Annotated in this window: 51 protein-coding genes and 2 pseudogenes (1 of these 53 cut by a window edge); 25 read left to right on the plus strand and 28 right to left on the minus strand. The window is 69.3% G+C overall.

Annotated features, from left to right (window positions below; translation table 11 throughout):
- The 3 genes and pseudogenes from ACFYTE_RS29665 to ACFYTE_RS29675 form a co-directional block, all read left to right on the plus strand.
- Nucleotides 1–561: zinc-binding dehydrogenase (locus tag ACFYTE_RS29665; protein ID WP_388716885.1), on the plus strand; the 561-nt coding region annotated here is incomplete at its 5' end.
- 176 nt (nucleotides 562–737) lie between these two features.
- Nucleotides 738–1,100, plus strand: coding sequence for a DUF488 domain-containing protein (locus tag ACFYTE_RS29670; RefSeq protein WP_388716887.1), 363 nt, complete (start codon nucleotides 738–740; stop codon nucleotides 1,098–1,100).
- Between the two features lie 119 nt (nucleotides 1,101–1,219).
- Nucleotides 1,220–1,388, plus strand: a pseudogene (locus ACFYTE_RS29675) (TetR/AcrR family transcriptional regulator); the annotation flags it as partial.
- Between the two features lie 79 nt (nucleotides 1,389–1,467).
- On the opposite strand, the gene ACFYTE_RS29680 reads toward ACFYTE_RS29675, so the two are convergent.
- The 3 genes from ACFYTE_RS29680 to ACFYTE_RS29690 form a co-directional block, all read right to left on the minus strand.
- Nucleotides 1,468–2,079: a DUF11 domain-containing protein gene (locus ACFYTE_RS29680; RefSeq protein ID WP_388716889.1), complete on the minus strand. Its 612-nt coding sequence runs from the start codon at nucleotides 2,077–2,079 to the stop codon at nucleotides 1,468–1,470.
- A 102-nt stretch (nucleotides 2,080–2,181) separates the two neighbouring features.
- Nucleotides 2,182–3,351, minus strand: coding sequence for a GDSL-type esterase/lipase family protein (locus tag ACFYTE_RS29685; protein WP_388716892.1), 1,170 nt, complete (start codon nucleotides 3,349–3,351; stop codon nucleotides 2,182–2,184).
- Nucleotides 3,352–3,442: 91 nt separating this feature from the next.
- Entirely contained in the window at nucleotides 3,443–4,012 is a 570-nt protein-coding gene (locus ACFYTE_RS29690) for a TetR/AcrR family transcriptional regulator (protein ID WP_388716895.1), read from the minus strand.
- A 71-nt stretch (nucleotides 4,013–4,083) separates the two neighbouring features.
- Between ACFYTE_RS29690 and ACFYTE_RS29695 the strand changes: the two genes are divergently transcribed.
- Nucleotides 4,084–4,575 carry an FBP domain-containing protein gene (locus tag ACFYTE_RS29695; protein WP_388716898.1) on the plus strand — a complete coding sequence of 164 codons (492 nt, stop codon included), beginning with the start codon at nucleotides 4,084–4,086 and terminating at the stop codon, nucleotides 4,573–4,575.
- Between the two features lie 178 nt (nucleotides 4,576–4,753).
- On the opposite strand, the gene ACFYTE_RS29700 is transcribed toward ACFYTE_RS29695, so the two are convergent.
- Nucleotides 4,754–5,485, minus strand: a complete 732-nt coding sequence (locus ACFYTE_RS29700) for a MerR family transcriptional regulator (RefSeq protein WP_388716900.1) — start codon at nucleotides 5,483–5,485, stop codon at nucleotides 4,754–4,756.
- 223 nt (nucleotides 5,486–5,708) lie between these two features.
- Between ACFYTE_RS29700 and ACFYTE_RS29705 the strand changes: the two genes are divergently transcribed.
- Entirely contained in the window at nucleotides 5,709–7,214 is a 1,506-nt protein-coding gene (locus ACFYTE_RS29705; protein WP_388716903.1) for an alpha/beta hydrolase, read from the plus strand.
- A 195-nt stretch (nucleotides 7,215–7,409) separates the two neighbouring features.
- On the plus strand, nucleotides 7,410–8,063 hold the full coding sequence (locus ACFYTE_RS29710) for a hypothetical protein (RefSeq protein ID WP_388716906.1): 654 nt from the start codon (nucleotides 7,410–7,412) through the stop codon (nucleotides 8,061–8,063).
- Here ACFYTE_RS29710 and ACFYTE_RS29715 read toward each other — a convergent pair.
- The 3 genes from ACFYTE_RS29715 to ACFYTE_RS29725 form a co-directional block, all read right to left on the minus strand.
- On the minus strand, nucleotides 8,030–9,061 hold the full coding sequence (locus tag ACFYTE_RS29715; protein ID WP_388716909.1) for a hypothetical protein: 1,032 nt from the start codon (nucleotides 9,059–9,061) through the stop codon (nucleotides 8,030–8,032). The genes ACFYTE_RS29710 and ACFYTE_RS29715 overlap by 34 nt on opposite strands.
- A 224-nt stretch (nucleotides 9,062–9,285) precedes the next feature.
- A complete protein-coding gene (locus ACFYTE_RS29720) occupies nucleotides 9,286–10,524 on the minus strand; it encodes an RICIN domain-containing protein (protein WP_388716912.1) in 1,239 nt (412 codons plus the stop codon).
- A gap of 292 nt (nucleotides 10,525–10,816) precedes the next feature.
- Nucleotides 10,817–11,467, minus strand: coding sequence for a GntR family transcriptional regulator (locus ACFYTE_RS29725; protein WP_388716915.1), 651 nt, complete (start codon nucleotides 11,465–11,467; stop codon nucleotides 10,817–10,819).
- Nucleotides 11,468–11,586: 119 nt separating this feature from the next.
- Here ACFYTE_RS29725 and ACFYTE_RS29730 point away from each other — a divergent pair, with 119 nt between their 5' ends.
- The 3 genes from ACFYTE_RS29730 to ACFYTE_RS29740 are packed head-to-tail and all read left to right on the plus strand — an operon-like array spanning nucleotide 11,587 to nucleotide 15,635.
- Entirely contained in the window at nucleotides 11,587–12,762 is a 1,176-nt protein-coding gene (locus ACFYTE_RS29730; protein WP_388716918.1) for a glycerate kinase, read from the plus strand.
- Nucleotides 12,759–14,162: a C69 family dipeptidase gene (locus ACFYTE_RS29735; RefSeq protein ID WP_388716921.1), complete on the plus strand. Its 1,404-nt coding sequence runs from the start codon at nucleotides 12,759–12,761 to the stop codon at nucleotides 14,160–14,162. The genes ACFYTE_RS29730 and ACFYTE_RS29735 overlap by 4 nt, the downstream gene beginning before the upstream one ends.
- A gap of 45 nt (nucleotides 14,163–14,207) precedes the next feature.
- On the plus strand, nucleotides 14,208–15,635 hold the full coding sequence (locus ACFYTE_RS29740; protein ID WP_388716924.1) for a purine-cytosine permease family protein: 1,428 nt from the start codon (nucleotides 14,208–14,210) through the stop codon (nucleotides 15,633–15,635).
- 116 nt (nucleotides 15,636–15,751) lie between these two features.
- On the opposite strand, the gene ACFYTE_RS29745 is transcribed toward ACFYTE_RS29740, so the two are convergent.
- The 4 genes from ACFYTE_RS29745 to dnaE form a co-directional block, all read right to left on the minus strand.
- Nucleotides 15,752–17,056 (minus strand): FAD-dependent oxidoreductase, encoded by a 1,305-nt coding sequence (locus ACFYTE_RS29745; RefSeq protein WP_388716927.1) that lies wholly within the window; start codon nucleotides 17,054–17,056, stop codon nucleotides 15,752–15,754.
- Between the two features lie 206 nt (nucleotides 17,057–17,262).
- Nucleotides 17,263–17,781 (minus strand): MerR family transcriptional regulator, encoded by a 519-nt coding sequence (locus ACFYTE_RS29750; protein ID WP_388716930.1) that lies wholly within the window; start codon nucleotides 17,779–17,781, stop codon nucleotides 17,263–17,265.
- Nucleotides 17,768–18,457 (minus strand): HEAT repeat domain-containing protein, encoded by a 690-nt coding sequence (locus ACFYTE_RS29755; RefSeq protein ID WP_388716933.1) that lies wholly within the window; start codon nucleotides 18,455–18,457, stop codon nucleotides 17,768–17,770. Before ACFYTE_RS29755 ends, ACFYTE_RS29750 begins: the two co-directional genes overlap by 14 nt.
- Before the next feature lie 49 nt (nucleotides 18,458–18,506).
- Complete coding sequence (gene dnaE / locus ACFYTE_RS29760) at nucleotides 18,507–22,100, minus strand: DNA polymerase III subunit alpha (RefSeq protein ID WP_388716936.1); 3,594 nt, start codon at nucleotides 22,098–22,100, stop codon at nucleotides 18,507–18,509.
- A 298-nt stretch (nucleotides 22,101–22,398) separates the two neighbouring features.
- On the opposite strand from dnaE, the gene ACFYTE_RS29765 reads away from it, so the two are divergent.
- Together ACFYTE_RS29765 and ACFYTE_RS29770 are read left to right on the plus strand one after the other, a co-directional pair.
- Entirely contained in the window at nucleotides 22,399–23,349 is a 951-nt protein-coding gene (locus tag ACFYTE_RS29765) for a LysR family transcriptional regulator (RefSeq protein ID WP_388716939.1), read from the plus strand.
- Nucleotides 23,350–23,505: 156 nt separating this feature from the next.
- A complete protein-coding gene (locus ACFYTE_RS29770) occupies nucleotides 23,506–24,078 on the plus strand; it encodes a MarR family winged helix-turn-helix transcriptional regulator (RefSeq protein WP_388716942.1) in 573 nt (190 codons plus the stop codon).
- 15 nt (nucleotides 24,079–24,093) lie between these two features.
- Here ACFYTE_RS29770 and ACFYTE_RS29775 read toward each other — a convergent pair whose 3' ends face one another.
- From ACFYTE_RS29775 to ACFYTE_RS29820, 10 genes are read right to left on the minus strand one after another with little or no spacing between them, the layout of a single operon-like run.
- Complete coding sequence (locus ACFYTE_RS29775; protein WP_388716945.1) at nucleotides 24,094–24,819, minus strand: gamma-glutamyl-gamma-aminobutyrate hydrolase family protein; 726 nt, start codon at nucleotides 24,817–24,819, stop codon at nucleotides 24,094–24,096.
- Nucleotides 24,816–26,300 carry an aldehyde dehydrogenase gene (locus tag ACFYTE_RS29780; RefSeq protein ID WP_388716948.1) on the minus strand — a complete coding sequence of 495 codons (1,485 nt, stop codon included), beginning with the start codon at nucleotides 26,298–26,300 and terminating at the stop codon, nucleotides 24,816–24,818. Before ACFYTE_RS29780 ends, ACFYTE_RS29775 begins: the two co-directional genes overlap by 4 nt.
- A 26-nt stretch (nucleotides 26,301–26,326) precedes the next feature.
- Nucleotides 26,327–26,458 (minus strand): hypothetical protein, encoded by a 132-nt coding sequence (locus ACFYTE_RS29785; protein ID WP_388717265.1) that lies wholly within the window; start codon nucleotides 26,456–26,458, stop codon nucleotides 26,327–26,329.
- A gap of 22 nt (nucleotides 26,459–26,480) precedes the next feature.
- Entirely contained in the window at nucleotides 26,481–27,095 is a 615-nt protein-coding gene (locus ACFYTE_RS29790; RefSeq protein WP_388716951.1) for a TetR/AcrR family transcriptional regulator, read from the minus strand.
- Between the two features lie 28 nt (nucleotides 27,096–27,123).
- Complete coding sequence (locus ACFYTE_RS29795; protein ID WP_388716954.1) at nucleotides 27,124–27,969, minus strand: fumarylacetoacetate hydrolase family protein; 846 nt, start codon at nucleotides 27,967–27,969, stop codon at nucleotides 27,124–27,126.
- Nucleotides 27,970–27,979: 10 nt separating this feature from the next.
- Complete coding sequence (locus ACFYTE_RS29800; protein WP_388716957.1) at nucleotides 27,980–28,921, minus strand: 3,4-dihydroxyphenylacetate 2,3-dioxygenase; 942 nt, start codon at nucleotides 28,919–28,921, stop codon at nucleotides 27,980–27,982.
- Nucleotides 28,914–30,377 (minus strand): aldehyde dehydrogenase, encoded by a 1,464-nt coding sequence (locus ACFYTE_RS29805; RefSeq protein ID WP_388716960.1) that lies wholly within the window; start codon nucleotides 30,375–30,377, stop codon nucleotides 28,914–28,916. Before ACFYTE_RS29805 ends, ACFYTE_RS29800 begins: the two co-directional genes overlap by 8 nt.
- A 37-nt stretch (nucleotides 30,378–30,414) precedes the next feature.
- Nucleotides 30,415–31,221 carry an acetoacetate decarboxylase family protein gene (locus tag ACFYTE_RS29810; protein ID WP_388716963.1) on the minus strand — a complete coding sequence of 269 codons (807 nt, stop codon included), beginning with the start codon at nucleotides 31,219–31,221 and terminating at the stop codon, nucleotides 30,415–30,417.
- Nucleotides 31,222–31,231: 10 nt separating this feature from the next.
- Entirely contained in the window at nucleotides 31,232–32,440 is a 1,209-nt protein-coding gene (locus ACFYTE_RS29815; RefSeq protein ID WP_388716966.1) for an NAD(P)/FAD-dependent oxidoreductase, read from the minus strand.
- Nucleotides 32,441–32,443: 3 nt separating this feature from the next.
- Nucleotides 32,444–32,632, minus strand: coding sequence for a ferredoxin (locus tag ACFYTE_RS29820; RefSeq protein WP_388716969.1), 189 nt, complete (start codon nucleotides 32,630–32,632; stop codon nucleotides 32,444–32,446).
- Nucleotides 32,633–32,965: 333 nt separating this feature from the next.
- On the opposite strand from ACFYTE_RS29820, the gene ACFYTE_RS29825 reads away from it, so the two are divergent.
- The 6 genes from ACFYTE_RS29825 (at nucleotide 32,966) to ACFYTE_RS29850 (ending at nucleotide 40,806) form a co-directional block, all read left to right on the plus strand.
- Nucleotides 32,966–34,321, plus strand: a complete 1,356-nt coding sequence (locus ACFYTE_RS29825) for a glutamine synthetase family protein (RefSeq protein ID WP_388716972.1) — start codon at nucleotides 32,966–32,968, stop codon at nucleotides 34,319–34,321.
- A gap of 17 nt (nucleotides 34,322–34,338) precedes the next feature.
- The gene (locus ACFYTE_RS29830) at nucleotides 34,339–35,631 is read left to right on the plus strand and encodes a cytochrome P450 (protein ID WP_388716975.1); all 1,293 of its coding nucleotides are present in this window, start codon (nucleotides 34,339–34,341) and stop codon (nucleotides 35,629–35,631) included.
- A 26-nt stretch (nucleotides 35,632–35,657) separates the two neighbouring features.
- A complete protein-coding gene (locus tag ACFYTE_RS29835; RefSeq protein WP_388716978.1) occupies nucleotides 35,658–36,563 on the plus strand; it encodes an amidohydrolase family protein in 906 nt (301 codons plus the stop codon).
- A gap of 93 nt (nucleotides 36,564–36,656) precedes the next feature.
- Nucleotides 36,657–38,165, plus strand: a complete 1,509-nt coding sequence (locus tag ACFYTE_RS29840) for an APC family permease (protein WP_388716981.1) — start codon at nucleotides 36,657–36,659, stop codon at nucleotides 38,163–38,165.
- A 90-nt stretch (nucleotides 38,166–38,255) separates the two neighbouring features.
- Nucleotides 38,256–39,098, plus strand: coding sequence for a mycofactocin-coupled SDR family oxidoreductase (locus ACFYTE_RS29845; protein WP_388716984.1), 843 nt, complete (start codon nucleotides 38,256–38,258; stop codon nucleotides 39,096–39,098).
- A gap of 40 nt (nucleotides 39,099–39,138) precedes the next feature.
- A complete protein-coding gene (locus ACFYTE_RS29850) occupies nucleotides 39,139–40,806 on the plus strand; it encodes an amidohydrolase (protein ID WP_388716987.1) in 1,668 nt (555 codons plus the stop codon).
- A 129-nt stretch (nucleotides 40,807–40,935) separates the two neighbouring features.
- Here the strand turns inward: ACFYTE_RS29850 and ACFYTE_RS29855 are convergent, their stop codons facing one another.
- Entirely contained in the window at nucleotides 40,936–41,727 is a 792-nt protein-coding gene (locus ACFYTE_RS29855) for an MBL fold metallo-hydrolase (protein ID WP_388716990.1), read from the minus strand.
- A gap of 103 nt (nucleotides 41,728–41,830) precedes the next feature.
- Here ACFYTE_RS29855 and ACFYTE_RS29860 point away from each other — a divergent pair, with 103 nt between their 5' ends.
- Entirely contained in the window at nucleotides 41,831–42,421 is a 591-nt protein-coding gene (locus ACFYTE_RS29860; protein WP_388716993.1) for an ABATE domain-containing protein, read from the plus strand.
- A 231-nt stretch (nucleotides 42,422–42,652) separates the two neighbouring features.
- Here the strand turns inward: ACFYTE_RS29860 and ACFYTE_RS29865 are convergent, their stop codons facing one another.
- Nucleotides 42,653–43,537, minus strand: a complete 885-nt coding sequence (locus tag ACFYTE_RS29865) for a LysR family transcriptional regulator (protein ID WP_388716996.1) — start codon at nucleotides 43,535–43,537, stop codon at nucleotides 42,653–42,655.
- Nucleotides 43,538–43,651: 114 nt separating this feature from the next.
- On the opposite strand from ACFYTE_RS29865, the gene ACFYTE_RS29870 reads away from it, so the two are divergent.
- The gene (locus ACFYTE_RS29870; protein WP_388716999.1) at nucleotides 43,652–44,932 is read left to right on the plus strand and encodes an MFS transporter; all 1,281 of its coding nucleotides are present in this window, start codon (nucleotides 43,652–43,654) and stop codon (nucleotides 44,930–44,932) included.
- A 562-nt stretch (nucleotides 44,933–45,494) separates the two neighbouring features.
- Nucleotides 45,495–45,953 (plus strand): DUF5709 domain-containing protein, encoded by a 459-nt coding sequence (locus tag ACFYTE_RS29875; protein WP_388717256.1) that lies wholly within the window; start codon nucleotides 45,495–45,497, stop codon nucleotides 45,951–45,953.
- 666 nt (nucleotides 45,954–46,619) lie between these two features.
- Here ACFYTE_RS29875 and ACFYTE_RS29880 read toward each other — a convergent pair.
- A complete protein-coding gene (locus ACFYTE_RS29880; protein ID WP_388717002.1) occupies nucleotides 46,620–47,837 on the minus strand; it encodes a glycoside hydrolase family 3 N-terminal domain-containing protein in 1,218 nt (405 codons plus the stop codon).
- A 554-nt stretch (nucleotides 47,838–48,391) separates the two neighbouring features.
- Complete coding sequence (locus ACFYTE_RS29885) at nucleotides 48,392–48,970, minus strand: TetR/AcrR family transcriptional regulator (RefSeq protein WP_388717005.1); 579 nt, start codon at nucleotides 48,968–48,970, stop codon at nucleotides 48,392–48,394.
- A gap of 88 nt (nucleotides 48,971–49,058) precedes the next feature.
- On the opposite strand from ACFYTE_RS29885, the gene ACFYTE_RS29890 reads away from it, so the two are divergent.
- On the plus strand, nucleotides 49,059–49,940 hold the full coding sequence (locus ACFYTE_RS29890; RefSeq protein WP_388717008.1) for an SDR family oxidoreductase: 882 nt from the start codon (nucleotides 49,059–49,061) through the stop codon (nucleotides 49,938–49,940).
- Nucleotides 49,941–50,136: 196 nt separating this feature from the next.
- Here the strand turns inward: ACFYTE_RS29890 and ACFYTE_RS29895 are convergent, their stop codons facing one another.
- From ACFYTE_RS29895 to ACFYTE_RS29905, 3 genes are all read right to left on the minus strand, one after another.
- A complete protein-coding gene (locus ACFYTE_RS29895; protein WP_388717011.1) occupies nucleotides 50,137–51,360 on the minus strand; it encodes an Nramp family divalent metal transporter in 1,224 nt (407 codons plus the stop codon).
- A gap of 73 nt (nucleotides 51,361–51,433) precedes the next feature.
- Nucleotides 51,434–52,474, minus strand: coding sequence for a cupin domain-containing protein (locus tag ACFYTE_RS29900; protein WP_388717014.1), 1,041 nt, complete (start codon nucleotides 52,472–52,474; stop codon nucleotides 51,434–51,436).
- Between the two features lie 837 nt (nucleotides 52,475–53,311).
- Nucleotides 53,312–53,638 (minus strand): helix-turn-helix domain-containing protein, encoded by a 327-nt coding sequence (locus tag ACFYTE_RS29905; RefSeq protein WP_388717017.1) that lies wholly within the window; start codon nucleotides 53,636–53,638, stop codon nucleotides 53,312–53,314.
- Nucleotides 53,639–53,944: 306 nt separating this feature from the next.
- Between ACFYTE_RS29905 and ACFYTE_RS29910 the strand changes: the two genes are divergently transcribed.
- The 4 genes and pseudogenes from ACFYTE_RS29910 to ACFYTE_RS29925 all read left to right on the plus strand — a co-directional run.
- Nucleotides 53,945–54,502, plus strand: coding sequence for a DUF3291 domain-containing protein (locus ACFYTE_RS29910; protein ID WP_388717020.1), 558 nt, complete (start codon nucleotides 53,945–53,947; stop codon nucleotides 54,500–54,502).
- 353 nt (nucleotides 54,503–54,855) lie between these two features.
- Nucleotides 54,856–55,215: a DUF6204 family protein gene (locus tag ACFYTE_RS29915; protein ID WP_388717023.1), complete on the plus strand. Its 360-nt coding sequence runs from the start codon at nucleotides 54,856–54,858 to the stop codon at nucleotides 55,213–55,215.
- 124 nt (nucleotides 55,216–55,339) lie between these two features.
- On the plus strand, nucleotides 55,340–55,795 hold the full coding sequence (locus ACFYTE_RS29920) for a MarR family winged helix-turn-helix transcriptional regulator (protein WP_388717026.1): 456 nt from the start codon (nucleotides 55,340–55,342) through the stop codon (nucleotides 55,793–55,795).
- A 50-nt stretch (nucleotides 55,796–55,845) separates the two neighbouring features.
- A pseudogene (locus tag ACFYTE_RS29925) lies at nucleotides 55,846–56,059 on the plus strand (ATP-binding cassette domain-containing protein) (its annotated part continues 173 nt past the right edge of the window); the annotation flags it as partial.

Consider the following 56,059-nt stretch of genomic DNA (forward strand, 5'->3'; position numbering starts at 1 on the left):
CGCGCCATGGGCGCCGAAGCAATCATCGACCGCAGCGCCGACGACTACCGCTTCTGGAAAGACGAACACACCCAGGACCCCCGCGAATGGAAACGGTTCGGCGCACGCATCCGCGAACTCACCGGAGGCGAGGACGTCGACATCGTCTTCGAACACCCCGGCCGCGACACCTTCGGCGCCTCCGTCTACGTCACCCGCAAAGGCGGCACCGTCGTCACCTGCGCCTCCACCTCCGGCTACACCCACGAGTACGACAACCGCTACCTGTGGATGTCCCTCAAACGGATCATCGGCTCACACTTCGCCAACTACCGCGAAGCATGGGAAGCCAACCGACTCGTCGCCAAGGCCAAAATCCACCCCACACTCTCCCGCGTCTACCCCCTGCACGACACCGGACAAGCCGCCCACGACGTCCACCGCAACACCCACCAGGGCAAAGTCGGCGTCCTCTGCCTCGCCCCCCAAGAAGGCCTCGGCATACGCGACCAGGAACTACGCGCCCGGCACACCGACGCCATCAACCGCTACCGCACACCACCGCGTCCCCGAACCGGGTGAACCACCCTGCCGAGAACGAGCGGCGCTCAGGACGGCGGCCTGCTGCAGGCCGGTGCTGTAGCGGGCCGGAGCCGGGCGGCGGCCCGCAGTCCGCTCCACCGGCCGGCGTGGCGGTCACCGTTAAACTGGACATGTCGAACGGATCCGTCGTGCGGCCCGATGGGGAGGGCTCTGTCATGACCGAACAGATCACCTACCGGCGAGTCTACGAAGAGACCTCGCCCGAGGACGGCAAGCGTGTGCTGGTCGACCGGGTCTGGCCGCGGGGCATGCGCAAGGAGGAAGCTCATCTGGACGAGTGGCTGCGCGACATCGCCCCCTCCAGCGAACTGCGCAAGTGGTACGGCCACGAACCCAGCCGCTTCGCCGAGTTCCGCCGCCGCTACCTGGCAGAACTGCGCGATGCCGGACACCGTGAGGCAGCCGGGCATCTGCGTGACCTGGCGGCCCACGACAAGCTCATACTGCTGACCGCCACCAAGGACGTGGACCACAGCCAGGCCGCCGTCCTTGCCGAGTGGCTGGCCAAGAAGCGCTGACACACACACGAAGACGGCTACCGCAGGCCGGATGTTGTTCCTGAACGTCGGCGCCGTCGGCACGGTCAGACCTGCACGGTGGGCCGGACGACGATCTCGCTGATGTCGATGCCGCCGGGCTGACGGACGCGTGCGCGGCCGGCCGGCGCCATCCGCACCGACATCGGCCCCGCCGACCTGGGTGCCGCCCTCGAAGGCATCGCCCTCACCTCGGCCAGACCCGAACAGCGGGAACGAGCCGAACGTCTCCTCGACCTCGCCCTGGACGGTCTGAAGAGCCGTCCGTGAAGGCGGCACTGCCCGGGTCAGGCATCAGCAAGCGCGGAACAGCGGTGCCCGGGGCCGGGATCGCCGCGGCAGAGGCGAGCTACGCAGACGTCGTACCACGGCGGACAAGGCGGACGACGCCTCCGGCCGCAAGAACGACAGCAGCCGCACCCGCGCCGACGACCGGGTCGACCAGCGGGCTGGACTCGATGGGCACGGATCGGGCTTCGTTGTTGGCAGAGTCGCTGTCGGGCTCGTTCCCCTTGACCCAGGCATAATTGGCGCTCCCGTTTGCGGCGGTGACGTCGATGACGGTGCTGGAGCCCGCGGCCAGCGGACCACCCTTGCATTCCAGCATCTGCAGAGGGAGGCCCGCATGATAGCCGAATGTGATGACTTCGCAGCGCGGGTCGGAGGACCTGAGGTCGCCTGGACCCCCAGGCCAGGCGGAACTCCCCATGGGATCGGTGACAGTCCACCCGGACGACGCGTCAGGCCCGTTGTTCGTGACGGTGATCTGGTAACTCAACCGCCCATCCGCAGTCGGTGTCGGGCCGACCTTGGCCAGGGACAAGTCAGCACCCGATTCCGCCGCAACGGCGTACGGGGCTCCCAGCAACCCGAGCACGCCTCCCGCGGCACCTGCCGCAAGCATGAAGCCCAGCTGCCGACCCGAGCGAACCATCATCATGTCCTGCACCTCTTCCCACACTTGAAAGCACCTTCACCCTCATAAAGAGGAACTGCTCTCAAGTCTTCTTGGACCGCGCTTCCATGACGATCAAGTCAGCCAACCAGGTGAAGCCCGGCGGCTTCAGCCGGCGAAGGGGCCGGCGGGGCCGAAGGCGTGCCGGGTGAAGTTCTCGCCGATGCGGCGGTGTCCCTCGGGGTCGGGGTGGATTCCGTCGGGCAGCGGGTACGCGGCGTACTCGCGCTCGCCGTACAGGTCACGACCGTCGAGGTAGTGCAGGTTCGGGTCGTCGGCCGCCCGCTGTTCGACGAGGCGGGCGAGTTCGTCGCGGATGACGTTGAGCGTCAGGCGCCCAGCGGCGCGTTCGGCCGGATCGCCCGTCGCCTTGAACTGCAACCCGCCCCCGTCGAAGTCGGGCATGAGGGGTCCGGGGGTGTCCTCCTGGACCGGGCACAGGATGGCGGACACGACCAGTACGGGCGTGTCCGGATGACCCTCGCGGAGGGTGTCGAGGAAGCCGTGCACCGCGGGGGTGAAGGCGCGCAGGCGCATCACGTCGGCGTTGACGACGTTGATGCCGATCTTGACGCTGATCATGTCCGCGGGGGTGTCCCGCATGGCACGGGCGGTGAACGGGTCGAGCAGCGCGCTGCCGCTGAACCCCAGGTTGACCAGTTCCACGCCGCCCTGGGCGGCTGCCAGGGCCGGCCAAGTGGCGGTCGGGTGGGCGGCGTTCGAGCCGTGGCTGATGGAACTGCCGTGGTGCAGCCACACCTTGAGCCCGCGGTCCGGCGCCGGTTCGACGGGGGCATCGGTGCGCAGGGCGATCAGCTCGGTGATCTCCGTGTGCGGGAGCCAGATCTCGACATCCTTGTCACGCGCCGGCAGTCCGGTGAACCGGGCGGTGCCGGCAGGCCCCTCTGACAGCTCGGAGGACTGGGTGACCATGTCGGTGACCGTGCGCACGTTACCGTCGGCCACCGTGGCCTGGGCGGCGAGACGGCCGTCGACCAGCAGGTCGTACACGCCGTCCGCAGGGGCCGGGAAACCCCGGTAGACCCGCTTGGTGGGCAGGGTGTCCAGTTCGATGGCGGTGGCCCGGGTACGGAAGACCAGCCGCACACCGGACGGCTGGGCCTCGGCCACGGCCAGTTGGCTGTCCGGGATCTGCCGGCGGGCCGGGGCCGGCAGCCGATGCGGCAGAAGGCCGTGCGCGGTCGCTTCCACGTCGAGGTGCCCGCGCAGCATGTCCGCGGTGACAGGGGTGGTGATCGTGTCGTGCTCGGTGTTCATCGCCTCAGCCTGTTGACCAGTTTCTTCCGTGTGTTGCAGGTGTGCCCGCGCGTGGCACGGCACACCGCCTCCGGCGGTACGGGGCCGCCGGTCAGGGCGTGGTCCGGTTGCGCAGCAGAGCGTCGAGGGAATCCACGATCCACGCCCAGGATTCCCGCGCGTCGGGGGCGCTGTGCTCGAAGCCTCCGGCCAGTTCCAGGCTGACGTAGCCGTGGAAGACGCTGCCCAGCATCCGCACCGCGTGCGTCTGGTCCGGCTCCGTCAGGTCGTAGCCGCGCAGGATCGCCCGCGTCATCTGCGCGTGCCGCACCCCGGCGCTGGCGGCCGCCGTCTCGGGATCGAGGCGGAGGCGGGCGGCGGCGTAGCGACCGGGGTGTTCCCTGGCGTAGTCGCGGTAGGCGTCCGCGCAAGCGGCCAGGGCGTCCCGGCCGGCCCGCCCGGCCAGGGCATCGGCGACCCGGTCGGCGAGTTCCGCCAAGGCGAACAGGGCGATCCGGGTCTTGAGTTCCTGGGAGTTCTTCAGGTGCGAGTACAGACTCGCGACCTTGACGTCGAACCGCCGGGCAAGTGCCGAGACGGTCACCTGGTCAAAACCGACCTCGTCGGCCAGTTCCGCGCCCGCCAGGGTCAGACGCTCCGGGGTCAGCCCCACTCTCACCATTACCTTCCTCCCATCCAGCTAAGGACATTATGCATTTGCCTAATAGCTTTAGGCAAACTAGCCTGCCGTTCATGAAGCCGCTGACCGAACGAGAGATCCGTGCCGCGTTCCTGAACTGCACCAAGGGCGAGGCCAAGCGCCTGTCCGTCCCCCGCGACCTGGCCGAGCGGCCCTGGGACGACCTGGACTTCCTCGGCTGGAGGGACCCCCAGGCCCCCGACCGCGCCTACCTCGCCACCGAACTGGACGGCCGCCCGGTGGCACTCGCCCTGCGCTGCCCGAGCGCCGGCTCCTGGCAGATGCGGCGCAGCATGTGCTCGATATGCATGACCACCCACACCGGTGGTGTTTCGCTCATGGTCGCCGCGAAAGCCGGCAAGGCCGGGCAGCAGGGCAACTCCGTGGGCGCCTATCTGTGCAGCGACCTCGCCTGCCCGCTCTACGTACGAGGCAAGAAGGACGCGGGCGTCGGCGCACGGCTCCCCGAGTCGCTCACCGTGGAAGAGAAGATCCAGCGCACCGTCGCGAACCTCGCCGCGTTCATCGCCAAAGTCAGCGCATGAAGCAACCGGCCACGAACTGGAACCACACGCCCGCACCGGCTGCGCCGCCGCCGGCCGGTCGGCCTCCCCGTCACCTGCGCATGGGTTCCCTCAAGGGCTGCTCCAGGCTGCCTTCGCCCGGAGGGCCGGCCGCGTTCGTAGCGCGGCGTCATCCCCGGCCCCCGGCCGCATGGTGTCGTCACGGCCCGGCGGCGTCGTCCTCCGAAAGCAGTGCGTGCACGCGTTGCAGGACGTCGAGGTGGGCCTCGTTGTAGAACTCGACCAATGCCTGCACGACAACCGACTGGGCGATCGCCCCTCCCAGGCGGGAGGAGACGTCCAGGTCACGCAGGATCGGGTGGTCCTTCTGCTGTTTGCGGACTTCGGGCGCGAGGCGTTGCGCGAGCCGCCGCCGCACGTCCTCGGGCGCGTCCGCGGGCAGGGCCTCGAACTGCGCGGCGACATCGCTGCGAGGCGCCGAGAGCTGCTTCTGGAGCACGGACATCGCCGCGGGGGTGAGAATGCTGGAGTACGCCAGCAGGAGGGATCGCTGCGCCTCCGGCAGGTCGTCGACGAGTGTCCTGAAGTCCGCCGGCAGGTCGATCGAGGCCCGGTTGTCCAGGATCGCCGCCAGTTCCCGTCGCATCCGCTGTTGGCGTTCGATGCTCGCCGCGAGTTCTGCGTCCAGGACGCGCAGGATCTGCTCCGCCCTCTCGTCGGCGGCCTCGACCGAGGGGATGTCCGACAGCGGCAGGCCCAGGTCGACCAGCCTGCGGATGCGCAGCAGGCGGACCAGGTGCTTGACGTCGTACCGCTTGTAGCCGTTGGCCGCTCGTTCCGGCTCCTCCAGCAAACCGATCTCGTGATAGTGCCGGACGGCTTTCAGTGTCGTGCCGGCGAGTTCGGCCAGCTGACTTGTGCTCCACGTCACCGTCAGGCCCTTTCTCGGGGTGCTCCGTTCCCGATCGCCGTCGGCGTCCTGCCGGTCGGCGAGATCGTCGGGAGGCGATCCATCGAAGACCGTGCCCTTGGGGCATGGTCAACCCTCGATCGGGCCGGCCCTCCACACCGGCGAGACCGTCTTGACCATGCCCCAACGGCACGGAGTGCACTGGGCGGCGACCGCAACCGCGAACCGGTTTTGGAGACTGGACATGAAACGACAATGCATCATCGGCCGGAGATCAGCCCTGGCGGTCGTCATCGGCCTCAGCGGATCGCTGGCCGCGGTGCCCGCCGCAGCGGATGAGCCGCAGGTGTCGCAGGTGCGGTGGGACACGTGTCCCGAGGACGTCGTGGTCGAAGCGGCTCCGACCGAGTTGCAGTGCGCCACCGTGCCCGTGCCGGTGGACTACGCCGACCCCGGGGGCGCCCGGATCGACCTGACGATATCCCGGCTGGCCAGCACGAACCCCGGCAAGCGGCGCGGCACCCTCATGCTCAATCCGGGCGGCCCAGGAGGGTCCGGACTGGCGCTGCCCGCGCTGCTGGTGGCCCGGGGCCTTCCCGCCGGCGTCCTGGACGGCTATGACCTGATCGGCATGGACACCCGCGGCGTCGGGCACTCGGCTCCGGTCACATGCGGGTTCACACCGGACGGCCCCTACCAGGCCAACATTCCTCCCTACGCGGTCGACGACGCGGCGGTCACCGCACAGGCGAAGGTCGTCAAGCAGGTGGCCGAGCAGTGCGCGCGCCGTGACCGCAACGGACTGTTGCGCCACCTGACCACGGCGAACACGGCCCGCGACCTGGACCGTATCCGGGCCGCGCTCGGCGAGGAGAAGACCAGCTACCTGGGCTACTCCTACGGCACGGCACTGGGCGCCGCCTACGCGTCGATGTTCCCCGAACGCTCCGACCGGATCGTGCTCGACAGCAACATCGGCGACACCCACCTCGACCGCCACGGCATGCGCCGCTACGCCCTCGGCATGGAGCAGTCGTTCCCCGACTTCGCGAAGTGGGCAGCCGCACGGCACGACGGCTACGGCCTGGGCCGCACCCCCGCGCAGGTCCGCAGGACCTACTTCACCCTCGCCGAACGGCTCGACAAGGCTCCGGTGGCGGGCGTCGACGGCAGCCTGTTGCGGCAGTACACCTTCAGTCAACTGTTCAAGAAGGTGCAGTACCCCAAGCTGGCCCAGCTGTGGCAGACACTGGCAGACGGCGACGACACGGCGGCCCGCCTGCTGTCGGGGAACGCCACCGCGGACAGGGCATCGTCCTCGATCGACAACCCCTTGACGGTGTTCGCCGCCGTGACCTGCAACGACGTCGAGTGGCCCGAGAACGTCGACACCTACCGGCACGGCGTCGCCGAGGACCGCGAGCGCTACCCGCTGTTCGGTGCCGCCGCCGCCAACATCACGCCCTGCGCCTTCTGGCCGTACGCCCCGGCCGAGCCGCCGGTCTCCGTCGACGACGACGGACCGCGGAACGTGCTGCTCGTACAGAACCTGCGGGACGCGCCGACGCCGCACGACGGCGGGAAGATGCTGCGCCAGAAGTTCGCGGACCGGTCCCGGCTGCTCAGCGTCGACGACACCGGGCACGGTGTCTACGTCCTCGGCGACAACCCCTGCGCGTTGAACACCACCACGCGCTTCCTCGTCGAGGGCAAGATGCCCGAAAAGGACATGCTCTGCCGCGCAGGCTGATCCTCGCAGGCTGATCCTCCGACCAGTTGAGCGGAGCGGACGGTCCACGGCCATGTCCGCTCCGCCGCGTCCGTGCCGGTCCAGAGCGGCGACCGGAGTCCGTCGGGCACGACGAGCGCGACCCGGGCGCGCCCCTGACGGGCGCCGGGAAGCTGCGCCTGCGCGGCCGAGCCGAGCACATAACGGGAGTGAAAGATGATCAAAGAGTGGCGGCGTCGTCGGGCCACGCAGCGGGTCAAGCCCGGAGACGGGCGCGCACTGAAGCCTTTCCGCTGGTGGCAGTTGCCCTTCCGCACGCTGTTCTGCCTTCGGCTGACGTGCGACGACGGCGGGCACACGGTCTACGCCATCGACTTCAGGCATTGGCAGAACCATTCGTCCGACACCCTCAAGGCCCACCTGTACCGCGACGGCAGACAGCACGCCATGTCCCAACTCCCCGCCGCCTTCCCCGTCCCGGGCGGCATCATCGAGGTGAGGATGAGCGCCTTCGGGATCAAGCGCTGCCACTACGTCACCGACAGGGGCTCCGAGTACCAGCTCGTCCCGGACCCCCACTCCGCCGAGGGGCGCCGTGCGCGCCTCGACCGCGAGCACCCCGCGCTGAGCCGCGCAATCGGTCTCCTCTCGCTGTGCGTGCTCGTCGCCGCCCCGGCCATCCTCGTCCCGCAGATCGCCGAACAGCTCACCAAGCCCGGGGGCATCGCGCAGCACACCGGGACTTTCACCTCCCCCATCGACCTGCCGAAGTGGGGCAACACCGCGCTCGGTCTCGCCACGGCGGCAGCCAGCACCGAACGGGCGTTGCGGCTGCGCTACAGCTGGCTGCTCGACGGCGGAGCGGGATGAACGCGCCCTGGAGAGGGGTCGTTTGCCGGCAGGACGGGCGCGCGTCTGTCGGGCACGCTCACCGGTCCGCGGGCGCCGCGTGCCAGCGTCCGCATGATGCCCGCCCCTGTCAGCACGGCCGTGGCGTGCAGCGCCACGGCGACCGCGACGTTCTCCGGGTAGCTGACGTCGCTCGGGTGCGCCAGCGCCACGTACAGCGTGGCCGGCAGCCTCCAGCCGCTCCACGCGAACATCGAGCCCGATCCCAGCCACGCCGACGCGAGCAGGAGCGGATACGGCAGCCGGGTCGGCCGGCGCCGGACGAGAACCAGTACGGCCGCGGACGCGGCGAGAGCCCAGCACGCGCTGACCCCGGCCAACACATGCCAGCCGGCCGGCCGCTCATCGCGGTGCGCGATGCCGAGGGTGCCACCGGCCGCCCAGTAGAGCCAGGCCAGGCCGGTCATGGCGCCGGTCACGGCGGGCCACAGCGACCTTGCGGACGTGCGGCTGCGGGGTCGCTCCGGCCGGCGCAGCGCGTGGGGCCAGCGCCGCCGCAGATAGGCGGGAAGCGCGACGGCCAGCGCGATGCCGGTTCCCACGAAGCTGCACTGGAGCAGCACCGCTTCCCAGCCCGGCATCGACGCGTCACCCGCCGAGCCGCCTGAGCCTTGCGAACTCCCCGTCCCGGAGTTCACCAGCGCGCTGACGGCCACGAACGGCAGGATCGACACCAGGAATCCCGCCCCGACCCAGGCGAGGAATCCCACCAGCCGGCCGGGGATCCGCATCCCCCACGGCCGTACGAGCGCCAGCCCCAGCATGATCCCGGCCGCGGCCATACCGATCGTGACGGTGTTGAGCACCAGCCACCCGCCCAGGCTGAACCCCCGCCCGACCGGCAGCAGCCCCAGTAACGAACCGACCACCCACGACACCTTGATCACCAGATACGGCACGAGGGCCGCCGCCGCCCCGTACGCCGCCGCACGCCCGATCCGGTCCGCACGCTCCACCACGTCTCCCTCCGCTGGGGATCCCCATGGTCCGGCGCCCTCACATCCCTCCGCATCGGCCCCCAGGGGCACCCCGCTCCCCCGTTGGTCTGACCCGCCCCTCCGCCCTGCGGACCACGCTCGCTCAACCCGGCGATGCCGACGGGGGCCGGCTGAATCCGCGAAGGGCTTTCCTCACCCGCGACATCTGATGCGGGGGCCCGGTGCCAGGGCCTGTTCGCGGTGGTCTACCGGGTGAGGGTCCAGTGCTGCGCACTGGTCGGTGTGTCGACGCACTTCACCACCTGGAGCCTGGCGTTCTCCCCGGCGGCAGCGCCTCCCCGCACGCCCAGGCACAGGTTGCTCGCGAGGTTGCGGATCCAGTAGGTGCCGTCCGACTGCGGGTCCAGCCACCAGAGTTGGTTGTCCGCGGTCGTCGCGTCGCAGTAGTACTCGGAGACCGCCGTCCCGTGGTCGACAGTGCCGTAGTAGGGCACGTCCAGGCACAGCCCGTCCTTGCGGTTGGCGGCGACGAACAGGCTCGCGCCCTGTGGCCCGCCGTTCTTGGAGGAGACCCTGAGGTCCCAGAGCATGTTGTCCGTGGGGGCCATGTGGCCGCAGCTGTGCTGGTTCACCGGGCCGGCGACCGAGCCGTGCCCCTGGCCGGGGAGGTCGGCGCACATGTGGGTACTGGCGTTCTTCAGGGGCACGTTCGTCGACGCGGAGGCGGCGTTGGCCAGTTCACGAGCGCTGGGCTTGGCGGTCTTCGTCGCCTTCGGGCCGGCCGTCTGCTTGGGGGCGGACGGCGGCACCGCCCGCGCAGCCGGCGCGGCGGCCACGCTCGCGGATGCGGACGCGGACGGGGACGCGGACTTCGACGGTGACGGGGAGGCGCTCGGCGACGCGGAGGGCGACGGGGACTCGGCCGTGTAGTCGGCGGCCGGTTCGTCGTCGGGCAGGCCGGCATCGAGCGTCGTACCGGCGATGGGTGCCGTCTTGACCGTGCGGTTCTCGTCGTCGTCGCTCAGAGCGAGCACCAGGAACGGTACGGAGATCAGCACCGCCCCCGCGATGGCGGCCGCGGCCAGCATGGGGCCGCGGGGCCGTCCCGGCGATGTCCCGACCGCGTTCGGGTCGTCCGGGTCGTCGTCGCCCCCGGCGAACAGGACACCGGTCTCTGCATCGGGCTCCGGTCCGTCGGACGCCGCCGCCTGCCGCTGTCGTTGTTCCGGCTCCCGCTGGTGTCCCTGCTCGGCGGATGCCGGTGCCGCGGCGGCGGACGCGGAGCGCCGCCCGAAGAGCCGCCTGGGCGCGGGTGCGGGGGACGCCGGTATCGGTATCGGGGCGGCCGGATCGGGGCCGGGGTCGGGGGTGCGCGGGCCGAGGTCCGCGCCGGGGTCCGCACCCGGCGGGGGCACGGGCACCGCACGGCGAACGGCGACGGAGGGCGTCGCTTCGTTGGCCGGGGGTTCGTGCTGACGGGGCATGAACACTGCTCCTTGTCGATGGATGGGTGGTGCGATGACGCAACGGGCCCGCCGACGCCTCGTGTTTCAGCGGGACTTCGTCGCCCCAGCGGTCACCTCCCGCTCCCCCGGCTCACAGGGCGTCAGCTTTCCCAATCCACTCTGGACCAGGCTTGGTTGAATCCAAATATCGACACGGTGAACGTCGTCCGACGTCGCCGGCTTCGGCGGGTTCCCGGCCCTCCCGGGGCACACCTCATGTGCGCATCGTCGGCGGCACGGCTTGACGTCCGTCCCCCTGCCGGCGCGGAGGTCATCCGCGCAGGTGTTCCAGCAGGTTCCGCTCGGCGTGCCTGAGGTGTTCCAGGCCCACTTCGCCGGCTCCGGGGACATCGCCGTCGCGGATGGCCGTGATGATCGTCTGGTGCTCTTCGGCGATCTCCGCGGGGGCGAGGAGGTGCGCGTTCTGCACTTGGGCGAGGCAGAGCCGTATCTCATTGATGATCACACTGTGCGCGCGGGAGAGGCGGTCGCTGTCCAGGCCGTCGATGAGCGCACGGTGAAAGGCGACATCCGCCTGGACGATGGCCGCCACGTCCGAGCCGGTCGAGCACGCGCGGAACGCCTCATGGGCGGTCAGGGCCTGCGGGGTCAACAGCCGCTTGGCGGCCAGCAGTTCGTAGGCCCGCACTTCGATCACACCGCGGGCGAAGTACAGGTCACGTACCCGTGTCTCGTCCAGCGTCGGGACGCGGGCGCTGCGGTGCGCGGTGCGTTCCAGCAGGCCCTCGCCGACCAGCCGCTCGATCGCGGCCTTCGCGGTCTGCCGCGCGACTTTGTACTCCGTGGCGACCGATGCCTCCGTCACCGCGGTGCCGGCGGTGATCTCGTCCGCGAGTATCCGCTCACGCAGCGACGTCACGAGGGCGTCGCCGACGGACTGGGTTACAAGCTGGATCGCCATGCGCGCGTCCTTCGCGTCGTGGGTGAGGTCCGAGGGCTCTCAGAATATCCGCTGAACGCTAGACAATCAGACAAACGGGTGAGATAACTTGACGAACAATTTTCGGGAGGAGCGTCTCTATGCAGGTAGACGCCGTCCGGCGCGTCGTCCTCGCCCCGGATAAGTTCAAAGGAACCGTCTCCGCCCAGCGTCTCGTCGACGTCATGGCGGCGGCGATCGCGGAGCAGACCCCCGCCACGGCCGTGTCGCGGCTGCCCGTCGCCGACGGCGGCGACGGCAGCGTGGCCGCCGCACTGTCCGCGGGCTGGAGGGCCGACTCCGTGCCGGCGTCCGACGCCTGGGGCACGGACGTGAAGGCGTCCGTCGCCCGGCTCGGCGGCCGGGCGATCGTCGAGGTGGCGTCCGTGTGCGGCCTCGGTGCGCGCCGCCCCGGCCCGTCAGAGGCGGCCACGGCCACGACGTACGGCGTCGGCCAGGCCGTCGCCGCCCTCCTGGACGACGGGGCCGAGGAGATCACCCTCGCGCTCGGCGGCAGCGCCGCCACCGACGGCGGCACCGGCCTGCTGAGCGCGCTCGGCGCCGACCAGCGTGACGCACAGGGCCACCGGCTCGCGCCGGGCGGCGCGGCACTGACCGGGCTCGCGACCGTCCGTACCGCAGAACTCCATCCCGGCCTGCGTGACGTCCGGCTGGTTCTGGCGTGTGACGTCGACACACCCATGGTGGGGTCCGACGGCTCGGCCGAGATGTTCGCGCGCCAAAAGGGCGCGGACGACGACATGGTCCGCCGGCTCTCCGCCGGGCTTGCGCACGCGGCGGATCTTCTGGAGAACGCCTTCGCCAGCCCGGGGGCAGCCCGGCGGCCGGGCTCCGGGGCCGCGGGCGGACTCGCCTGGGCCGGACTCCTGCTGGGCGGACACCTGCGTTCCGGCGCGGAGGTGTTCCTCGACCTGCTGGGCGCGGGAGAGGAGATCCGCGGGGCGGACCTCGTCATCACCGGGGAGGGCTGCCTCGACGAGCAGAGCCTGCGGGGCAAGGCCCCCGTGAGCATCGCCCGGCTCGCCCGGACCTACGGGGTGAAGACCGTGGCGATCGTAGGAAGCAACCGTCTGCCCGCCGCGGCGGACGACGAGGCGCTGTTCGCGGACACCGTCACACTCGACCGCATCGACCCCGCCTGCGCCGACGACCCCGAGCTGACCTGCCGCCTCGTGGGGCAGGCCGCCCGCACCCTCATCCAGGCCCACCTGGGCCTGGGCCCCAGGACCACTCACCGGAACGGAGCCCGACCGTGACGACCCGCCCCTGGAGCTGCGACACCGTCGTCGCGCTCCCCGACTCCACCCGCCGCCGAACGGTCCTCTTCGGCAAGAACAGCGACCGCCCGGCCGGCGAGGCCCAGCCGCTGCGCCGGCAGCCGGCCCGGCCCGCGGGCGGCCCCCTGCGCCTCGCCTACCTCACCATCGAGGACGCACCCGCCTACGCGCACATCGGTTCGAGCCCGTTCTGGTGCTGGGGCTACGAGATGGGCGTGAACGAGCACCGCGTCGCCATCGGCAACGAGGCCGTCTTCAGCAACGTCTGGGCGGACGCCGTCGCCAGGGAGAAGGCAGGCGATGCGCAAGCACCCGGCATCCTCGGCATGGAACTCGTCCGCCTCGGCCTGGAACGCGGCAGCACCGCACAAGAAGCACTGCGGATCATCACGGAACTGCTGGAACGCCACGGCCAGTGGGGCTCGGCCATGGTCGGCACACCCCATGCCGAAGGCTCCTACGACAACGCCTTCGTCATCGCCGATCCGCGGGAAGCCTGGGTCCTGGAGACGATCGGACGCGACTGGGCGGCCCGCCGCATCAGCAGCGGTGTCGCGTCGCTCAGCAACGAGCTGTCCATCCGCACGGACGCGGACCTCGCCAGCTCCGGACTGCGCGCGGCGGCGACGCGGGCGGGCTGGCCGTCCGACCGGCCGCTGGATGTGGCGGACGCCTTCACCGACCCGGGCACACCGCTCCAGGTGTCGCACATCCGCCGCCGCCGCTCCCACCAGCTCCTCACCGACGGAGCAGCCGCGGGCATCGACCTGCGCACCATGAAGCGCGTCCTGCGCGACCACCTGGAGGACACCTTCCTCGGCGGTCCCTCCTTCGACGCCGCACGCCCGGACTTCCACACGCTCTGCATGCACGAGCACCCGTCCGGATTCACCTGGGGCAACACCGCGGCCTCACTGATCGTCGAACTGCACGACGGCCCCGGTCCGCTCACCCTGTGGTGGTGCCCCGTCACCCCCTGCACAGGTGTCTACCTTCCCGTTCCGCTGGAGATCGAGGACCTGCCCGACGGGCTCACCCGGCCCGCCCCGGCATCCTCGTGGGACCCCCGCGACCATCGCAGTCCCGGGCACGACCCGCTCGCGGTCTGGTGGCAGTGGCAGCACCTGCTCGACGCGGCCAAGGACCCCGAGGCACGCGACTTCACCGCCCGTGCCGCGCGTCTGCGCACCGCCTTCGACGACCTCGAAGCACGGTGGGAACAGGCACTCCCCGCCCCGGCAGACGCCCCGAAGGCCCGGACCGCGTTCGCCCGCACCTGCCTGGACGAAGCCCGCGCCACCGCCACCGGGCTCGCCCTTGAGTTCGGCACGGATCCCGCCCGCGCCCTCGACAGCCGCTGGGCCGTACCGGCCGCCTGATCACGCTCCGCCGCACCACCGCCTGCACCACTTGGAGAACCACCCATGTCCATCAGAGAGTCCTTCCGCGGCCCCGAAGCCTCCATCGACGACCAGATCGAGAGCTTCGCCGTCGAGCGCGTGCCCGACAACAAGCGCTGGCCCATCCCCGCCATCAGCCTCGTGCTGCTCGGCAACGCCACCGCCATGTTCTTCTTCTCCTTCGGCGCCCAGCAGACCTTCCTCGTGGGCTGGCCGACGATGCTGCTGCCGATCGGCTACTTCTTCATCGGCGCCGTCCTCATCGGCTCCCTGACCATGCGGATGGCCAGCCGCGAAGGGCTCTCCCAGAGCCTGATATCCCGCGGACTCGGCTTCGGAAGCCGGGGCGCGGCACTGACCTCGTTCATCTACGCGGTCAACTTCGTCTACTACTTTCTCTTCGAAGGGACGATCGTCTCCCACGCGATCGCCTACTACTTCGACATCCCCATCGACTCCTTCGCCGGCATCGGGATCTTCGCCGTGATCGGCCTCGTCACGATCGGCTTCGTCTGGCGCGGCATGTACGCCATGTCGACACTCCAGAAATGGGGCTTCCCGATCTTCGTCGGGCTGCTGGTGTGGGCACTGATCTGTCTCGGCTCCCAGCACGACATCGCCGGCGTCGGCCAGTGGAACTCCACCGCGACCGGCGGCGGTGCGGCCCTGTGGACCGCGATGAGCTTCGCCAACGGACAGATGATCTTCCAGGGTCTGATGGCCACCGACTACGGACGCTTCGCCAGCACCCGGATCCGCTACCGCGGCACGGCGACCATCATGCTGCTCGAACTCATCCCGATGTTCGTCATCATCTTCCTCGGCGCGATGCTGGGCGCGTCCCTCGTCGGCTCCTTCGGCGAGGAGAAGGCGCAGGACCCCGGATTCGTCTTCGTCCACCTCATGGGACTGCTCGGGGTCGTCTTCGTCGTCATCACCCAGATCCGCATCAACGTCATGAACCTGTACGGCGGTTCCATCACCCTGTCGAGCGGCTTCGACGTCGTCGCGGGCTTCCGTCCCGGACGTCCCTGGTGGATGTTCGGAGTGTGGCTGTTCGGTGTCATCTTCTACGCCACGAACGTCATCAACCACCTCGGCACGTTCCTGGCCGTCACCGGCGTCCTCACCAACACCTGGGTGCTCATCATCCTCGCCGACTACTTCGTCTGCCGACGCTGGCTGGGGCTCGGCCGGGCCGAGGACATCGAGTTCCGCGAGGACGAAGTGCGCGAGTGGAACCCCTGCGGCCTGGTCTCCCTCGGCCTCGCGGTGTTCGTCGGCGCGCTCGGCATCCTCGGCGTCTACCCGGTGGCGTACGCGTCGTTCATCTCGATGTTCCTCGGACCCGTCGTCCACGTCGTCCTCACCAAGATGACGAAGGGACGCTTCTACACACCCGCGCACGCCACCGCCGACCGAGTCCCGTCCACGGCGACCTCGGGGAACTGACCCCGGCCACCGGATCCTCGCGGGGTGCGCCCGGTTGCTCGCAGCAGCCGGGCGCTGGGCATCCCGGTGGCTGACAAGCGCCGGCCGCCGGCACACCAGCCGGTGGACGAAAGACGTCACGGCGTCCGAGGCAACAGGGATCTGGCCGCGACACGCATAACCATGCCGGGCCGTAGCAGCACGCGGGGTTCCTTGAGCAGGCTCAAGACGTTCATCAGTTCGGCGCACACCTTGACGTCCTTCGTGGCAGCGGTCAGGGCATGGACGTAGTACCTGATCAGCATCCGATCCACAACGCCGGGCCGAGCACCGGTGGTCTCCGGGTAGCGCCAGTCCTCCCAGGTGGCCACGGTCCACGCACCGGACGCCGCACGGGCGACAGCCCGCTGGAACTCGGCAGTGGACGAAGCTCCGTCGGCCAGCCAGCTCTCCAGGGCCTGCGCGCAGAGCGCAGAAACACTCATGCCGTGGCCGTAGACAGGGTTGAAGGCACAGGCGGAATCGCCCAATGCTATGAGCCCGGCCGGCCATGTGGACATCTTCTCCCAGTGATGGTTGCGGTTGGCGGCCTGTCTGAAGGCCGATATCCTGCTGACGGGCTTGGCCTTCACCAGCAAGGAGTGCAGCGCGGGATCGCGCAGGCTACGGGCGTATTCCAGGAAGCCTTCGTCGGTGTTCGGCGGGTAGTCGCCCCCATAGCCGGCAAGTGTGCACCTCCATTTCCGGTTCTCCTGGAGAAACATGTAGGCACAGCGGCGTGCAGCAGGGGGCCGGTGCTGCAGAGTGATGGCCTTGAAGTCGGGGGTGTGCTCCGGGGGGATCTCGAAGTCCTGGGTGGCATGCCCCATATGGGCATCCACCACGGTCACTTCGGGAAGGGTGTGTCCCTGCTCGGCGAGCCATGTGGGGAGTTGGGACGAGCGTCCGGTGGCGTCCACCACCAGGTCCGCATGCAGCGTCTTGGGTCCATCAGCCGTGCGGGCCCGGATGCCGACGACACGGCCGGCCGTGTCGGTGAGCAAACCGGTGGCCGTGGTGCGGTCCACGATCGTCACCTTGTTGAGCCGCTGCCGCAGGGCCGCCTCCAGCACGGAGCGGCTGCAGGTGAACACCTTCGTCAGGGGAAGGCGCGGAAGCCATCCCGCCGTGCTCAGCCACCTCGCGTCGGCGGGAAATGAAAGGCGGGGCGCGCCCGATGCGCAGAGGGTGTCCAGTACCCCTGGGAAGAAGGACTCCAGGACCTGCTGCCCGGCGGGCCACAGGAGATGAACGTGACGGTGTTGCGGCACACCGGCACGGCCGCGATCACTGCCGTCCAGCCGGTCACGTTCTATCACCGTGACGGTCTCACAATGACGTGAAAGGGCCTCGGCAGCAAGGATCCCTGCCACACCTGAGCCCATGACGATGGCACTCTTCACAAGGCGTCACTTCCCCTGCTTTGTGCTGGTATAGGCGCAACCCACGAGCATGGGCATGGCGCAATGACGTGACCAGTGCAGCCGCTGCCGATGAGTCCCACAAGGGGGCACGGCCCGGGAGACAGGGGCACAGCGCTCAACTTTGTGCACTTGTGCAACGAAGCCGCCGGCCACCAGAACGAAGGGCACACCGCCGACCGTATCCGTCACCGTGTGTCGCGGAGTTGAAGAAGGTAGGTGGCGGTCAGCGCGACGGCGCGGTCCTCGTCGTGCGACAGCTCCATGAGGGCACGTGACGCCGTCGTCCCCGGAATGCCCGCAAGCGCCTGGGTCAGCCGTCCGCGTGCAGGTGCTTCAGCAGTGTCGTGGGCGAGGCGGTCGACGAGCCTGGTTGCGATCTGATCGGCCGTCGCGGTGTCGATCCGGCGCAACCGCGTGAGCAGCTCGGTCTCGGCCGCGATGCGGTCGCTTGTCTGTCGGATGAGGTCGCCGACGAGCGCCGAGGGCGTGAAACCGGGATCGTCGAGGGCGCGCCCGATGTCACGCAGCGACAGACCCAGCGACCGCAGGCTCTCGATGTGGAAGATCCGCCGGATGTCCTTCGCGGAGTACTCCCGATAACCGGAGCCCGTACGACCCGAAGGCCGCACGAGGCCGAGCGATTCGTAATGCCGGAGCATGCGGGCACTGACCCCGGACCGTTTCGACACCTCACCGATCAGCACGGTTCTCATCGTCCGTCTTGGGGGCCCCGGTGAGGGCCACGACGCGCTTGGCCTCCTCGATCGCCGACTCGAATCCGGCGTCCGGGTCGTGCAGCAGCCGTTGTGTGGCGAGCGCGTGCGCACGCACGCGCGGATCAGAGGCCGTCGTCGCAGCGCGCAGAGCCGGCACCATCACGTCGCCCAGCGCGACCAGCGCCTGGCTGAGACTCAGTTGTGTCTTCTCTTCGCCGCGCCCGAGCTGCGTTGCCAGCACCGTGGCCAAGGCGGACTCCTCGCCTTCCGGCACGAGCACGACCGCGGCCCGCCAGGCGCTCCTCGCCACCTCGTCGTCGGCGTCGGACAGCAGTGCCCGTGTGATCGCCGGCCACGCCTGCCGGTCCCCGATCTTGGACAGCGTGTGCAGCGCCTGGCTGCGTGCCTGCGCACGCTCCGAGCGGACTTCGCGGAGCAGCTCGGGGAGCGTCAGGGACACCGGGTGGCGGACGAGCGCCCAAGTCAGCATGTCGCGGACGAAGAACTCGGGCTCGATCGCGCATCGCTCGACGAGCTTGCCCACGAAGCGCGGGTCAGGCGCCGTACCGACCGCCAGAGCAGCCCGCAGTCGCACAGCCGAACGGCTGTCCTCCAGCCCCTGGAGCGCTCGTGTCGCATCCGTGTCCTGTCTCGTCGTGGTCATCGGGACCACCTCCTTGGGAAGCAGTGAAGACCTTGTCACCGTGTCAAGGTCAAATGCCGTGCCAGGTGTCGGCTCCGAAGGTGGCTTTGATGTCGGAGGCGATGGTCGTGGGGTCCACCGTGGCCCGGAGGGCGTAGACGGTGGTCTTGCGTGCATCGCGAACACCGAGGTGGACGGGGCTTTCGCCCGGGTGGGCCGCGAGGATGCGCTTGAGTTCTCTGACGGACTGTTCGGTGATGCGGTGCGAGGGGAGTGCGAGTCGCACAGGCGGCTTGCCACCGGTTTCCGCGGAGGAGATGTCGAGGACGGAGAGTTCACGGCCGAAGACGTTCATCGTCCCGTCCCGGTCTTCGATCTTGCCCTTGACAGAGATGACGTTGTCTTCGGCCAGTGCGTGCTGCACGAGCTGGTATACGGCGGGGAAGAAAAGGACTTCGATGCCGGCATCGCGGTCCGCGAGGTTCACGATGGCCCAGTGATTGCCCTGCTTGGTCATCTTGAGCTGAATGCCGGTGATCAGTCCGGAGAGCTGTACGTCCCCGGCGGTGCGGCCGGAGGCGAGCAGTTCGGCGATGGAGCAGTCCCGCGCCCTGGAGAGGATGTGCTCGGCGCCGTCCAGGGGGTGGGCGGAGACGTAGAGGCCGAGCATTTCGCGTTCGGTCGCCAGGAGTTGCCCACGGGGCCACTCTGTGCCGTCGATGGGGAAGTCGAGGCCGAAGGCCGGGTCACCGGTTCCTTCGTTGCTCAGATCTGCGAAGAGATCGTCCTGTCCGTAGCTTGCCGCCTTCTTCACGGGGATGATCGCGTCGATGGCGTTCTCGTGGATGGCGGTGAGTCCCTTGCGGGAATGGTCCAGGGAGTCGAAGGTGCCGGCCTTGATGAGGGACTCCACGGCCCTCTTGTTCAATGCGGGCAGGTCGGCCTTGTCGAGGAAGTCGGAGAAGGAGGTGAATTTCCCTTTCCGGCGGCGTGCCTCGATGACGGCTTCGATGACGTTGTCGCCGACGTTGCGTACGGACCGCAGTCCGAAGCGGACGTCGTCGCCGACAGCGGTGAACTCGGCGACGGACTCGTTCACGTCGGGTTGCAGGACGCGGACGCCGTTCTTGCGGGCGTCGGCAAGGTAGGTCGCGGCCTTGTCCTTGTCGTCGCCGACCGAGGTGAGCAGTGCGGCCATGTACTCGGCCGGATAGTTGGCCTTGAGGTAGGCGGTCCAGTACGAGACGAGGCCGTAGCCGGCGGTGTGGGACTTGTTGAACGCGTATCCGGAGAAGGGGAGCATGACGTCCCACAGGGCCTTGATGGCCTCCTCGCCGTATCCGTTGCCGCGCATGCCGTCGTGGAACTTGTCCCACTCCGCGGCCAGCACCTCCGGTTTCTTCTTGCCCATCGCACGGCGCAGCAGGTCGGCGCCGCCCAGGGTGTATCCGGCCAGTTCCCGGGCGATCCCCATGATCTGTTCCTGGTAGACGAGCAGATGGAAGGTGTTGCCGAGGATCGGCTCCAGGGCGTCGCGCAGTTCGGGGTGGATCGGGGTGATCTCCTGACGGCCGGTCTTGCGGTGCGCGTAGTTGGTGTGTGCGTTGGCCGCCATCGGGCCGGGCCGGTAGAGCGCGTTGACCGCGGCGATGTCCTCGAACCGGGTGGGCTCCATCTGCTTCAGCAGGACGCGCATCCCGCCGCCGTCGAGCTGGAAGACACCGAAGGTGTTGCCCTCGGCCAGCAGCCGGTACGTCTTGGCGTCGTCCAGAGGGATCACCACGGTGGACGGGTCGCCGTCCTGGGGATCCACGGTGGCCAGGCTGATGCCCCGGTTCTCGCGGATGTTCTCGATGGCCTGGTCGATCACGCCCAGGTTCCGCAGTCCCAGGAAGTCCATCTTGATCAGGCCCATGGCTTCGCAGGACGGGTAGTCGAAGCCGGTGATCTTCACACCGTCCGAGGCACGCATGTGCAGCGGGATACGGTCGGTGAGCCTCGTCTTGGACAGGATCACCGCCGCGGCGTGCACGCCGGTGCCGCGGGTGAGGCCCTCCACCCCGCGGGCCGTGTCGATGACCCGCTTCACATCCTGTTCTTTTTCGCACATCTGGCGGATCTCGCCGGCCTCGCCGTACCGCTCGTGCGAGGGGTCGAAGAGGGCGGCCAGCGGGGCCGGCTTGCCGTTCTGGTCCGGCGGGAGCGCCTTGGTGATCCGTTCGCCGTGCGCGTAGGGGTAGCCGAGGATGCGTGAGGAGTCCTTGATCGCGTTCTTGGCCTTGATCTTGCCGAACGTGTTCACCATGGCGGTGTACTCACCGCCGTACTTCTCGGTGACGTACCGGACCATCCGGTCGCGCCGGCGGTCGTCGAAGTCGAGGTCCACATCCGGCGGGTTGATGCGTTCGGGGTTCAGGAACCGCTCGAAGATGAGGCCGTTCTCCAGAGGGCACAGCTCGGTGATGCGGGTGGCGTAGGCAACGATCGAGCCGGTGCACGAACCTCGGCCCGGACCGAGGGGGATCTTGTTGTCGCGGGCGTGGCGGCAGATGTCCGCCACGACGAGGAAGTAGGAGCTGAACCCCATGGGGCCGATGACCGTCATCTCGGTCTCGAAGCGGTCCAGGACGTGCTGGGGGACCGGGTCCCCGTAGCGCATCGCCAGACCCTTCAGGGTTTCCTTGCGCAGCCATGACTCCTGGGTCTCGCCCTCGGGAACGTCCGGGAACTGCGGCATCTCGTCGACGTAGTCGAAGACCTCGTCGTAGGACTCGATGCGTTCGGCGATCAGCAGGGTGTTGTCGCAGGCTTCCGGAAGCTCCGAGAACAGGCCGCGCATCTCTGCGGCGCTCTTGAGGTAGTAGCCGGAGCCGTTGAAGCGGAAGCGGTTCGGGGCGTCCTTGTTCTTGCCGACGCCGATGCAGAGCAGGCTGTCGTGGGCGTCGGCCTGGTCCTCGGTGACGTAGTGCGCGTCATTGGTGGCCAGGAGGGGGATGCTCAGTTCCTTGGCCAGGCGCAGCAGGTCCGCACGGACCTCACGTTCGATGTCCAGGCCGTGGTCCATCAGTTCCAGGAAGTAGCTCTTCGGTCCGAAGATCTCCTGGTAGGCCGCGGCGGCGGCTTTCGCCTCGTCGTACTGGTTCAACCGCAGGCGGGTCTGGATCTCGCCGGACGGGCAGCCGGTGGTGGCGATGATGCCGTGCGGCCGTTCAGCAAGCAGCTCACGGTCCATGCGCGGCTTTCCGGCAGGGAACTGGCCCTCGTAGCTGGCCTGCGTGCTGAGCCAGAACAGGTTTCGCAGGCCCTGGGCGTTCCGCGCCCACATGGTCATGTGGGTGAACCGGCCGCCGCCGGAGACATCCTTCGACCCCTCACCGTCCTCGCTCATGGCCCGCCGGCCCCCGGGCCCCCAGAACTCCTGCTTCCGGACGAACCGGGAGGAAGGCGCCACATACGCCTCGATGCCGATGATCGGCTTGATGCCCTCGAAGCCCTTCGCGACCTGCGCGAACTCATACGCGCCGAACATGTTGCCGTGATCGCTCATGGCGATCGCCGGCATTCCCTGCCGGGCCACCTCGCCGAACATCGGCTTCAGCTTCTGCGCGCCGTCCAGCATGGAGTATTCGGTGTGATTGTGCAGGTGAACGAAGGAATCCGGCATGTGTGGGTCGCCTCCGGGGTGAGCAGGAAGCCCCCATCCGGCCGGCGGCGCGGCGGAGGCTTCGTCGGTGGCCGACCGGCGAGGCAGCGCATGAGTCGCAATCCCGCGGCCGCTGTCAGTCCAGGCCTTGAAGCGCAGGCCCGGCAGCCACCCGGCTACCGGGCAGCCCGCTTCCCGCCGCGCTGCCCGGAAAACCACAGGTTGACTGACGACATCAAATCGAGCGGGCAGACCTGGAATCAAACAACCATTTCGCCACCCACGCTCAACCATTGGTTGTCTGCCTAGGATGGTCCGTATGGATCTCACTGCCGTGCGCACCTTCGTCACCGCCGTGGACGCGGGACAGTTCCAAGAAGCCGCCGCCGAGTTGTCGATCACTCCGCAGGCGGTGTCCAAGCGCATTGCCGTGCTGGAGAAAGACCTCGATGTGCAGTTGTTCAGCCGCACGGCCCGCGGCGCCCGGCTCACCATCGACGGGCAGGCGTTCCTGCCCTATGCCCGAGCGCTGCTCCAGGCCGAGGACCAGGCAGCCGCTTCCGTGCGGCCGGGACGGCGGGCACTGCGCGTCGACGTCATCGGCCGCCGGCTCTCAGTGGCCGGGCTGCTGCACGCCTTCCACCGCGCCCATCCCGAAACTGATCTCGATGTCGTGACGCTGCTCGATTCCGACACAGCCATCGCGGCCGCCCGGTCCGGCATGATCGACGCGACCTTCCGTGCCGTGACCATGCCGGGCCGGCGGCTCCCCGACGGCATCGAGGCGGCTTTGGTCTTCGACGAACCGCTGCGCCTGTTCACCGGGCCGGCTCACGAGTTCGCCGCCGCACGTGCGATCGCTCCCGCCCAGCTCGCCGGGCGCCGGATCTGGATGCCCGGCAACATGCCGGGCACCGAGTGGGCCGCCTACTACGACGAACTCGCCGCCACGTTCGGCCTCAGGATCGACTCGGTCGGCCCCGACTTCGGTATCGACCATCTCCTCGACACGATCGCGGGCTCCTCGACGCTGGCGACCTTCGTCAGCGAGCAGACTCCGCTGGTCTGGCCTGTCGGCCACGACCTGCGGCGCATCCCCCTGCGCGACCCGACTCCGGTCTACCCCCACTCGCTGATCTGGCGCACCGACAACCCCCACCCCGCCCTGGCGGCCCTGCGCCACCACCTCACTTCCGCCTATCCCGGCCGCCCCGACAACGGCATCTGGACCCCGAAATGGGCCCAGCCCGCTCAGGCTGAACACGCATGACCGATCTGGCGCCCTCGGTCCCCGAGAGGGCGGACGGCTCCAGGACCTTCGTAGCGGCAGGCAGCATGGCCTCGGTCCGTACGCCCGTACAATTTGGTGTCGAACGACCGCAGGCCGTACGAGCCTGCCGCCTGAAGTCGACGCGAGGGAGGCACCGTGCCCGGCCAGCGGTCCATCAGCGAGGCGGAGAAGCTCGCGGAGGCAAAGCTCGGTGGCATTCGCATCCGTCGGGAACAGATGGCCGTGGTGGCCAATATCTACCGGGCCGCTTCTGCGGTGCGTCAGCACCTGGAGAACTCCGTGCTGCGGGGCGCGGACCTGACCTGGACCGCCTTCGTCGTGCTGTGGGTGGTGTGGGTGTGGGGTGAGTCCGAGACCCGGCATGTGGCGGAGGAGGCAGGAATCTCCAAGGGCACACTGACCGGTGTGTCCCGAACCCTGGAGTCACGCGGGCTGTTGCGGCGCATTGATCATCCGACGGACGGGCGTCTTGTGCTGCTGGCCCTCACGAAGGAGGGGGAGGATTTCATGCGCCGGGTGTTCCCCGCCTTCAATGATGAGGAAGCCTTCGTCACGGGCCGGCTGAGCGACGCGGAGTGCCGCACTCTCGCCGAAGGGCTGCGGCGGGTGGTCCTTCAGGTCGAGGAGGACGGCGAGGAACGGCGCAGGTCCCTGCTGGGCGGTGAGGAGCCCGCACCGCGCCGCAGCGGTCGGCGCGCCAGGAGCTGACCGGACCCGATCCCATCAGCCGCGTGCGCCTGCGGCTCTCACCAGCCCTTCGAAGAGGCGCTGCTGTGCCAGGTCCTCGTGTGCGGTGTCCTCCGGATGCCACTGCACGGCCAGGAACCAGCTGTCGTCGTTGGCGAGTTCTACGGCCTCTGCCGTCCCGTCGGCGGCGCGTGCGGTGATGGTCAGCCCCTGTCCCAGTCGGTCCACGTGCTGATGGTGGTAGCAGGACGCCTCTGCCTTGTCGGCGCCGATGGTGCGTGCCAGCGCGGAGTCCGAGGTGAGGGAGACCGGGTGCCGGATGTGGCGGTGCTCGCTTCCGGGGCCGCCCATGTCCTGGTGCAGCGTGCCGCCCAGCACGGTGTTGACCACTTGGAGACCGCGGCAGACGGCCAGCAGCGGAAGCCGTCGGGCGAGTGCCTGTCGGGCCAGTTCCAGGTCGAAGGCGTCCTGCTGGTGGTCGACGTCGTAGACGGCTTCGTGGGCGTGACCGCCTCCGTAGCGGTGAGGAGCGATGTCGCCTCCGCCGGGAAGCAGAAGGCCGTCGAATCGGGCGAGGCGGGCGGCGACCTCTTCGGGGTCGGCGGTTCCGCCCGGGGCGTGCGGGTGGACGGTGACGGGTTCACCGCCCGCGCGCCACACGGCCTCGACCAGAGCGCGGGCGTTGACCTCCGCCGCGTAGCGCAGGGCCGAAGTGGTGGCGGAGAAGCGGGCAGGTATCGCGATGAGAGGGCGGTGGGTCACAACTGGATCCAGGTGGTTTTCAGTTCGGTGTACTTTTCCAGGGCGTGTACGGACTTGTCCCGCCCGTTGCCGGATTGCTTCATGCCGCCGAAGGGCACGGTGAGGTCGCCCTCCTCGTAGCAGTTGACCCAGACCGTGCCGGCCTTGAGGGCGCGGGAGACCTGGTGGGCGGTGGACAGATCGGAGGTCCACAGCCCGGCCGCGAGTCCGTACTCGGTGTTGTTGGCAAGGGCGACGGCCTCCGCGATGTCGTCGAAGGTGAGGACCGACAGCACGGGCCCGAAGATCTCCTCGCGCGCCAGGCGACTGTCCGCAGTGACGTTGTCGAAGACGGTCGGTTCGAGGTAGACGCCGCCGGAGTCGGTCAGGGTGCGCGCCCCGCCTGTGCGCAGGCGGGCGCCGTCCTCCGCTCCGGTACGGACATGGTCGAGTACGCGGGTGAGATGGTGCTCGCCGACCAGCGCGCCCATCTCGGTGGCGGGGTCGAGGGGGTCGCCCACCCGGAGGGTGCGTGCGCGCTCCACGACGGCCTCGGTGACTGTGTCGGCGATGGAGGAGTGCACCAGCAGTCGCGAGGGTGCGGTGCACATTTCGCCCTGGTTGAAGAAGATGCCCCAGGCGGCCGTCGCCGCGGCCTTCTCCAGGTCGGGAGCGTCGGGCAGGACGATGTTGGGTGACTTGCCGCCCAGCTCCAGCCAGACGCGCTTGAGGTTGGAGTCGGCGGAGTAGTGCAGGAAGTGGCGTCCCACAGCGGTGGAGCCGGTGAAGGCCAGGACGTCGACGTCCGGGTGGGTGCCGAGGGCGCGGCCTGCCACCGGTCCGTTGCCGTTGACGACGTTGAGTGCTCCTGGGGGCAGCCCCGCTTCCAGAGCGATACGGGCGAGCAGCAGGGCCGACAGGGGCGAGTTCTCGGATGGTTTGAGAACGACTGTGCAGCCTGCGGCAAGGGCGGGGGCGACTTTCCATCCGGCGAGTGTGAGGGGGAAGTTCCAGGGCACGACCGCGCCGACGACACCGACTGGTTCCCGGGTGACCAGGGCGAGCGCGTCCGGTGGTGTGTGCGGTGACTCGTCGGTGAGTTTGTCGGCGAGCTGGCCGTACCAGCGGAACGTGTTGATGACGGCCCTGAGTTCGATGTCGTGGGCGTCGGTGATGGGCTTGCCCATCTCCAGGCTGATGGTGAGTGCCAGCTCGGCCCGGTGCTCTTCGAGGAGGTCGGCGAGGCGCACCAGCACCTGTCCCCGTTCGCCGGGGGCCAGGCGTGGCCATGGGCCGGTGTCGAACGCCTGGCGTGCCGCGGTGACGGCGGCGTCGATCTCGGCCGCGCCGCCGTCGGCGACTTCGGTCAGGGCCTGGCCGTCGCGAGGTGAGACCGAGGTGAAGGTGTTGCCGGCACCGGCTTCCTCTGCGCCGTCGATGAAGTGCGATCCGGAAAGTTCCAGCGCTTCGGCTTTGCTGAGCCATTCGTCAAGGGTGGTCATGCGGTGCTCCAGGGCAGGTGGGTGACTCATTCACGGAAGGGAACGGCGCCGTCCGCCCCGACGTCCACGACATGCCGCCCCATGGCGACGAAGGCGACGGAGAAGAGCAGGATCACGACGCCGGCCGGCCGGAGGACGAAAATTTCGTTTGTGATCAAATGAGCAGAGGGAAGCGGAAGCTCAGCCTTCGGCGGGGCTCTCGGCCAGGCCTTCGAGCAAGGCCCTGAGTTCCGACAGCGCCTCTTCCGTGACATCGCGCTCGCCGAAGACCAACTGGTGCAGCACCAGTCCCTCCAGCGCGGCGAAGACGAGCCGGGACATTCCGCGGCTCACCGTCCGGGACGTCATGCGGGACAGCTCGCGCCGGCTGGCCTCGAAGTACTCCTCGTACAGGCTCCGCAGGTGCGGCAGCAATTCCGGCCTGCGCCGTGCCTCCAGCAGCAGTTCGTACTGGAACGCCTGCAGTTCGGGACCCGACTCGACCATGTCCGTGAGCCCGCTGACGAAGTCGGCCGCCTTGCCTGTGCCGGCGTTGAGCGCACTGCTGCTCAGGGACGTACGGATGGCATGGGTGACAGCCTCTTCGATCAGCGCGTCCCGCGAACCGAAGTGGTGCACGACCAGCCCATGGGTGACGCCGGCCTCCTCCGCCACAGCCCGGTAGGTGAGCTTGCGCAGACCACCGCGGGCCACCACGCGGACAGCAGCCTCCAGCAGGGCGGCCCGTCCCGTCCCGTACTGGCTCACGCGCTTGCGGGTGCGGCGCTTACCGGCGGGCTCGGCGGAGTCGGTCATGCCGTCGACCCTACTCGTGCCCCTCCCCTCAGCGCTTGGGTGCCCTGATGCCACGGAACTCCCAGTCACCGCCGAGGGCAGTGGACAGCACCTCCTCGGACTCGGTGGGCTGGGCGCCGACGTCGGCCCGGATCGCGGTGGGGCCGGTGACGATGTGGTTGGTGAGACGGCCGAGCCCTTCGACCTCCACCTCCACGACGTCTCCGGGCTGCACGGGACGGGAGTTGGCCGGCGTACCCGACAGCAGTACGTCACCGGGGTACAGGGTGATGGTGCGGGCGATGTCGGCGACCAGGTAGTGCATGTCCCATGTCATCTCGTCGGTCGAACCGTCCTGGACCACCTCGCCGTTGACGTAGGTGCGCAGCCGCTTCCCGTGGAAGTCCCAGTCGGTGACCAGTCCCGGGCCGAGCGGGCACAGGGTGTCGGAACCCTTCACCCGGAGCATCGAGCCCGCGTCGGTGTCCCGGAAGTCGTGCAGACCGTAGTCGTTGGCGACGGTGTACCCGGCGATGTACTCCCCGGCGTCGGCCGGATCGATGTTGCGCGCGAGTTTTCCGACGACGATGGCGACCTCGCCCTCGTAGTTGAGCCACTGGCAGCCCTCGGGGCGGACGACGGCGCCCCGGTGGCTGTTCAGTGCCGAGGTCGGCTTGTGGAAGTAGGTGGGGGTGTCGGGCAGGCCGATCCGGAACTCCTCGACGCGGCTGCGGTGGTTGAGGTGGACGGCGATGACCTTGGACGGCACCACCGGGGGCAGGTGCTGGGCGTCCGCGGTCTTCACACGGCGGCCGTCGCCGGCGAGGAGTTCGTCCCCGTCGACGGTGACATGGACGGCGGCGCCGTCGAGGAGAATTCGGCGGTACTCGGGCATGGCGGGGCTCCTAGCTGCGGCTGTGCGGGGTGCGCGGGGTCGGGGCGGCGAGCGTGGGCGGAGCGGTTCCGGTCCAGCCGTCGGCGGGGCGGTCGAACCAGAGGTGAACCTGACCGGTCCCGATCGAGTTCTCGTACGCGCCGTACTGGCGGGCTCGGGCGGTGCACGCCCCTTCACCGAGGGCGCCGGCCATCATCAGGTAGTGGAAGAACTTCGCCTCCGGCTTGTACTTCCAGAACGCGTCCATCGTGTCGAGGACCCTGTCGTGGCGGCCTTCCTTGAACCAGGCGATGCGCTCGTGGTCCGCCTCGCGGGCTTCGGGCGTGAAGATGTGGATCGGGTCGCTTGCCTCGTGGTCACGCAGCTCACGCAGTGGCCAGAACGTGTGGGAGAGGGCGCCGGAGGCGATGAGCAGCACTCTGCGACCCGGGGTGGCGGCGATGCCGTCGGCCAGGGCCCGCCCCAGTCGCAGATGGTCCTCCATGTCGCCGGTCTGGCAGACGCCGATGGTGACCCAGCGCTTGTCCGGCAGGCCCTCGCCGAGGAACTTCCACAGGTTGATCGTGGCGTAGTAGATCGGCAGATACTCGTCATCGACCGCGGTGATCCAGGTGCCGTGCTTGTCGGCGAACGACGCGATGTTGTGGGCCAGTTCGGCATCGCCCGGGAAGTCGTAGGGCATCCGGCACATGCCGCGGGGCAGTTCTTCGGAGGTGAACAGGCCCGCGCGGCGAGGCTGTGCGGTGACGACGAACTCGACGGTGGTCGCCCAGTGGGAGTCCAGGACGACGACGGTGTCGTAGTCGTCACGCTCGAAGACGTCCTCGCGCAGCTGCTGCAGTCCTGTGACGAGGGTGATCTCCTTGCCCTCGTTCAGTTCCAGGCGGGTCTCCTGCGGCAGCACGATGGTGGGTACATGGGCGAGCAGGCCCGCCCCGACGATCTCACCCATGGTCCTTCCAACCCTTCGGAGCGGTCACGGTGTTCTTCACGTCGCAGTAGAAGTCGAAGCTCCAGGTGCCGCCCTCACGGCCGACGCCTGAGTGCCGGCTGCCGCCGAAGGGGGCCTGGAGGTCGCGGACGAAGAAGCAGTTGACCCAGACGGTGCCCGCCACCAGCTGTGCGGTGACGCGTTCGGCGCGTTCGTGGTCGCCTGTGGCGACGGTGGCGGCCAGACCGAAGCGGGTGTTGTTGGCCAGCCGGATCGCCTCGTCCTCGGTGGCGAAGGTCTGGAGCGTCAAGACGGGACCGAAGACCTCCTCCTGGACGATCTCGGAGTCCTGGGTGACATCGGTGAGCAGGGTCGGCGTGTAGTACTGGCCGTCGCCCCGGTGGCCGCCGACGACCACGCGGGCCCCGGCCTCGATCGCCCGTCGCACAAACCCGTCGATCTTGTCGAGCTGGCGGGGGTGGATGGTCGGGCCGATGTCGGTGGCCTCCTCCCGCGGATCGCCCTGTCTCAGTGCCGCGGCCTTCGCCACGAAACGGCGGGTGAACTCCTGCGCGAGGGACTCCTCGACCAGGATGCGGGTCGCGGCCAGGCAGACCTGGCCCGCGTTGTCGTACTGCTCCACTGCCAGGTCGACGGCGAGATCCAGATCGGCGTCGGCGAACACCAACAGCGGGGATTTTCCACCCAGTTCGAGACTGAGCGGGGTCAGGTTGGCGGCAGCGGACACGGCGATGCGCCGGGCGGTCGGTACGGATCCGGTGAAGCTGATCCGGCGGACGTCCGGGTGGGAGGTGAGGGCGTCGCCGATCTCGGAGCCGTAACCCTGCACGACGTTGAAGACTCCTGGCGGAAGCCCTGCCTCGGCCGCGATGTCGGCGAGCAGCGACGCGGTCAGCGGGGACCACTCGGCGGGCTTGAGGACGACGGTGTTACCGGCGGCCAGCGCCGGGGCGATCTTCCACGTGGCCAGCATCAGTGGGGCGTTCCACGGAGTGATCAGCACACAGGGGCCTGCGGGGTCCCAGCTGACGGAGTTGGTGTGGCCGCGGGTGTCGAAGTCCTCGTGTTCCAGCTTCAGCAGCCAGTCGGCGAAGAAGCGGAAGTTGTGCGCTACCCGGGGCATGACGCCGCGCCGATGCGAGCGCAGGAGGGCACCGTTGTCGCTGGTCTCGACGATGGAGAGTTCTTCGAGGCGCTTCTCGACGCCGTCGGCGACGGCGTGCAGCAGGCGGGCGCGCTCGGTGCGCGGGGTGCTGGCCCAGCCGGGGAAGGCGGCCTTCGCGGCGGCGACGGCCGCTGCGGCCTCCGTCGCGGTGCCCCGCGCGATCTCGCCCAGTGTGCTGCCGTCGATGGGGGAGACGTCGGTGAAGGTCTCGGCGGAGGCGACCCGTTCGCCGCCGATCCAGTGCCGGGTGTCGACCGTGACTCCGGCGATGGTACTGATGTGTGCGCTCATGTCCTGGGGCTCCTGTCGGTCGATGCGCGGTGGGGGCTCACTCGGCGCCGGAGGTGTTCGACTCCAGCAGTCGGCCGCCGTCCCACACGACGCCGACCTGCCGGTAGTACGCGGCGATCGGCTCGCGGATCTCCAGCCGGGCCAGTTCTTCGGTGGGCGCCTCAAACAGTTCCAGGGTGGCGTCGCCGACCCAGGGCTGTCCGCCTTCGAAGGCGGCGGCGCCGGACTCGATCAGCTCGTCGAGGGCGAGGCCCTTGCCCTTCTCGATGGAGGGCAGCCAGCGGTGGTGGGCCATCGGGTGACCGTTGACGAAACCATTGGTATCGGAGGGCTCACGCAACGTGACCACAGCCTGGGCCAGGCGACGGTCGGCGGCGGCGAGGGTGGCGCCGAAGCGGGCGCCGGGCTCGATGCGAGGAGCGGGCCCATAAGGGTGGGGGCGGGTCTGGTGGATGGAGCCGAGCTTCTTCGGGTAGCCCTGGTGCAGTCCGCGGGCGATGGCGAAGTCCTTGTCCACCCAGATGTAGACACAGCGGGTGTAGGTCTGTCCCTTGTACTGGCAGCGGACGACCGCGAACGCCTCCTTGTACTGGGAGAGCACCGGGTCGAGCAGTTCGTCGTCGAGGGCGCCGCAGGACTGCCAGTCGGCCCAGATCAGAGCCACCGCGCCGGGGTCCTCGTCGGCGAGTTCGAGCGGCTCGGGCAGCAGCTCCCGCACCCGGGCCGGGTCGGTGCGGTACTCCACCGTGAGCAGGTCACCGGAGTAGCGCCAGGGCGGGGAGGGGATCAGCGAGGCGGTGCCGCTCGCTGTCTTGGGGTGGAAGTATCCACGGACACGGGTCACTTGGGATTCCTTATGCGGTGAGGGCGGGCTGCTTGAGCAGTTCGGCGCGGTAGCGGGCGGCGGCGGCTGCGGCGGCCTGGCCACCGAGTGCGACGACACCGATCAGGCGGCCGTCGGTGTGGTAGCCGACCAGGACGTCGCCGTCGGGGTCGCCGTCCAGCACGCGCACGTCCTGTTGGCCGAGGGCCGGGGCGCCGAAGGACTGGAGGCGGAAGTCGTGCTGGTCGCTCCAGAAGGTGGGCAGGGGGGCGAAGGGCGCGAGACCGGCCTGGGCGCCATCGAGGTGAGCGGCGAGCACGCGGGCGGCGTGTTTGGCGGTGTCGGTCGGGATCGACCAGTGCTCGACACGGCGGGGCACGCCGTCGTACCGGGCGTTGGGGAAACGAGCGACATCACCGACCGCGACGACGTCGGGGCGCCCGCCGACGCGCAGGTGCTCGTCGGTGAGGACCCCGTCGGTCAGGTCGAGGCCGTTGCCGTCGAGCCATTCGACGTTGGCGAGGGAGCCGACCGACTCGATCACGACGTCTGCGGCAAGGACAGTGCCGTCCGAGAGGGCGACACCTGTCACCCGGTCTTCTCCCTCGAATCCGCTCACGCCGGCGCCGAGGGCGAAGCGGATGCCGTGCTGTCGGTGACGCTTGAGCAGTGCCGTGCCGAGCAGTTCACCGAGGGGCCCGACCATGGGCAGCGGCAGCGGATCGACGACAGTGACGTCGATGGCGCCAAGAGTCGCGGCCGTCGCGGCCACCTCGCAGCCGATGAATCCGGCGCCGATCACGACCACGCGCGCGCCCGGCCTGGCCAGTGCCTCGCGTAGTCCTCGGGCATCGGCGAGGGTGCGAACGGTGTGCCGCCCGGCGAGAGGGCCGGGGCAGTGCAGCCGCCGGGGTCTCATACCGGTGGCCACCACCAGACCGCCGTACGACAGTGTCTCCCCGTCATCCAGTTCTACGACGCGCCGGTCGAGGTCGGCCGCGACGAGCCGGGTGCCCAGACGCCACTGCACGTCCGCGACGCTGGCCCGAGGCCGGAAGGTGAGCGACTCGAAGGATGCCTTGCCGGCCAGGACCTCCTTGGAGAGGGGCGGTCGGTTGTAGGGCATATGGGGTTCGTCCCCGACCAGAGTGATCGGCCCGGCCCAGCCGGCGGCGCGCAACTGCTCCGCGGCGCGCAGGCCGGCCATGGACGCACCGGCCACGACGACGGTTGCGCTCATGGCTCAGCCCTCGATCCGGATGGCCTGGAGCGGGCAGACATCGGCAGCCTCCTCGACCTCGTCGCGCAGCGCTTCGCCGGGGTCCGGGACGTAGGCAAGGTGTCCGGCGTCGTCGAACCGGAAGACGTCCGGGGCGGCGAAGACGCACTGGCCGTGGTCCTGGCACTTGTTCATGTCGACGACGACCTTCATGGCCGGTCCTCCTGGTGCTGAGTGGGCGTCGGAGCGAGTCGAGAAGCGGGGCCCCGGACAGCGGGGTCGGGCCCCGTCAAAGGGGTGTGGCTCGCCCCACCCCGAACTCGTTTGGCTTCAAATAATCTAGGAGTGACACTCTCTCTGGTCAATGGCTATCCAGGTGGATAAATTCTTGCGGCAGAACCCTTGCGGGAAGGTGACGCGACTCCTACCGTTTGACGCCAAACAACGCGAGGGCCTGCTGCCGGATCCGCAGTCCGAGGGCCCTCCCCTTCTTCTCCCCGGCGCCTGCGCCCTGGGAGGCACCCCCTTCCCGCAGAGGAGACACCGGTGAGCGCATCCGACACCCCACCCGTCATCCATCACATGGAGCGCCTGGCCGCCCAAGGCATCGACGTGGTCCGGGTGACCTATCCCGACCTCATCGGCACCGAACGCGGCCGCGATGTACCGCTCGACCAGCTGCCCTCGGCCTGCGACCACGGCCTCGCCTTCTGCCGCGCCGTCTACCACACCAGCCCCCAGGGCGACGTGGTCCCGGTCTCCGGTGGCCTGGACGCCGGCCTGCCCGACATCTGCGTGCGCCCCGACCTCGACACACTCACCGCCTTGCCGTGGGAACCCGGCGTCGCCACCTGCCTCGGCGACGTCACCGACCCCGCCACCGGACGGCCCGCCCCTGAATCGCCCCGAGACCTGCTGCGCACCGTCCTGGACCAGTGGGGCAACCACGGACTGCACCCCGTGGTGGGACCGGAACTGGAGTACTTCCTGTGCGACGCGGCTCCGGAGGCCGCTTCAGGCTGGCGCCGCTACAGCGAGGTCGAGGGAGTCGTCTACACGGCAGGGCTACGGGCGGACAGCGACAACCACCTGCTGCGCACCCTCCGACTGCTGCGTGACATGAACATCGGCGTCAGCAGCGGCAACCATGAGTTCGACGGCTCGCAGTTCGAGATCAACCTGACCCACTCGGACGCCATGAACGCCGCGGACCGCGCTTTCCGCTTCAAGGCAGCGATCAAGGAACTCGCCCGCAAGGAGGGTCGCCTCGCAACGTTCATGGCCAAGCCCTTCAACGGCGCGGGGGGCTCAGGCTTCCACCTGCACATGTCCTGCGTGGACGACGAGGACGCGAACGCCTTCGACGCGCCGGACACGCTCCACGGCCTCTCCGCCACCGCACGTCACGCGGTGGCCGGCATCCTGGCCCACGCCCCCGCCCTGGCCGCCCTCGCCAATCCGACCGTCAACTCCTACAAGCGCTTCGGCCCGGACACCCTCGCCCCCTGGCTGATCGACTGGGGCCTGGACAACCGCAGCGCCATGGTCCGCGTCCCGCCCGAGCGTGGCGCAGGCACCCGCCTGGAACTGCGCCTGGGCGACGCGAGCGCCAACCCCTACCTGCTTATCGCCGGGACCCTCGCGGCGGCTCTGCTGGGCGTGGCGGCCGGTGAGGAGCCTCCCGCGCCGCTTGAGGGTTATGGCTACGACACCACGAAGTCCCCTCTCCTGCCGATGGACCTGTCCGCCGGCCTCGACGCCCTGGAGGCGGACACCGCGCTCACCGAAGTGCTGGGCAAGGACTTCACCACCTCCTACCTCGCGTACAAGCGTGACGAGGTCGCGCGCTCCCAACGGCACGTCACCGACTGGGAGTTCACCGAGTACGCCTACCACCTGTGACGCCAAGGAGCCCCACCATGACGACTACCGCTCAGTCTGTGTCCGAGGCGCTGCGTGAGCCGCTGCCCCTGGCCGACGTCGACCTCGCGAACCTCGACAACTTCACCGACGGCACAACCCCCTGGCGCATGTTCCACACCCTGCGCCATGAGGACCCCGTCCACTGGCAGCCCGAAGAGGCCCCCAACTCCGGCTTCTGGGCCGTCACCCGCCACGCCGACATCGCCCGCGTGGACAGGGACGCACAGACCTTCACATCGACACGGTTCGTCAACCTGGAAGAGGTCGACGACGACCAGATCAAGAAACGCGCCTCCATCCTCGAACTCGACGGTGTCCGCCACCGTGCCCTGCGCAGCCTGCTGCAGCGGCAGTTCGGTGCGAGCGTCATCAACAGCTACGCCGACTTCCTGCGCGGCCTGACCGCCACCACCCTGGACACGGCCCTGGCCAAGGGCACCTTCGACTTCGTCAAGGAGGTCTCCGCCGACTTTCCCATCAACGTCCTGGCCCGGCTGCTCGACGTGCCGCCGGAGGACAATCAGCAGCTGATCGACTGGGGCAACCGCATCATCGGCAACACCGATCCTGACTACGCCGATGTCCTGCTGCACAGCGAGGAGAGCGAGCAATACCGCGACCTGCCCTTCCGCTCCCCCGCATCGCTCGAAGTGTTCGAGTACGGGCGCGAGTTGGCCCGGCAGCGGCAGGGCGGCCACGGCACCGACCTCATCTCCAAGCTGGTCAACGAGACCCCGCGCGACGGGGTCCCGCTCTCCGCGCAGGACTTCGACAACTATTTCCTGCTCCTGGTGGTCGCGGGTAACGAAACCACCCGCCACACCATCACACACTCCATGCTGGCCCTGCTCCAGCACCCGGAGCAGCTCGCCCGCCTGCGCGACAACCCGTCGCTGATCCCCACGGCGGTGGAGGAGTTCCTGCGATGGGCTTCTCCCGTCTACCACTTCCGCCGCACCGCCACACGTGACGTCGAACTCGGCGGCAAGCAGATCAAGGAAGGCGACAAGGTCGTCATGTGGTTCGCCTCCGGCAACCGCGACGAGGACGTCTTCGGCAACCCCTACGACTTCGACGTCGCCCGGCGGGACAACGACCATGTCACCTTCGGTAAGGGCAGCCCGCACCTGTGCCTGGGCAACCTCCTGGCCCGCACCGAGATCCGCATCATGTTCGAAGAACTGATCCCGCGCCTGGCAGACATCAGGCTGGCCGGAGACATCCCGCGGGTGCGCTCCAACTTCGTCAACGGCATCAAGCATCTGCCGGTCCAGGTTGCTCTGGCCTGAGCAGGTCATGAAAGGCACTGAGGCTCATGCTTGAAAAAGCGCTACCGGCGAAGAGCGATTTCGAGACCGGTACGAACACGATCATAGACGCGCGCGTGTGCCCTCCGATTCCGGCTTTTCTGCAGGATCGGACATGGACCCGGTTCGCGGGAACTCTGGACGGCGTACGGTCGCGCGGCTGGATAGTTGACGGGGCGATGAAATCGCCCGATCTGAGCGCGTATCTCGACGAGTGCAAGCGGCTCGGCATCGCACGCGCGGGCCTCACCGCCCGCGTGCCGAATGAGGTATGGGGCGGGCGGGGAAACCTTCCGGTATTCGAAGCCGTCGCCCAGCGGCCGGAGTTCTTCTTCGCCTACGGGGCGGTCGACGCGCTGGCGGCGGATCCGGGTGCGGCAGTGCAACAGCTCAAGGACCGCGGTGTCCGGGGTGTCGTCGTCGAGCCAGGTCTCGCACACACCGCCCTGCACATCGACGACCGGCGCGTTGATCCGGTCTATGACGCGTGCCAGGCCATCGGCTTGCCGCTGCTGCTGATGGGTGGCGGAGAGACAGGGCCGGATCTGAGCTACAGCGATCCCCTGCGGCACGAGCAGGTGGCGATTCGCTTTCCCCGGCTGCAGATCGTCTATATGCACGGGGGATGGCCGTTTGTGCAGGCGGCATTGGGCGTCGCGTTTCGGCGGCCCAACGTATGGATGATGCCCGACGTCTACTTTCCCGGGTTGCCCGGAGAGCAGGACTACCTCCTGGCCATGAGGACGTACTTGCAGGACCGTTTCCTCTTCGCCAGCAACTACCCGTACTGCCCGTTGACTCAGATCGTTGAGCGCTATCACGGCTTCGGCCTGCCCGACGACCTTCTCACCAAGGTTCTGCACGGCAACGCGAGGCGACTCTTCTTCGCGGATGCCGACGGCGCAGGACGCTGACCGCACCCGTATCCCCCGACAATCCGCCCGTCGACGACCTCGCGCATCAGGTCCCGTACCGGGCTCAGACTTTCGACGACGAAAGAGGACCTGATGAGCGATCAGAGTGCTGTCACGGCCCCAGGGCCAAAGAGAGCCCGGGCCGTTGACGGGAAGCCGTCTCGGCCGGCTACCGCGGAGCAGGCCGAGGGCAAGCTCCGGGGACGAATCGGTGTACTCGAACTGACTTTGACGGTACTGGCGTTCTCCGCCCCCATGGTGGTCGTCACCGGCCCCACTCCGTTCGTCATCATATTCGGCGGCGTCGGAGCACCCCTGGCGTTTGTACTGGCCATGGTCGTGCTGTTGTTCTTCACCGTCGGCTGCACCGCCATGAGCCGCTACCTGCCGAACCCTGGGGCCTTCTACGCCTACATCACGGCGGGCCTCGGCAAGATGACCGGCCTCGGCTCCAGCTTCCTTGCCCTTTTTGTGTACCTCGCGTTCGCCGTCAGCACGTACGCGTTCTTCGGGGTTGTCGCCAAGGGCCTCGTGGAAGGTGTGCTCCACGGACCGGTGCTCGCGTGGTACGTCTACGCACTGGCAGGCATCGCCGCCACCGGCGTCCTCGGCTACTTCCGGATCGATCTGTCGGCAAAGGTCCTGTCAGCCGTGATGGCCTGCGAGGTCCTTCTCGTCGGAGCGTTCGATGCCAAGATTCTCTGGACGGGCGGTGCCGACGGCCGCTCGTTGACGCCCTTCGCCTGGAACTCGCTCACCTCAGGGTCGGTGGGCCTGGCGATGCTGTTCGCGGTCATGTGCTTTGTGGGCTTCGAGGCAACCGCGGTCTTCCGCGATGAGACCAAGGATCCGCAGCGCACCGTCCCTCGCGCCACGTATCTTTCGGTGGCAACCATCGGTGTCTTCTACGTGATCGCCGCATGGTGTCTCATTCTGGCTTACGGCACCGACCGCGCCCCGGCTGAGGCGAAGGCCAACTTCGTCACCATGTTCTCCAGTGCGGCCCACAGCTATCTCGGAGCCTGGGCGAGCGATGCCGTCACCGTCCTGGTGGTCACATCGGCCTTCGCCGCCCTCCTCGCGGGGCAGAACATCCTGGCCCGCTACTGCCACTCCCTGGGCGTCGACCGCGCCCTCCCCTCAGGACTGGGCAGAGTGCACCCTCGGCATGGATCGCCCTATGTCAGCTCGATCACCGTCACGGCAGTCATGCTGATCGCCACCGTGATCACCGCGTTCTCGGTCAGCGACCTGGCGGGGGCATACGGCAGTCTGGCCGGCGCCGCAGCCTTCGGGGTGATGGTGCTGATGTTCCTGACGAATCTGGCTGTCGTCTTCTACTTCCGGAAGCAGCGGCACATCACGGGTGTGTCGGCCTGGCACAGGCTCATAGCCCCTCTCCTGAGCGGCGTGGGTCTGGGAGCGGTGCTGTGGCTCTCCCTGACCAACTTCACGACCATGACCGGTGGATCCACGGCTTCCGCGGTCGCGCTTCAGGTGGTGATCTGGGCGGTATTCCTCGGCGGGGTGGCCCTGGCCGCGTTGTACCGGGTCAAGCGACGGGACGTATACGCGCGCATCGGTCGTCAGCAGGCGGAGTGATCCGCCCTCTTCAGCGCCATTTCAGCGCCATTTCAGCGCCGGTTCTGCGCCGGCAGCAAAGGAGTTTGTGACATGGCTGGGAGCCGTGGCATGCGTAATGACGTACCTGAGCGAGGGAAGGGGCGCCTTGATGGAAAGGTCGCCTTCGTCACGGGAGCGGCCGGCGGGCTCGGCCGAAGCCACATCCGGCGATTGGCGGAAGAAGGCGCCGACTTGGTCATCGTCGACATCTGTCGGTCCGTGGACAGCGTGCCCTACCCGCAGTCGACCCCGGAAGAGCTGCGCGACGCGGTAGCGGAAGTCCAGGGTCTGGGCCGTCGCGTTGTGGCGAGGCAGACAGACGTGCGCGATCGCACGGCCCTGCAAGAGGCGTACGACGCGGGACTCAAGGAATTCGGGAGGATCGACATCGTCGTCGCCAATGCCGGAATCGCGCCGATGCTGGTCGAAGACAAATTGGCGGCGTGGCACGACGCCCTTGATGTGAACCTCACCGGCACCTTTCACACCATCGAGGTGGCCATCCCGTCCATGGTGGCGGCCGGGGAGGGCGGTTCGATCGTGATCGTCAGCTCCACCGCAGGATTGGTAGGGATCGGCGGGGCGAGCAACGGGGGTCTCGGCTACGCCGCCTCCAAGCACGGTGTGGTCGGGCTGATGCGCACGTACGCCAACAACCTCGCCCGCCACAGCATCAGGGTCAACTCGGTGCACCCCACCGGCGTGGCGACCCGCATGATCACCGACCCGGCCATCGTCGACTTCGTCGCTCAGGACCCGATCCTGTCCGAGGAAGCACCGAACGCCCTTCCCGTGGACACGGTCGAACCGGTCGACGTGTCGAACGCCATCCTGTGGCTGGTCTCGGACGAAGCCCGCTATGTCACCGGTGTCACGCTGCCCGTCGACGCCGGGTTCATCAACCGCCGCTGATCCGCCGAGCCGGACGAGGCATGGTCCGGAGAGGAACACCATGAATGACCAGTACGCAGACACGATCTTGATGGGCGGGCGCGTCAGGACAGCGTCGGGCTGGGCCCAAGGACTCACCGTACGCGCCGGTTTCATCGACGTGGTCGGCAGCAACGAGGACGTCCTGCGACGGCAAGGGCCATCCACACGGGTGATCGATCTGGCCGGCGACACCGTGCTTCCCGGCCTGCATGACCTGCACGTGCATCCCATCTACGCCGGCATCAGGGAGCGGCGCTGCAGAATCCCGCAGGGCTCGAACCTGGCCGAGACCCTTCGCATCGTGGCAGAGCACGTGGCGCAGGCGACTCCCGGCGAGTGGGTGCTCGGCGGACAGTGGGACGCATCGGCGCTGGGCGGCGTTCCGGACCGGACCATGCTCGATTCGGTCACCCCCGACAATCCCGTCCTCCTGGAGGACACCAGCGGGCACAGCTCATGGGCGAACACCAGGGCACTTGAGGCGGCGGGCGTCGGCCCCGGCACACCCGACCCGGAGGGCGGCATCTTCGAGAGGGATGCCGCTGGGAATCCGAGCGGCGTGCAACGCGAGACCGCCGCCGACAGGCTGGCGGCTGCGGCTCCCAAGCCGACCGACGACGAGGTGGAGGCGGCCTTGGACTGGGCTCTCTCCGAGATGCTCTCCTACGGGATCACGTCGTTCACCGAAGCCGCGGTCGGCTTCACCGCCGGGGCGCGCGCCGAACTGCGCGCCTACGCCAGGCTCGCCGAACGCGGAGCCCTCAAGCAACGCGTCCGTCTGTGCCTCGTGTGGTCCCCCGGCGATCCCGAATGCGACGACGTGATCGCGGAACGCAACTTCTACGCTCACAGCCGCATCTCGCCCGACTGCGTGAAGATCTTCCTCGACGGCGTCCCGACCGACAGCCACACCGCGGCCATGATCGCCCCCTACGTCGACACGGTGCAGGGGCGGGATGACGAGGCCAGTCGACACGGACTGCTGGAGGTCGCGCCCGCGATCCTCGACCGTGCAGTGACCCGATTCGACCAGATGGGCCTCACGGTCAAGTTCCATGCCGCCGGCGATGCGGCGGTGCGAGCAGCGCTGGACGCCATCGAGGCTGCCCGCACCGCCAACGGCCCCGGTCCACAGATGCACAACGTAGGCCACTGTACGTTCGTATCGCAGACGGAAATCCAGCGGGCTTCGAAACTGGGCGCAACGTTCGAGGTTTCCCCCTACCTGTGGCAGCCGGCACCCATCTGCGACGACATCGCAATGGCGGTCGGCCCGGACGTCATCGAACGAGTCTGGCCCGTGCGCGAGATGCTCGAAGCCCACGCTCTGGTCGTGCCGGGTTCAGACTGGTCGGTCGTTCCGTCGGTGAACCCGTGGACGGCCATCGAGACGCTCGTCACCCGCCAGGAGCCAGGGGGCAGCGCCAGCTCTTTCGGCAAGGCTCAAGCCATCACCCTGGAGCAAGCCATCGACATGTTCACCATCAACTCCGCGCGCCAGGAGGGCGCGGCGCACCGCATCGGGCGCGTCGAACCGGGCATGCTCGCCGACATCATCGTCGTCAACCAGAACCCTTTCGAAGTGCCGATCACTCAAGTCCACGCCACCCAAGTCAAGATGACGTTCATCGAAGGGGAACCCGTCTACGACCTCCTGGCGCGGCAGTCGGGTCAAGGTTCCGTCTGAGGACTCGCAGTGAACCACGGTGCCGGCCTGCCGGCCCTGGGTTGGCGTCTGGGCATGACCAAGGGCACGCTGCTGTTTCGCGCCCAGTTGCGGCAGGCCGCGGTGGCTGTCGATGGGTGCCAAAGCGCCTCAGACGTTTCGGTTCCAATCCAGGCGGTCGCTCAGACCGACGGCGCGGAAGGCGGCTTCGAGTTCGTCGCGGCCCTCGGTGAAATGGGCCCAGCTGTCGTGGTGCGCAGGGACGATACGGCGAGCGCCGAGGATCTCGGCGGCTTCGGCCGCCTGAGCGCTGTCCAGGACGATGGGTGCACCGTCGAAGAGCGCGGCGAAGCGAGGGGCCCCGGCGAAGAGGATGGCGGTGTCCACCGGGGCATACCGCTCGGCAATCTCCTTGACCGCGTCGAGCGAGGCGTTGTCACCGCTGACGTAGACGGTCGGCAGGTCATCTCCGGTCAGGACGAAGCCGACGACCTGGCCGGTGAACGGCTCGACGTCCTCGCGTGGGCCGGGGCCGTGGACGGCGGGCACGCCGGTCACCGTGACCGTGCCGCCGTCGGGTCGACGCAGTTCGGTGGACTCCCAGTCCGTCAAGCCCTTGCTCCGGCCGCCGAGGCGCTGTTGCCCGCCGGGGGTGGTGAGGGTGAGTGGGATGCCGGCGAGCAGTGCTCGGCCTGCGTTGTCGAGGTTGTCGGGGTGCTCGTCATGAGAGAGAAGCACGACATCGATGGGGCCGAGGTCATCGGGGGTGAGGGCGGAGGGCGTTGTCTTGGTCAGGGTCGGGCCGCCCGGAGCAGCGTAGTCGCCCGGCCCGTCGAAGGTCGGGTCGGTCAGAAAGCGCAGGCCCCCGTACTCGAAGACAGCGGTCGGACCGCCGAGCACACGAATCGGGAACTGCTCGTGGGTTACTGAGAGGGAAGGCACAACAAAGGTTCCTCACGGATAGATTCACTTCAGCCGTGAGAACAACGCTAGCCGGTCTCACGGATGCGGGCAAGGCGTACCATGAGAAGCCGGAAGGAGACACATGGACGACGCCGCCCCGCCGCCTGCTCAGGGCGAGGAGAAACATCCCTCGCTTGCCCTCGCCAACACCGCCATTGCGCTGCCCGGTGGACACACGCTCGATCTGCTGAGCACCCCCCGGCAGGCGAATGAGTGGCTGTCCCGACGGGACCTGGCCCCTGCGGACGCCGACCTGCACGAAGTGTGTGCTTCACGGATCCGGGCGCTACGGGAACACATCAGGTCCCTGTTCGCCTCCCGCGCAGCCGGGCTTCCCGCGCTCCCCCCAGCCCTCGCGGCCGTCAACGATGCAATGACCCGCGTCCCGACCGCCTCACTGCTGCAGTGGGACGACAAGAACGGCCCCTACCGGGCCACCCCCCATCCGACCACCGCGATCGTCGACCACGCCCTGGCGACCCTCGCCACCGACGCCGCCGACCTGCTCACCTCTCCCGAGGCCGAACGCCTCACCGCCTGCGGCTCCACCCCCTGCAACCGCTACCTGCTCCGCCACGGCCGCCGCCACTGGTGTTCCACCCGCTGCGGCGACCGCGCCCGCGCAGCACGCGCCTACGCCCGCCGCACAGGCAACCCACACGGCAAGGGCTGAGCTGCATAGGACCGCGCGGCGAAAGACATGTGCCCGCTTTGTCAGGTGACATCTGAACCGGCTTGCCCTGTGGGGCGGATGGGAAGCCCGCCGCCGGATCAAGCTGCTGGGGCAGGAGAAGGTGTCCGGAGCACGCCGACGCTCACACGAACCGTCGTGCCGGTGCAACCAGGAGCGGCTGGGAGCGCTCCGCACCACGGCGGGATCGAAGTCCATGAGCAGCGGAGACGGTCAGGACAGGAACTCGTGGGCCAGCGCGACCATGGCGCGGGCCGCGGCGCCGGGGCTGCGGTCGGCCGGGGCGGCGAGCGACAGCGGCCACCGCAGGTCCGCGTCCTCGACGGTCAGGGTGACGACACCGGGCGCGTCGGCCAGGACGAAGCGGGGCAGCAGGGCCACGCCCAGTCCGTTGCGTACGAAGTCCACGCCGGTGGCGATGTCGGTGATCTCCACGGCGACACGGCGGGGCACGGAGGCGACGGCGAACGCGCGGTCCACCACGGCCCGGTTGCCGTAGCCCACCGGGGAGTCGACGAAGTCCAGGCCGGCCAGTTCGGCGATCCGCACGCCGTCCCGCGCCGCCAGGGGATGGCCGGCCGGGACCACGAGGTCGAGCACCGAGGAGGTCAGGTCGATCAGTGCGAGGCCGGGGGGACGGGGGCCGGGCAGGGAGACGAAGGCGAGGTCCAGGCGCCGTTCCAGCAGGGCGTCGACCAGGCCCTGGGAGCCGGAGGGCGCGGCGGTGGTCTGCAGCAGCACACCCGGATGGCGTCGGTGGAACTCGCCGAGCAGCGCCGGGAGGTCGATGAGCCGGACCGAGGTCATCGTGCCCACCCGGAGTGTGCCGCGCAGTCCGCCGCGGACCTCGGCGACGGCGTCGGCGGCGTCGCGGGCGGCGTCCAGGGTGGCACGGGCGCGCGGCAGCAGGGCGGCGCCGGCGTCGGTGAGCAGCACCCGCTTGGAGTTGCGGTCCAGCAGGAGGGTGCCCAGTTCGCGTTCCAGGGCCTTGACGGTGGCGGAGACGGCGGACTGGACGATGTGCAGCCGGGCGGCGGCGCGGGTGAAGTTCTTCTCCTCGGCGACGGCGACGAAGTATTCGAGCTGGCGCAGTTCCATGGGAGAACTATCTCTCAGAGAGATGGTCACTGTCACCAAGTTTCGTTGGACGCGATGGTCAAAGTCGGCGACACTCTTAAACGTTCATCTACTTCCTTCGTCTCGGAGGTTCCCATGGCACCCACAGCGACCGCCCCGCACGCACCCGCCGCCGCGGGCCGGCGCACCGCCATGCGGCACCGCACCGGCGCCCGGCACGCCGTCGGCAGCCGGCGGCACGGCGTCGGCTTCGTCCTCATCGCCTACGCCTTCCTGACGGCGATGGCCTTCTCCACCGTCCCCACGCCGCTGTACCCGCTCTACATGGCCCGCGACGGGTTCTCCACCTTCATGGTCACCGTCGTCTTCGCCACCTACGCGGTCGGCGTGGTGGTCAGCCTGCTGCTGGCCGGCCACATCTCGGACTGGGTCGGCCGCAAGAAGGTCCTCGTACCGGCGATCTCGCTGGAACTCGTCGCCGCCGTCCTCTTCCTCACCGGCACCTCGCTGCCGGTGCTGCTGATCGCCCGGTTCCTCACCGGTCTGGGCGTGGGCATGATCACCGCCACGGCCACCGCACACCTCCAGGAACTGCACGCCGCGCACCGGCCGGGCGCGTCGACCCACCGCTTCGAGCTGGTGTCGACCGGCGCGAACATCGGCGGCCTGGGCGTCGGCCCCCTCGTCGCCGGGTTCCTCGCCCAGTGGGTCGCCGTGCCGCTGCGTACCCCGTACTTCGTCTTCGCCGCCCTGCTGGTGCTCGGCCTGGTCGCCGTCGCCCTGACCCCGGAGACGGTCGAGGAACGGTTCGCCCGGCCCGCCTACCGCCCGCAGCGCATCAGCCTCGACCACGGCGACCGGACCGGCTACCTCGCCGCCGCCGCGGGCGCGTTCGCCTCCTTCGCGGTCTTCGGCCTGTTCACCTCCGTCGCCCCGGGTTTCGTGGCCGGCGCCCTGCACCACCCCTCCCGCGCCCTGGCCGGAGTGATCGTCTTCGTGGTCTTCGGCGGCGCCGCCACCGCCCAGGGCCTGACGGCCCGGCTGTCCACCCCGGCCAAGCGCCGGCTCGGACTGCTGGCCCAGGCGGCCGGCGTGGTGACCCTGGTCACCGGCATGCACACCGCGAACCTGGCCGCCTTCCTCGCCGGCGGCGTGGTCGCCGGCATCGGGGCGGGCGTGCTCTTCAAGGCCGCCCTCGGCACCGTCGCCGCCCTCGCCGTGCCGGACAAGCGCAGCGAGGCCCTGGCCGGTCTGTTCCTGATCGCCTACCTGGGGCTGACCCTGCCGGCGGTCGGCATCGGCGTGGCCACCCTCGGCCTCTCCGCCGTCACGGTCATGACCTGGTTCGCCGGCGTCCTGCTCGTCCTGCTCACCGCCGTCGCCCTCCTGGCCCGCCGCCGCCCGGCCACCCGCTGACCGGCCACCGCTGACAGGGCGCCCGCTCCGGCCTCGCCACGATCCTCGTGGCGGGGCCGGAGCAGCTGCGCAGACCCCGACCCCGGGTCGTGAAAGCCTCAGCGCAGGAAGGCCGTTCTGCGTGCGTCCGATCCTCTACGGCGGCTTCCTCAGCCCGCACCGCGACAACACACCGATCGTCGCCGACGCGCGGGCCACCGGGGGCAGCGGCTCGTATGCCGTATGACGGATGCCGTACGACGGATGCCGGGCGTCGGATGCCGTACGACGGATGCCGGGCGTCGGGGCCGTTGCGGGGCCGGACCGGGTGATGCGGGAGGGGAGCCGCCAAGACCGTACGGGGCGGTGACCAGCGGCAACGCCGGATGCGTTCGGCTCCGCGGACGAGCCGAGCCGCGTCTGCCCGATAAGGGGCGTGTGAAGCGGGCGGCCGGTGCCCCGGATAGGCTGTGGGCCTCGCCGTCGCCCACGGAGGCCGACGGCTTCGAGGAGACGGGGGCGGGCGGCCACAGCGGCGCGCGGTTCTCGACGGGTATCGGGAGGGCATTTGAGCAACGAGGCGATGGGCGACGACGTCTACCAGCCGGACGGTTCCGAGGTGCAGGACGATGCCGGGCTGCTGGACGCCTCGGACACCCTGGACTACCGGGCCGGCGAGGACGCACTCGACGAGGGTTACTCGCCTCCGGAGCGGCCGTGGGGCGTGCAGCACAGCGGCGTCACGGCGGCCGAGCGGCTGCAGGGCGAGAGCCTGGACGAGCGCCTGGCCGAAGAGGTCCCGGACATCGCGGTCCCGCCGGGGGACGGAATCGGGGACGCCTGGGACACGGACGGCGAACTCATCGACGCCGAGGTCGGCGACGAACGCGCCGGACGGCTCCTCGCGCCGGACGAGGGAAGCCGGGAAAACACCCTGTCCGACCTGGTCGCCTCCGACGTGGGCCTGGACGGCGCCGGGGCGTCGGCCGAGGAGGCCGCCATGCATGTGGTGGGCGAGCCGGACCCATACACCGAGGGCTGACCCGGGGCCGGTCCGGGCCGCAGGCGCCGCTCGACGACGCCGTAGGCCGGCTCCGCCCGGTCGGTGAACACATGGGGACGAACGCCGAGGCACCCAAACCGCCATAGCCGCCCTGGACCAGCTCACGGCGCCCCCCTTCCCCCTGGCCGAGCCCCCGCATACCGCCCGACGCGATCACCCCACGCCGCGGACGCCTGCGGCACGGTCAGCGCGCCCCGGGAACTGTCGGGCCAGGCAGACCCCCGCGACACCGGTGCCGCGCACGGGCCCGACATGCAGGCCGGTGCTGAGACCTCATTGCTTGCCTCGCCTCAAGGGCTTCCGCAACAACTTACGGACTGTACCCACGAACATGTTCAGGACACGTCCATACTTCGACCCCGGCTCCGCTTCCGGCGCTCGTCGTCGGTGAGGATGGACTCGCGGTCGACGAGGACCTGGATGGTGCGGACATTGCGGGCGAAGTAGTCGGCCGACGCTCGATGTGCGCCCGGAGACCGGCCGGGCCCGGCTCTCCTACCGTCGGGCCGAGGAGAACACCCGGTTGCCGGCCAACCCGCTCGCCTCACCCGAGGACATCGAGGAACTGGACGGCGGGACACCTGCACCGGCTTCGGCACAGTTGCCGGCACGTTGCTGAGCGCAACCCCGTCCCGGCGCCGGTCCTCAGCCGCAGCTGAGGCGGCCGGCGGTGGCCTTGGCCGTGAGGATCCGGTGCACGGAGGCGGACACCTTGGCACGGAAGGAGGCGTCCGTCGCCATCCGGGACTGGATCGCCTGCGCCATCGCCGGCACGGTGGACGGCTGGACCGTGAGGATCATGTCACCGCCGGCGTTGAGGAAATTCACCGCCCGCTGAGCCGGCGTGTAGGAGCGGACCGCGACGGCCCTGCCGAGGTCGTCGGAGATGACCACGCCCTGGAAACCGAACCGGCTGCGCAGCAGCGAACCGATGACCGTCGGGGAGAACACCGCCAGATGGCTCGCGTCGATCTTGGTGTACTTCGCCAGGGAGACCATCACGAACGGCGACCCGGCATCGATCCCGCTGCGGAACGGCGTGAGGCTCGAACTGGAGGCGGTCGTCACCGAGTCGACGACGTTCGCCGTGGTGTCGGTGTTGCCGATCACCCGGCCAAGCCCGGGGAAGTGCTTGACGGAGGTCATGACCCCGGCCTTGCGGAAGCCGGCCGCGAAGGCGCCGCTGTGCGAGGTCACGGTGCCGGGCGTGTGGCCGTACTCGCGGTGGTAGCGGCCGATGGGAGCGTTGCGGGTGCCGAGGCTCGCGGGCACCACGTCGGCGACCGGGGCGAGATTGAGATCGAGACCGGCCGCCTTGAGCTGCCGCGCCCATCCCTCGGCACGGTCGCGCAGCGTCGTGGTGCTCCAGGTGCCCTGGGTCAGGGCGGCGGGGATGGCCGAGAAACCCGGGCCGTTGAGCACCTGGACCTGGCCGCCTTCCTGGTCGGTCGACACGATCATTCCGACCCGTCGCCCGGCGACCGTGTCCGCCTGCCCGCGCACCCCGTCGACCACCTTCTTCGTCGCCACGGTCCCGGCGGAGCTGCGCCCGGTCAGCATGACGGACCCCACGTGGTAGGTGCGCAGGGTGCGCAGGTCCGTGGCGCTGGGGCGGGTGGCGGCGACGCCGCCCATGAACAGCTGCCCGACCCGCTGGGCCTGGGTCATCGCCGTGTAGACCCGGTCGGCGCAGGTGGTGGCCGCCGAGCGGGCCGGGGCGGCGGAGCCGGACGCGTGCCCGGCACCCTCGGCCGCCGACGACGTGGTGCACACGCTCGCGGCGAGCAGGGTGGTGACGAGCCCCACGCCGGCGCGCAGGGCGGTGGCACGGCCGCCGGTGCGCTGTCGGACGGTTGTGACCATGGTGGCGCTCCTGACTCATGGGGGGTGCTGACCGTGGTGGACCGGCGAGCCGCCGTCCGGCAGCGGACCCGTACGCCGTCTGCGCTCGCCGCGGTCCCACACGCTACGCCGAACGGGTGCCATGCGCGCGCTGTGTGCGGCGCGGACGGGCCGCAGCGCGTCCGGGGGCTTCGGTCACTTCCGCAGTGGTCCGGCCCGGCCGCAGTTCGTGGGCCAGGCCGGACACTCCGGCGGGAACCCCGGAAGTGCTCGGCCGCATCGGTGCCATGCCGCTCGGAGCAGGGCCGCTCGGAGCCGTGCCGCTCGGAGCGGTGCACCCGACGATCCGCTCCCTCACCAGCGCGACCGAGCCGCCGCAGGGGTCGGCGGACCAGATCGCCCAGGCACTTCGCGTACGCCCCGGCTCGACCGGCGATCGCGGTCCTGCACGCGAGCCAGGCCCGACGTGGCCCTGGCCGCAGTTCCGTGGGCGGCGGTTGAAGCGGTCTGGGCAGCAGGTGAAGCGGTCCGGGCAGCGGGTGGAGCAGTTCATGCGGCGGGTGGAGCGGTCCCGGTCAGCTCAGCGATGCGCTCGCCGCACGCAGCTCGTCCAGGGCCGCCAGGGCGTACCCGGCCAGCTCGTCCTTGGCATCGCGGTCGCCCTCGGACCATTGGGCGTACCCCCGTTTGAAGGCGAGGACGCCCAGCTCGCCCGCGAGCGCCGCGGTCGGATCGGGCACGCCGCGGGCGACGAGGGCGGTTGTCATCGCGGCCGCGAGGCTGACGCTCTTGAGGGCGTCACGCTCCTGAAGTTCGGCGCTGGCGGCGACGGCCGCCTTCAGGCGAGGGGCCAGCTCGCGGCTCACGGGGCCCATCGCGGTCGAGGCGCGCTCAAGACCGGCGGCGACCGCCTCAAGCGGGCCGGCGTCGGCGGGTGCCTCGGCGATTCCCTCGGCCAGCAGCCGGCTCAGCGTCTCCTGCCCGGCCACCAGCAGCTCGCGCTTGTCGGGGAAGTGCCGGAAGAAGGTGCTCTTGGTGACCCCGGCGCGCTCGGCGATCTGGGTGACCGTCGTGGCGTCGTACCCCTGCTCGGTGAACAGGTCGACGGCGGCCACGACGAGGCGTTCACGTGCTCCTGGTTCCCATCTGCCCATGGTCGCCATCATAGGTGATGGGACTCTTGTCCCATCCCTGCGCTAGAGTGATGGGACCAGAGTCCCATCACTCATAGGGGTGTTTTCCATGCGCGTTTTTGTCACCGGCGGCACCGGTCTGATCGGGTCCGCCGTCGTCGCCGAACTGCTCGGCAACGGCCACACCGTCCTCGCGCTCGTACGTTCCGACGCGTCGGCGCTGGCCGCCGAGGCGGCCGGCGCCGAGCCGTTCAGGGGAGCCCTCGCCGACCTCGACGCCCTTCGCGCCGGCGTCGCCCAGGCCGACGGGGTGATCCACCTCGCATTCGGCAACGACTTCAGCAGCCCCGACGCCCTCGCAAAGGCGGTCGCCGAGGAAAGCGCCGCCCTCGCGACCCTCGGCGAGGAACTGGTCGACAGCGACCGCCCCTTCGTCACCGTCTCGGGTACGCCTTGGGTGCCGGGCCGCGTCTCCACCGAGGCCGACCCGCTGCCGACCGACGGGCCGGTCGGTGGCCGCGGTCGCGCGGTCACAGCAGTCCTGGGCCTGGCCTCGCGCGGGGTCCGCAGCACGGCCGTACGCATGCCGCGCACGGTGCACAACCAGGGCACGGGCGGGTTCGCCGGTCTGCTGACCGACATCGCACGCCGGACCGGAGTGTCCGGCTACCCGGGCGACGGCACACAGCGCTGGCCGGCCGTGCACGCGCTCGACGCGGCAGTCCTCTTCCGGCTCGCCCTGGAGCAGGCGGAACCCGGCACCTCCTGGCACGCCGTGGCCGACGAGGGAGACCGGGTGCGGGACATCGCCGCGGTCATCGGCCGGCGGCTCGGCCTGCCGGTCGAGTCGGTGCCGGCGGAGACCTACGGCCCCCTCGGCCCGATCTTCGCGCACGACCAGCCCGCCTCCAGCACTCACACCCGGCAGGCGCTCGGCTGGCAGCCGAAGCATCCCGGCCTTCTGGAGGACCTGGCGAACATCCGGCCCTGACCAGCCGGGGGAAGACCAGGCAGGCCCGCTGCGGACACCCGCACCATCGCGTCCACACCCAACAGGAGGTCCCGCCATGGTGGCAGTCGTCTTCGGCGCTCGCGGAAACGTGGCCCGGCACATGACCGACGGACTGCCGGCCGCCGGCGAACAGGTCAGAGCAGTCATGTGCCGTCGGACGGCGCGCGTGGACGGTTCAGTTCACGGCGCTGAGCAAGAACTGCACGAGAAGCGACACGTCCAGGCAGATCACCGCTGTTGTCGCCGCGGCCATGATGATCGCCAGCGGGCGGGTGTTCACGGCTGTGCCCATGAAGCGTGGAGCGGACGTGGCGGCGATCAGGGGGACAAGAACCAGGGGAAGTCCGATGGCCAGGACGACCTGGCTGGTGAGGAGCAGGGTAACCGGGGAGACGCCGAGGGCGAGCAGCACGACGGCGGGAAGGACGGTGGTGCAGCGCCGTGCCCAGAGCGGGACACTGCGGTGGATGAGTCCGCTGGTCACGACAGCGCCCGCTTGAGTCCCCACCACCGTGGATGTCACGCCGCTGACGAGGAGCGCGACAAGGAATGCCATGTGGGCGGCGGAGCCGATGCGGGCGGCCATGTCGGTGGCGAAGGCGCCGAAGTCGTCGCCGGTGGATCCGCGCAGGGCTCCGGCACCGACGAGGAGCATGACGGCATTGGTCGTTCCGGCGACGAGCATCGCCAGAGCCACGTCGGTCCGGTGAGCGGACAGCCGTCGGTGGTCCCGGGCGAGTGCGCTGTGAATGTGCACCGCATGCGGCATGATCGTGGCTCCGACGATGCCCGCGGCAAGGATCAGGGCACCGTCGCCTTCCAGCGAGGGAATCAGTCCCGTGCCCAGCTCATCGAGAGCGGGCGGACGGGCGAGCAGGCAGAAGATGAAGGCGCCCGCGATGAGGGCGAGGGAGACGACTGCGACATTCTGGAGGAAGCGCTGTCCGAAGCGGTCGCCTGCGGCCAGCAGGACGGCGCCCGCGGCGGCGGCGATCAGTCCGCCCAGGGACAGGGGGATGTCGAAGAGCAGGTGGAGTGCGATCGCGGCTCCGAGTACTTCGGCGAGGTCGGTAGCGATGGACACGGCTTCGGCCTGGGACCAGTAGGCCAGTCGAACCGGTCGGCCGCACCGGTCGGCGATCAGCTCAGGCAGGCTCTTCCCCGTGGTCGCACCGAGTTTCGCGGCAAGGTACTGCACCGGCCCGGCCACCAGCGTCGCCAGCACGACGACCCAGAGCAGGGTTGTGCCATGGCCGGCGCCTGCGGTCACATTGGTGACGACGTTCCCTGGGTCGACGTAGGCGACGGCGGCCACGAAGGCCGGACCGATGCGCCGGAAGGCGGGAACCGCGGCCCGGGCGCCGAGACGCTGTGCGGAAGGAGCCTTGACGATGGTCATCCGCGTCGGCCCTGGTGCCCGCATCGGGTTCGGCGCCCGGGCCGGGACACGGCGAGTCGGCCCGTCACAGGTGTCATTCGGTGGCCCCGATGGGGTTGTGTCTGGCGACGATGAGAGGGTCCTGCGGTGTGAAGGGGAACTGAGGCAGTTCCCGCTCCGGGATGCCGAAGGTGCCGGCAAGCACCTCACGGGAGAACGCCGTCGCGGTCGCCCGGTAGCCGACATCACCGGGCATGGGCTGGTCGAAGAAGATGAGGAAGTGGAAGCCCTCGTCGTCCAGGACCTCGATATGGTGCGGGTAGGCGCGTGGCACGAAGTACACATCGCCCGGCCCCAGTTCGTACTCGCCGAGGGTGACGTCCGGTGCCAGTACGCGCATGCGGGCTCGTCCCTTGGCGACGTAGCCCATTTCTGCGGTGACCGGATGCCAGTGGGGCGCCCGCATCCCGTCTTCCTTGATCCGCAGGGAATACATCGAGATGTCGTCGAGAGCTGCCCAGAACTGTTTGCGCGCCAGGCTCGCCGAACCGTAGGCGTACGACAGAGGGGCGTGCTGACCTGCGATGTCGAAGAGGCGGGCGTTCGGTAGTTTCTGAGTGGGATCGACCGTGATGCTGCCCCGACGGGCGAAGATCTGCTCCGCGGGGGGCCGCTCGAAAGCGGCGAACGCGGTACTGGGCAGATCGTAGGTGTTGCCGAGTACCGGATTGGTCATGGCCGCCAGGCTGTCGCGCAGGGAGAAATGCTGGGGCCGCTCGTTTCGCAGAGCGATGATGATTTCGGCTTCCGCGGAGCCCAGGTTCTCGATGTGGTAAACCGCACCGGACTCCACGTGATACATCTGTCCTTCGCCCACCACGAAGGAGGCGAACTGCCCTCCATTCGCCAGCAAGGAGACCAGCACCTCGCCCCTGACCACGTAAGCCAACTGGTTCGCGTTGACATTCCACTGCGGTTCCCGAATCGCCCCGGGCCCAAGAACCACACGCTTGATGGAGAGTCGGCTGAGGATGGGCAGGCTCTGCCCATCGACGACCTGGACACTGCCGAGGTCGCTCTGAAACGCCGCTTCGGCGGCGGTGAGCGACACCCAATATGGCGAGGCTTTCGACATTGCTCTCCTCACTCGTCCTGCCAGAAGAAAAACCCGCGAGATCTGAACCGACCTTCGCACGGGCCAGGGACGGCAGACAGTCGTGGAAGGCGTCCGGATGACACGGAACGGCGGTAGGACGTGACGCCGACTGCGGTGGAGGCGAGCGGGAGCCAGCCGTTCCCGGCGAGCCGGTGCGCAGTCAGTGGCTGAGCCATGACTGCCGGAACCCTGAGGTTCCCCCGCTCCGCGGGAGGGCTGACTGGTACTCCAGCGGCGTTTCGCTATCTGGCCTGGTCAGAGCCATCGGCCGGAGTGTAGTTGGCTGGCGGTGTGTCAGGGTCGGTCTTGCCAGAGTGCCCCTCCAAGGAGTGGAGTCGTCGCCGGTAGTGGCAGCGGCGGGCGACGACCCGATGTCTGCGACGCCAGAGTGGCCGGAGGCCACGGCGGATCGGGCCGGCGACCGGCCGCCCGACGCCATGGCGCCGGCCGCTCCCCCGCCCGGACCAGCTCAGCATGTGCACGCGAAGCGACCGGCCTGCTCGATGGTTCGGGGCGAGGCGAGGCGCCAGGAGTCGGTGGACTTCTGCCACGGTGAGCGGCGCCAGGGCGCCGGAAGCGTTTCTGCATTCCCCCTTTGCCGCCGCGTCGGTCGCCATGACCGCGAGGTAGGTGTGAGCAAGCATGGCCAGGGTGTTATGCCGGTACCCGCCGGCATAACGGCAGCGGTGCTGCCAGGGCTTGAGCGGGTCCTGGGCCGGCCGGCGACGCACGGTCGACGCCGGCATGAACGGGGCGATGCCCCGCCGGGCGGCCTCGCGGGCCGGTTCCGGGCACGACCGGCGTGAGAGCGGTACTTCACTCTCGGCAGGCTGCGGGCAGGCCGGCGACGTGACCTCGGCGGCCTGTAGCGGTGTGAATGAGGAGGTACGGCCGCAGCGTTGACGGTCTTCGAGCCCGGGCGGGCCCGCCTGGGCAGAACCGGCCACGCCAGCGGCGCACGGTGTCCAAATACAGCCCCGTCTCCCGGGCGATGCATGCGTTGGAGTGTCCGTGCGCGGCGGGCAGCACCACCTGTGCACGCACCCGCAGCCGGCGCTCGGTCTTGTGGCCGTAGGCCATCTTCTTCAACCGCCCGCGTTCGGCGGCACTCGGGACTGTCGGACAGGGGGTGCGGACGGGCATGGCGGGCGAACCGATCGGCCGAAGTCGATCACTGGTACCCCGCAGCCTGCCCCGCCCGTCACCGCCCCAGCCTGCGCAATGACCGGTGCAAGAGGCCACTTGGACAGGGAAAACGCAACTTCGACATGGCCCGCAGAGGCAGCTACCTTCACCTGGTCTTCGGCGATCGCCCAGGGTCGCTCAGGAGTTCCTTCAGGCTGAGCCACCCGCGACGGGATGAGTTGGTCACGCCCCACGGATCCTCGCCCCCATGCGTAAGCCACCGAATCGGGTCCACACCAGGCACCCCCAACCAGGGAGAGACGCATGCCCCATCTTGCGCTGTACACATTCGGCGTCCTGAAGTCACCTCTCGCCGATCCCGCACCTCTCACGCGCGAGTTCTACGACAGTGGTGAGGCCGTCTACCGGAAGATCAGTCAGCACCCCGGGTACCTCGCTCGTGCTGAAGCGGCAGACGGTGAGCGGGGCATGCTCTTCGAGGCGGACTGGGGTGCATGGGGAGAGTTCGCCGTACCGACCTGGTACGGCAAGGGCCGTACGCTGGAAACCACCGCCCTGGCCGCGACCCTCTCACTCTGGACCGACCTGCGCCCCGCCTTCGACGCCGTCTACACCGGTCTGCACCGTGCGGCGCTGAACAGGCGTTACGACTGGTTCGAGAGGACAGGGCACCCGAATTACGTGATCTGGTGGGTCTCCGACGGCGTGATACCCACCTGGCAGGACGGGGTTTCCAGGCTGGAACACCTCCACGACCACGGCTCCGCGCCGCACGCCTTCACCTTTCACCACGCGTTCGCCCCGGAGGGAACTCCGACCAGGATCAAAGGCATCGGGCCGAAGAGCGACCAGGTTCGCTGACAAGGAAGCCTGAACTCGGCTTCGCCGGCGCCCCCGAATACGCCCTCGACCGCACCTGCGGCCGCTGCATCACCGACCCCGGTATCTGACCCCGCACCCCACACAACACAGGCTCCACAGTCAGCCCCGGCTCGCGCAGCGGTTGCCGGCGGTGCGAGTGCGGCGTCGCGGATGCGGGCATGCGGACCGCCTGGCTCGTCGCGTACGTCGCGCGCAAGGAGCGGTGGGTGGAACCGATGGCCCGCTGCCGCACAGGGTCACCCACGGCTGCGGGCGCGTCCCCGCCCCGGTGCCGCGTCGTTTGCGCCAAAAACACGGTGGAGTCCGCAGATCTCGCTGGTTAGGGTCGCGGGATGAGTACTCGTACGTTCCGGATCACGGTCCGCGGTGTCTTCGACGGACTCACCGCCGAGCAGCGGGCCGAACTCCTTGCCCGCGCCGCCGAGCACGACGTCCTGCGCGCGGCCTTCACGCCCGAGGGGCACCTCAGTTACGACCTGGCGGCGCGCTCCGCCTTCACCTTCCGGTTCCTGGATTCCGGGGAGGAAGAGGAGGACATCCTGGAGGCGTCCGAACGCGCCGAAGAGGCGGCGAAGGCGTGGCTGACCGAGCGCGGCTACGGCTACAAGAACCTGCGGTCCCAGGCCGAGGACCTTTCCCAGGCGCCACTGGGCAAACGGCAGCGCCGCGCCGCGGCCCAGAAGAACGTCTGATCCTTCGGCCGCACCCTCCTCGCCGCGGCGTCGAGCGCTTCTCCTCGGGCTCCGCACGGCCATCAACAAATAAATCCTTGACTACTCAAGCACCTATTATGCTTGAGTAGTCAAGGAGGTGGCAATGAGTGATGCGCTGGACGCGTCGCTTCGTCTTGTGAGGGCCCAGACGGCCCTGGTGAAGCGGTTCGACGCGAGCCTGGGAGGACTGCACGGTGTGAGCCTGGCCGACTTCACGACGCTGTTGCGTCTGGGGCAGGCGCCCGGCGGCCGGATGCGCCGGGTGGACCTGGCCGAATCGCTGGGGCTGACGGCCTCCGGGGTGACCCGGGGACTGGCGCCGCTGGAGCGGATCGGACTGGTGACGCGCGAGACGGACGCCCGTGACGGCCGGGTGGCCTACGCGGCACTGACCGACACCGGCCGCGCCCGCCTGACGGACATGCTCGCCACGGCCGAGCAGATCGCCGCCGAGATCTTCGCCGCGCCGCCGTGGAGCAAGGAGGACATCGGCCGGTTGTCCGCCCTAATGACCCGCCTCGGCGGCACCGGCCTCCCCGGGCACACCCCCGCCCCGTAACTCCCGTACGTCTTGCGCCGGATGCCCCATCCGCGCTCTGGAGCACTCCCATGAATCCCACCCCTGTCCCCGTGCCGCCGGCCGCCCCGACCGCGAGCACGGCCCACGCCCCGGCGGCCATCCGCACGGAGGGCCTGCGCAAGGTCTGTCCGCGCGCGCAGGACGGCCTGGTCGCCGTGCACGGCCTGGACCTGACGATCCGCCAGGGCGAGTTCTTCGGCCTGCTCGGCACCAACGGCGCCGGCAAGTCCACCACCATCGGCA

The sequence above is a fragment of the Streptomyces sp. NPDC004629 genome, from assembly GCF_042873595.1.
Lineage (GTDB): Bacteria > Actinomycetota > Actinomycetes > Streptomycetales > Streptomycetaceae > Streptomyces.

What these genes read in the sequence shown, in the direction of transcription:
- ACFYTE_RS29765 (WP_388716939.1), top strand. Translation starts at nt 22,399, where the DNA reads ATGGATCTCACTGCCGTGCGCACCTTCGTCACCGCCGTGGACGCGGGA.
- ACFYTE_RS29850 (WP_388716987.1), top strand. Translation starts at nt 39,139, where the DNA reads ATGAATGACCAGTACGCAGACACGATCTTGATGGGCGGGCGCGTCAGG.
- ACFYTE_RS29755 (WP_388716933.1), bottom strand. Translation starts at nt 18,457, where the DNA reads ATGACCACGACGAGACAGGACACGGATGCGACACGAGCGCTCCAGGGG.
- ACFYTE_RS29915 (WP_388717023.1), top strand. Translation starts at nt 54,856, where the DNA reads ATGAGTACTCGTACGTTCCGGATCACGGTCCGCGGTGTCTTCGACGGA.
- ACFYTE_RS29910 (WP_388717020.1), top strand. Translation starts at nt 53,945, where the DNA reads ATGCCCCATCTTGCGCTGTACACATTCGGCGTCCTGAAGTCACCTCTC.
- ACFYTE_RS29920 (WP_388717026.1), top strand. Translation starts at nt 55,340, where the DNA reads ATGAGTGATGCGCTGGACGCGTCGCTTCGTCTTGTGAGGGCCCAGACG.
- ACFYTE_RS29895 (WP_388717011.1), bottom strand. Translation starts at nt 51,360, where the DNA reads ATGACCATCGTCAAGGCTCCTTCCGCACAGCGTCTCGGCGCCCGGGCC.
- ACFYTE_RS29740 (WP_388716924.1), top strand. Translation starts at nt 14,208, where the DNA reads ATGTCCATCAGAGAGTCCTTCCGCGGCCCCGAAGCCTCCATCGACGAC.
- ACFYTE_RS29695 (WP_388716898.1), top strand. Translation starts at nt 4,084, where the DNA reads ATGAAGCCGCTGACCGAACGAGAGATCCGTGCCGCGTTCCTGAACTGC.
- ACFYTE_RS29885 (WP_388717005.1), bottom strand. Translation starts at nt 48,970, where the DNA reads ATGGGCAGATGGGAACCAGGAGCACGTGAACGCCTCGTCGTGGCCGCC.
- ACFYTE_RS29730 (WP_388716918.1), top strand. Translation starts at nt 11,587, where the DNA reads ATGCAGGTAGACGCCGTCCGGCGCGTCGTCCTCGCCCCGGATAAGTTC.
- ACFYTE_RS29900 (WP_388717014.1), bottom strand. Translation starts at nt 52,474, where the DNA reads ATGTCGAAAGCCTCGCCATATTGGGTGTCGCTCACCGCCGCCGAAGCG.
- ACFYTE_RS29880 (WP_388717002.1), bottom strand. Translation starts at nt 47,837, where the DNA reads ATGGTCACAACCGTCCGACAGCGCACCGGCGGCCGTGCCACCGCCCTG.
- ACFYTE_RS29905 (WP_388717017.1), bottom strand. Translation starts at nt 53,638, where the DNA reads ATGCCCGTCCGCACCCCCTGTCCGACAGTCCCGAGTGCCGCCGAACGC.
- ACFYTE_RS29710 (WP_388716906.1), top strand. Translation starts at nt 7,410, where the DNA reads ATGATCAAAGAGTGGCGGCGTCGTCGGGCCACGCAGCGGGTCAAGCCC.
- ACFYTE_RS29835 (WP_388716978.1), top strand. Translation starts at nt 35,658, where the DNA reads ATGCTTGAAAAAGCGCTACCGGCGAAGAGCGATTTCGAGACCGGTACG.
- ACFYTE_RS29860 (WP_388716993.1), top strand. Translation starts at nt 41,831, where the DNA reads ATGGACGACGCCGCCCCGCCGCCTGCTCAGGGCGAGGAGAAACATCCC.
- ACFYTE_RS29800 (WP_388716957.1), bottom strand. Translation starts at nt 28,921, where the DNA reads ATGGGTGAGATCGTCGGGGCGGGCCTGCTCGCCCATGTACCCACCATC.
- dnaE (WP_388716936.1), bottom strand. Translation starts at nt 22,100, where the DNA reads ATGCCGGATTCCTTCGTTCACCTGCACAATCACACCGAATACTCCATG.
- ACFYTE_RS29840 (WP_388716981.1), top strand. Translation starts at nt 36,657, where the DNA reads ATGAGCGATCAGAGTGCTGTCACGGCCCCAGGGCCAAAGAGAGCCCGG.
- ACFYTE_RS29870 (WP_388716999.1), top strand. Translation starts at nt 43,652, where the DNA reads ATGGCACCCACAGCGACCGCCCCGCACGCACCCGCCGCCGCGGGCCGG.
- ACFYTE_RS29685 (WP_388716892.1), bottom strand. Translation starts at nt 3,351, where the DNA reads ATGAACACCGAGCACGACACGATCACCACCCCTGTCACCGCGGACATG.
- ACFYTE_RS29795 (WP_388716954.1), bottom strand. Translation starts at nt 27,969, where the DNA reads ATGCCCGAGTACCGCCGAATTCTCCTCGACGGCGCCGCCGTCCATGTC.
- ACFYTE_RS29815 (WP_388716966.1), bottom strand. Translation starts at nt 32,440, where the DNA reads ATGAGCGCAACCGTCGTCGTGGCCGGTGCGTCCATGGCCGGCCTGCGC.
- ACFYTE_RS29725 (WP_388716915.1), bottom strand. Translation starts at nt 11,467, where the DNA reads ATGGCGATCCAGCTTGTAACCCAGTCCGTCGGCGACGCCCTCGTGACG.
- ACFYTE_RS29790 (WP_388716951.1), bottom strand. Translation starts at nt 27,095, where the DNA reads ATGACCGACTCCGCCGAGCCCGCCGGTAAGCGCCGCACCCGCAAGCGC.
- ACFYTE_RS29720 (WP_388716912.1), bottom strand. Translation starts at nt 10,524, where the DNA reads ATGCCCCGTCAGCACGAACCCCCGGCCAACGAAGCGACGCCCTCCGTC.
- ACFYTE_RS29865 (WP_388716996.1), bottom strand. Translation starts at nt 43,537, where the DNA reads ATGGAACTGCGCCAGCTCGAATACTTCGTCGCCGTCGCCGAGGAGAAG.
- ACFYTE_RS29875 (WP_388717256.1), top strand. Translation starts at nt 45,495, where the DNA reads ATGGGCGACGACGTCTACCAGCCGGACGGTTCCGAGGTGCAGGACGAT.
- ACFYTE_RS29805 (WP_388716960.1), bottom strand. Translation starts at nt 30,377, where the DNA reads ATGAGCGCACACATCAGTACCATCGCCGGAGTCACGGTCGACACCCGG.
- ACFYTE_RS29890 (WP_388717008.1), top strand. Translation starts at nt 49,059, where the DNA reads ATGCGCGTTTTTGTCACCGGCGGCACCGGTCTGATCGGGTCCGCCGTC.
- ACFYTE_RS29780 (WP_388716948.1), bottom strand. Translation starts at nt 26,300, where the DNA reads ATGACCACCCTTGACGAATGGCTCAGCAAAGCCGAAGCGCTGGAACTT.
- ACFYTE_RS29830 (WP_388716975.1), top strand. Translation starts at nt 34,339, where the DNA reads ATGACGACTACCGCTCAGTCTGTGTCCGAGGCGCTGCGTGAGCCGCTG.
- ACFYTE_RS29820 (WP_388716969.1), bottom strand. Translation starts at nt 32,632, where the DNA reads ATGAAGGTCGTCGTCGACATGAACAAGTGCCAGGACCACGGCCAGTGC.
- ACFYTE_RS29690 (WP_388716895.1), bottom strand. Translation starts at nt 4,012, where the DNA reads ATGGTGAGAGTGGGGCTGACCCCGGAGCGTCTGACCCTGGCGGGCGCG.
- ACFYTE_RS29705 (WP_388716903.1), top strand. Translation starts at nt 5,709, where the DNA reads ATGAAACGACAATGCATCATCGGCCGGAGATCAGCCCTGGCGGTCGTC.
- ACFYTE_RS29845 (WP_388716984.1), top strand. Translation starts at nt 38,256, where the DNA reads ATGCGTAATGACGTACCTGAGCGAGGGAAGGGGCGCCTTGATGGAAAG.
- ACFYTE_RS29670 (WP_388716887.1), top strand. Translation starts at nt 738, where the DNA reads ATGACCGAACAGATCACCTACCGGCGAGTCTACGAAGAGACCTCGCCC.